The organism is Modicisalibacter sp. MOD 31.J (assembly GCF_020147985.1).
GTDB classification, from domain to species: domain Bacteria; phylum Pseudomonadota; class Gammaproteobacteria; order Pseudomonadales; family Halomonadaceae; genus Modicisalibacter; species Modicisalibacter coralii.
Genome location: NZ_JAGXFF010000004.1, coordinates 55,896 through 112,788 on the forward strand (window position 1 = coordinate 55,896; position 56,893 = coordinate 112,788).

46 protein-coding genes (1 of these 46 running past the window's edge) are annotated in these 56,893 nt (G+C 68.0%); 21 read left to right on the top strand and 25 right to left on the bottom strand.

All coding sequences use genetic code 11. The annotated features are described in order from the left end of the window. Positions 1 to 4: the 5' portion of a putative selenate ABC transporter substrate-binding protein gene (locus KGR00_RS14210; protein ID WP_129141159.1), read on the bottom strand. The gene continues 857 nt to the left of window position 1, outside the view; the window shows 4 of its 861 coding nt (coding positions 1–4); the start codon lies at positions 2 to 4; its stop codon lies off the left edge, out of view. A gap of 127 nt (positions 5 to 131) precedes the next feature. Further along, complete coding sequence (locus KGR00_RS14215; protein ID WP_129141158.1) at positions 132 to 992, bottom strand: MurR/RpiR family transcriptional regulator; 861 nt, start codon at positions 990 to 992, stop codon at positions 132 to 134. A gap of 203 nt (positions 993 to 1,195) precedes the next feature. Here KGR00_RS14215 and zwf point away from each other — a divergent pair, with 203 nt between their 5' ends. Genes zwf through KGR00_RS14230 form a run of 3 tightly spaced genes read left to right on the top strand, consistent with a single transcriptional unit; the run spans position 1,196 to position 4,056 of the window. Next, positions 1,196 to 2,671, top strand: coding sequence for a glucose-6-phosphate dehydrogenase (gene zwf / locus KGR00_RS14220; protein WP_224419388.1), 1,476 nt, complete (start codon positions 1,196 to 1,198; stop codon positions 2,669 to 2,671). Between the two features lie 26 nt (positions 2,672 to 2,697). Next, the gene (gene pgl / locus KGR00_RS14225; RefSeq protein ID WP_224419389.1) at positions 2,698 to 3,372 is read left to right on the top strand and encodes a 6-phosphogluconolactonase; all 675 of its coding nucleotides are present in this window, start codon (positions 2,698 to 2,700) and stop codon (positions 3,370 to 3,372) included. Between the two features lie 21 nt (positions 3,373 to 3,393). Further along, positions 3,394 to 4,056: a bifunctional 4-hydroxy-2-oxoglutarate aldolase/2-dehydro-3-deoxy-phosphogluconate aldolase gene (locus tag KGR00_RS14230; RefSeq protein ID WP_224419390.1), complete on the top strand. Its 663-nt coding sequence runs from the start codon at positions 3,394 to 3,396 to the stop codon at positions 4,054 to 4,056. Positions 4,057 to 4,223: 167 nt separating this feature from the next. Here KGR00_RS14230 and KGR00_RS14235 read toward each other — a convergent pair whose 3' ends face one another. Together KGR00_RS14235 and KGR00_RS14240 are read right to left on the bottom strand one after the other, a co-directional pair. Continuing rightward, a complete protein-coding gene (locus tag KGR00_RS14235; protein ID WP_224419391.1) occupies positions 4,224 to 6,011 on the bottom strand; it encodes an EAL domain-containing protein in 1,788 nt (595 codons plus the stop codon). Beyond that, on the bottom strand, positions 6,004 to 8,238 hold the full coding sequence (locus KGR00_RS14240) for a GAF domain-containing protein (protein ID WP_224419392.1): 2,235 nt from the start codon (positions 8,236 to 8,238) through the stop codon (positions 6,004 to 6,006). Before KGR00_RS14240 ends, KGR00_RS14235 begins: the two co-directional genes overlap by 8 nt. A 195-nt stretch (positions 8,239 to 8,433) precedes the next feature. Between KGR00_RS14240 and KGR00_RS14245 the strand changes: the two genes are divergently transcribed. After that, positions 8,434 to 9,069, top strand: coding sequence for a DUF938 domain-containing protein (locus KGR00_RS14245; RefSeq protein ID WP_224419393.1), 636 nt, complete (start codon positions 8,434 to 8,436; stop codon positions 9,067 to 9,069). Between the two features lie 78 nt (positions 9,070 to 9,147). Beyond that, a complete protein-coding gene (locus tag KGR00_RS14250; RefSeq protein ID WP_129141151.1) occupies positions 9,148 to 9,378 on the top strand; it encodes a hypothetical protein in 231 nt (76 codons plus the stop codon). Between the two features lie 60 nt (positions 9,379 to 9,438). Here KGR00_RS14250 and KGR00_RS14255 read toward each other — a convergent pair whose 3' ends face one another. Beyond that, positions 9,439 to 10,848: a PhoH family protein gene (locus tag KGR00_RS14255; RefSeq protein ID WP_224419394.1), complete on the bottom strand. Its 1,410-nt coding sequence runs from the start codon at positions 10,846 to 10,848 to the stop codon at positions 9,439 to 9,441. Positions 10,849 to 11,162: 314 nt separating this feature from the next. Next, the gene (locus KGR00_RS14260; RefSeq protein ID WP_224419395.1) at positions 11,163 to 11,342 is read right to left on the bottom strand and encodes a metallothionein; all 180 of its coding nucleotides are present in this window, start codon (positions 11,340 to 11,342) and stop codon (positions 11,163 to 11,165) included. Between the two features lie 165 nt (positions 11,343 to 11,507). Between KGR00_RS14260 and KGR00_RS14265 the strand changes: the two genes are divergently transcribed. From KGR00_RS14265 to KGR00_RS14275, 3 genes are read left to right on the top strand one after another with little or no spacing between them, the layout of a single operon-like run. Further along, positions 11,508 to 13,934 (top strand): PAS domain S-box protein, encoded by a 2,427-nt coding sequence (locus KGR00_RS14265; protein WP_224419396.1) that lies wholly within the window; start codon positions 11,508 to 11,510, stop codon positions 13,932 to 13,934. After that, on the top strand, positions 13,931 to 14,326 hold the full coding sequence (locus tag KGR00_RS14270; RefSeq protein ID WP_129141148.1) for a response regulator: 396 nt from the start codon (positions 13,931 to 13,933) through the stop codon (positions 14,324 to 14,326). The genes KGR00_RS14265 and KGR00_RS14270 overlap by 4 nt, the downstream gene beginning before the upstream one ends. After that, positions 14,310 to 15,977: a diguanylate cyclase gene (locus KGR00_RS14275; protein ID WP_224419397.1), complete on the top strand. Its 1,668-nt coding sequence runs from the start codon at positions 14,310 to 14,312 to the stop codon at positions 15,975 to 15,977. The genes KGR00_RS14270 and KGR00_RS14275 overlap by 17 nt, the downstream gene beginning before the upstream one ends. A 30-nt stretch (positions 15,978 to 16,007) precedes the next feature. On the opposite strand, the gene nirD is transcribed toward KGR00_RS14275, so the two are convergent. Further along, the gene (nirD, locus tag KGR00_RS14280; protein ID WP_224419398.1) at positions 16,008 to 16,382 is read right to left on the bottom strand and encodes a nitrite reductase small subunit NirD; all 375 of its coding nucleotides are present in this window, start codon (positions 16,380 to 16,382) and stop codon (positions 16,008 to 16,010) included. A 156-nt stretch (positions 16,383 to 16,538) separates the two neighbouring features. Between nirD and KGR00_RS14285 the strand changes: the two genes are divergently transcribed. Then, complete coding sequence (locus KGR00_RS14285) at positions 16,539 to 17,576, top strand: IS110 family transposase (RefSeq protein WP_224424105.1); 1,038 nt, start codon at positions 16,539 to 16,541, stop codon at positions 17,574 to 17,576. Between the two features lie 384 nt (positions 17,577 to 17,960). Here KGR00_RS14285 and nirB read toward each other — a convergent pair whose 3' ends face one another. Further along, the gene (gene nirB, locus KGR00_RS14290) at positions 17,961 to 20,477 is read right to left on the bottom strand and encodes a nitrite reductase large subunit NirB (RefSeq protein WP_224419399.1); all 2,517 of its coding nucleotides are present in this window, start codon (positions 20,475 to 20,477) and stop codon (positions 17,961 to 17,963) included. A gap of 2 nt (positions 20,478 to 20,479) precedes the next feature. Beyond that, positions 20,480 to 21,745 carry an FAD-dependent oxidoreductase gene (locus KGR00_RS14295; protein ID WP_224419400.1) on the bottom strand — a complete coding sequence of 422 codons (1,266 nt, stop codon included), beginning with the start codon at positions 21,743 to 21,745 and terminating at the stop codon, positions 20,480 to 20,482. A 612-nt stretch (positions 21,746 to 22,357) separates the two neighbouring features. Between KGR00_RS14295 and KGR00_RS14300 the strand changes: the two genes are divergently transcribed. Together KGR00_RS14300 and cobA are read left to right on the top strand one after the other, a co-directional pair. Further along, entirely contained in the window at positions 22,358 to 25,114 is a 2,757-nt protein-coding gene (locus KGR00_RS14300; protein ID WP_224419401.1) for a nitrate reductase, read from the top strand. Then, positions 25,074 to 25,979, top strand: coding sequence for a uroporphyrinogen-III C-methyltransferase (cobA, locus tag KGR00_RS14305; RefSeq protein ID WP_224419402.1), 906 nt, complete (start codon positions 25,074 to 25,076; stop codon positions 25,977 to 25,979). Before KGR00_RS14300 ends, cobA begins: the two co-directional genes overlap by 41 nt. 41 nt (positions 25,980 to 26,020) lie before the next feature. Here the strand turns inward: cobA and KGR00_RS14310 are convergent, their stop codons facing one another. The 5 genes from KGR00_RS14310 to KGR00_RS14330 form a co-directional block, all read right to left on the bottom strand. Continuing rightward, complete coding sequence (locus KGR00_RS14310) at positions 26,021 to 26,596, bottom strand: O-methyltransferase (RefSeq protein WP_224419403.1); 576 nt, start codon at positions 26,594 to 26,596, stop codon at positions 26,021 to 26,023. A 52-nt stretch (positions 26,597 to 26,648) separates the two neighbouring features. Beyond that, positions 26,649 to 27,104, bottom strand: a complete 456-nt coding sequence (locus tag KGR00_RS14315; protein ID WP_224419404.1) for a GNAT family N-acetyltransferase — start codon at positions 27,102 to 27,104, stop codon at positions 26,649 to 26,651. Between the two features lie 54 nt (positions 27,105 to 27,158). Next, entirely contained in the window at positions 27,159 to 27,650 is a 492-nt protein-coding gene (locus KGR00_RS14320; protein ID WP_224419884.1) for a GNAT family N-acetyltransferase, read from the bottom strand. 94 nt (positions 27,651 to 27,744) lie between these two features. Then, positions 27,745 to 28,131 (bottom strand): tautomerase family protein, encoded by a 387-nt coding sequence (locus tag KGR00_RS14325; RefSeq protein ID WP_224419405.1) that lies wholly within the window; start codon positions 28,129 to 28,131, stop codon positions 27,745 to 27,747. Positions 28,132 to 28,259: 128 nt separating this feature from the next. Then, complete coding sequence (locus KGR00_RS14330; protein ID WP_224419406.1) at positions 28,260 to 29,222, bottom strand: LysR substrate-binding domain-containing protein; 963 nt, start codon at positions 29,220 to 29,222, stop codon at positions 28,260 to 28,262. Positions 29,223 to 29,319: 97 nt separating this feature from the next. Between KGR00_RS14330 and KGR00_RS14335 the strand changes: the two genes are divergently transcribed. Further along, positions 29,320 to 30,255: a DMT family transporter gene (locus KGR00_RS14335; RefSeq protein ID WP_224419407.1), complete on the top strand. Its 936-nt coding sequence runs from the start codon at positions 29,320 to 29,322 to the stop codon at positions 30,253 to 30,255. A gap of 195 nt (positions 30,256 to 30,450) precedes the next feature. Here KGR00_RS14335 and KGR00_RS14340 read toward each other — a convergent pair whose 3' ends face one another. The 5 genes from KGR00_RS14340 to KGR00_RS14360 all read right to left on the bottom strand — a co-directional run bounded on the left by KGR00_RS14340 (position 30,451) and on the right by KGR00_RS14360 (position 36,957). Next, on the bottom strand, positions 30,451 to 30,987 hold the full coding sequence (locus KGR00_RS14340; RefSeq protein WP_224419408.1) for a hypothetical protein: 537 nt from the start codon (positions 30,985 to 30,987) through the stop codon (positions 30,451 to 30,453). Between the two features lie 292 nt (positions 30,988 to 31,279). Beyond that, entirely contained in the window at positions 31,280 to 32,539 is a 1,260-nt protein-coding gene (locus KGR00_RS14345; protein ID WP_224419409.1) for an AbrB family transcriptional regulator, read from the bottom strand. Positions 32,540 to 32,599: 60 nt separating this feature from the next. After that, positions 32,600 to 34,567: a tripartite tricarboxylate transporter permease gene (locus KGR00_RS14350; RefSeq protein WP_224419410.1), complete on the bottom strand. Its 1,968-nt coding sequence runs from the start codon at positions 34,565 to 34,567 to the stop codon at positions 32,600 to 32,602. Positions 34,568 to 34,636: 69 nt separating this feature from the next. Continuing rightward, positions 34,637 to 35,767 (bottom strand): tricarboxylate transporter, encoded by a 1,131-nt coding sequence (locus KGR00_RS14355; protein WP_224419411.1) that lies wholly within the window; start codon positions 35,765 to 35,767, stop codon positions 34,637 to 34,639. Positions 35,768 to 35,823: 56 nt separating this feature from the next. After that, positions 35,824 to 36,957 carry a 4-oxalomesaconate tautomerase gene (locus KGR00_RS14360; RefSeq protein WP_224419412.1) on the bottom strand — a complete coding sequence of 378 codons (1,134 nt, stop codon included), beginning with the start codon at positions 36,955 to 36,957 and terminating at the stop codon, positions 35,824 to 35,826. Between the two features lie 150 nt (positions 36,958 to 37,107). Here KGR00_RS14360 and KGR00_RS14365 point away from each other — a divergent pair, with 150 nt between their 5' ends. Continuing rightward, complete coding sequence (locus tag KGR00_RS14365) at positions 37,108 to 38,025, top strand: LysR family transcriptional regulator (RefSeq protein ID WP_224419413.1); 918 nt, start codon at positions 37,108 to 37,110, stop codon at positions 38,023 to 38,025. 104 nt (positions 38,026 to 38,129) lie between these two features. Next, positions 38,130 to 38,471 (top strand): zinc ribbon domain-containing protein YjdM, encoded by a 342-nt coding sequence (locus KGR00_RS14370; RefSeq protein ID WP_129141137.1) that lies wholly within the window; start codon positions 38,130 to 38,132, stop codon positions 38,469 to 38,471. Between the two features lie 14 nt (positions 38,472 to 38,485). Here the strand turns inward: KGR00_RS14370 and KGR00_RS14375 are convergent, their stop codons facing one another. Together KGR00_RS14375 and KGR00_RS14380 are read right to left on the bottom strand one after the other, a co-directional pair. Beyond that, on the bottom strand, positions 38,486 to 39,019 hold the full coding sequence (locus KGR00_RS14375) for a DinB family protein (protein ID WP_224419414.1): 534 nt from the start codon (positions 39,017 to 39,019) through the stop codon (positions 38,486 to 38,488). An 81-nt stretch (positions 39,020 to 39,100) separates the two neighbouring features. Then, on the bottom strand, positions 39,101 to 41,062 hold the full coding sequence (locus KGR00_RS14380) for a RecQ family ATP-dependent DNA helicase (protein WP_224419415.1): 1,962 nt from the start codon (positions 41,060 to 41,062) through the stop codon (positions 39,101 to 39,103). Between the two features lie 200 nt (positions 41,063 to 41,262). Here KGR00_RS14380 and KGR00_RS14385 point away from each other — a divergent pair, with 200 nt between their 5' ends. From KGR00_RS14385 to KGR00_RS22510, 4 genes are read left to right on the top strand one after another with little or no spacing between them, the layout of a single operon-like run. Further along, entirely contained in the window at positions 41,263 to 42,747 is a 1,485-nt protein-coding gene (locus KGR00_RS14385) for a hypothetical protein (protein WP_224419416.1), read from the top strand. Beyond that, complete coding sequence (locus tag KGR00_RS14390) at positions 42,744 to 43,667, top strand: hypothetical protein (protein WP_224419417.1); 924 nt, start codon at positions 42,744 to 42,746, stop codon at positions 43,665 to 43,667. The genes KGR00_RS14385 and KGR00_RS14390 overlap by 4 nt, the downstream gene beginning before the upstream one ends. After that, positions 43,664 to 48,559, top strand: a complete 4,896-nt coding sequence (locus tag KGR00_RS14395; protein ID WP_224419418.1) for a hypothetical protein — start codon at positions 43,664 to 43,666, stop codon at positions 48,557 to 48,559. Before KGR00_RS14390 ends, KGR00_RS14395 begins: the two co-directional genes overlap by 4 nt. Further along, positions 48,556 to 49,650: a DUF2220 family protein gene (locus KGR00_RS22510; protein WP_224419419.1), complete on the top strand. Its 1,095-nt coding sequence runs from the start codon at positions 48,556 to 48,558 to the stop codon at positions 49,648 to 49,650. Before KGR00_RS14395 ends, KGR00_RS22510 begins: the two co-directional genes overlap by 4 nt. A 5-nt stretch (positions 49,651 to 49,655) precedes the next feature. On the opposite strand, the gene KGR00_RS14405 is transcribed toward KGR00_RS22510, so the two are convergent. Both KGR00_RS14405 and cfa read right to left on the bottom strand, forming a co-directional pair. Continuing rightward, positions 49,656 to 51,668, bottom strand: coding sequence for a diguanylate cyclase (locus KGR00_RS14405; RefSeq protein ID WP_224419420.1), 2,013 nt, complete (start codon positions 51,666 to 51,668; stop codon positions 49,656 to 49,658). Positions 51,669 to 51,853: 185 nt separating this feature from the next. Beyond that, a complete protein-coding gene (gene cfa / locus KGR00_RS14410; RefSeq protein ID WP_224419421.1) occupies positions 51,854 to 53,005 on the bottom strand; it encodes a cyclopropane fatty acyl phospholipid synthase in 1,152 nt (383 codons plus the stop codon). A gap of 207 nt (positions 53,006 to 53,212) precedes the next feature. Between cfa and KGR00_RS14415 the strand changes: the two genes are divergently transcribed. Next, entirely contained in the window at positions 53,213 to 53,515 is a 303-nt protein-coding gene (locus KGR00_RS14415) for an MTH1187 family thiamine-binding protein (RefSeq protein ID WP_129140487.1), read from the top strand. A 3-nt stretch (positions 53,516 to 53,518) separates the two neighbouring features. Here KGR00_RS14415 and KGR00_RS14420 read toward each other — a convergent pair whose 3' ends face one another. Further along, entirely contained in the window at positions 53,519 to 53,851 is a 333-nt protein-coding gene (locus KGR00_RS14420) for a hypothetical protein (RefSeq protein ID WP_224419422.1), read from the bottom strand. 152 nt (positions 53,852 to 54,003) lie between these two features. Here KGR00_RS14420 and fdhA point away from each other — a divergent pair, with 152 nt between their 5' ends. Further along, complete coding sequence (gene fdhA / locus KGR00_RS14425; protein WP_129140489.1) at positions 54,004 to 55,197, top strand: formaldehyde dehydrogenase, glutathione-independent; 1,194 nt, start codon at positions 54,004 to 54,006, stop codon at positions 55,195 to 55,197. 25 nt (positions 55,198 to 55,222) lie between these two features. Here the strand turns inward: fdhA and KGR00_RS14430 are convergent, their stop codons facing one another. Continuing rightward, complete coding sequence (locus KGR00_RS14430; RefSeq protein WP_224419423.1) at positions 55,223 to 56,128, bottom strand: LysR family transcriptional regulator ArgP; 906 nt, start codon at positions 56,126 to 56,128, stop codon at positions 55,223 to 55,225. Positions 56,129 to 56,220: 92 nt separating this feature from the next. On the opposite strand from KGR00_RS14430, the gene KGR00_RS14435 reads away from it, so the two are divergent. Next, positions 56,221 to 56,814: a LysE family transporter gene (locus KGR00_RS14435; RefSeq protein ID WP_224419424.1), complete on the top strand. Its 594-nt coding sequence runs from the start codon at positions 56,221 to 56,223 to the stop codon at positions 56,812 to 56,814. Positions 56,815 to 56,893: the final 79 nt, after the last annotated feature.

Sequence of the window (56,893 nt, forward strand, 5' to 3'; positions counted from 1 at the left end):
GCATGGTGGAGCTCCTCTGGTGTTCGGAGGGCGCTATTGTTGTGCCTGGGCGCGACGGGGGCAAGCCCGTCCGGGCGCGAGGCGTTGCCCGGGCCGGACGCCGACGGCTACGCTTCGCGATGTGGGGCGGCCTACTCCTCGGTGGCGGGAAAGCGGGTGGCCTGGAGGCTGTCCTTGATCTTCTTGAGATGGGTCTGGAAGTCCTCGCCGCGGCGCAGGGTCACGCCGGTGGCCAGCACGTCGATCAGCGCCAGATGGATCATTCGCGAGGTCATCGGCATGTAGACGTCGGTGTCCTCGGGGGTGATGACCTCGAGGGTCTCGGTACACTCCCTGGCGAGCGGCGAATGGGGCGCGGTGATGCCCAGCACCACGGCGCCGTTCTCGCGGGCCAGTCGTGCGATCTCGACCAGCTCGCGGGTGCGCCCGGTATAGGAGATGATCACGATGGCATCGCCGGTGTGGCTGGCGGCGGCGACCATGCGCTGCATCAGCACGTCCTCGTAGGCCATCACCGGCAGGTTGAAGCGGAAGAACTTGTGCTGGGCATCCTGGGCGACCGGCCCCGAGGCGCCGAGGCCGAAGAAGCTGATCTGCTTGGCCTGGATCAGGTAGTCGACGGCGCGCTCCACGCGCTTGGCGTCGAGCGCCCGGCGGGCGTCGTCGAGGGCGGCGATGGTCGCGCCGAAGATCTTGTCGCCGTAGCGCGCGGCATCGTCCTCGCGTTCCACGCTGCGGCTGACATAGGGGGTGCCGCCGGCCAGGCTCTGGGCCAGCTTGATCTTGAAATCCGGATAACCCTTGGCGTCGAAGTTGCGGCAGAAGCGGTTGACGGTGGGTTCGCTGACCGAGGCCGCCTGGGCCAGGGTGGCGATGCTCAGCCCGGTCGCGGTGGCCGGGTCCTGGAGGATGACGTCAGCCACCTTGCGCTCCGAGCGATTGAGTTCGTCGAGGCGGGCGCGAATGCGTTCGAGAAGATCATGGCTGGCCATGCGGGAAAGAGGCTCCGTGATGTCATTATGTAGTGATTTAACTACATTGATAGCCACATCCTAGCGTGACGCACCGAATGGCGCCAAGTCGCGACCCCAAGGGGCGTGCATCTTTGGTGGTAAAATTACCGATATAAGTTGCTGGCTGATACCTTGATGGCATATTTTATGCGTAAGATTACCAGATTGAAGGGGTTCGAGGCATGATCCATGACACCACGCCCGATATCGATCTGGCGCTGTTCGGCGCCCTGGGCGACCTGGCTCTGCGGAAGTTGTATCCGGCCCTGTATCACCTCGACCGGGACGGCCTGCTGGGCGAGTCGACGCGTATCCTCGGGCTGGCACGCCAGGACATCGATGGCGAGACCTTCCGCCAGCGCGTTCAGCAGGCGCTGAAGAAGCGCGTCAAGGCGGAGACCCTCGACAAGGCGTGCCTGGAGCGCTTCATCGCGCGCCTCGAATACCTCAAGCTCGATTTCGCCACCGTCGAGGGGTACGACGCCATCGCCCAGTGGCGCGAGGGCGCCGAGCGACCGATGACCATCTACCTGGCGGTGCCGGCGAGCATCTACGGCGACATCTGTCGCAACCTGAATGCCAGCGGCAGCCTCGACGACGAGTCCCGGGTGGTGGTGGAAAAACCCATCGGTTACGACCTGGCGTCCTCGCAGGCGATCAACGACGCGATCGGCGAGGTGTTCCCCGAGTCGCGCATCTATCGCATCGACCACTACCTGGGCAAGGAGACCGTCCAGAACCTGATCGCCCTGCGTTTCGCCAACCCGCTGTTCGGCAACCAGTGGAACCAGAACCAGATCTCGCACGTCGAGATCACCGTCGCCGAGCAGGTCGGCATCGAGGGGCGCTGGGGCTACTTCGACAAGGCCGGCCAGTTGCGCGACATGGTCCAGAATCACCTGCTGCAACTGCTCTGCCTGATCGCCATGGACCCGCCGTCGAATCTCGACGCCGACGCCATCCGCGACGAGAAGGTCAAGGTGCTCAAGGCCCTCAAGCCCTTCACCCAGGAAAACCTCGGTCGCGACGTGGTGCGCGGCCAGTACATCGCCGGCTCGATCGACGGCACCAGTGTGCCGGGCTACCTGGAGGAAGAGGGCGCCAATACCGATAGTCGCACCGAGACCTTCGTCGCCATGAAGACCGAGGTCTCGAACTGGCGCTGGGCCGGCGTGCCGTTCTATCTGCGCACCGGCAAGCGGATGCCCGAGAAGCTCTCGCAGATCGTCATCCACTTTCGCCAGCAGCCGCACTACATCTTCGATCCCGACCAGCGTGACCTGGCCGCCAACAAGCTGATCATCCGTCTGCAACCCGAGGAGGGCATCGCCCTGCAGGTGCTGACCAAGGACGGCGGGCTCGACAAGGGCATGCGCCTGCGCCCCGGGCCGCTGCACCTCGACTTCAACAGCGCCTTCCCCAAGTCGCGGATTCCCGATGCCTACGAGCGTCTTCTGCTCGAGGTCATGAAGGGCCAGCAATACCTGTTCGTGCGTCGTGACGAGGTCGAGTACGCCTGGCGCTGGTGCGATCAGTTGATCGAGGGCTGGGCGGCCCGCGACGTCCCGCCGCGGCGTTACCCGGCGGGCTCCTGGGGGCCGGTGGCGTCGATCGCCATGATTACCAAGGACGGTCGCAGCTGGTACGAGGATTATTGAGCGAGTGAGTGAATGAGGCAGAACGCATGAGTGACGCAACATCGCCCCGTGAGAACCTGGCCGCGCAGCTCGCCGAGGCGGTGGCCGGGGCGCTCGTCGCCGACCTGGAGCATCGTGACAGGGCCCTGCTGGTGGTCTCGGGCGGTTCGACGCCGGTGCCCTTCTTCGAGCGTCTGGCGGCCATGGCATTGCCCTGGTCACGCATCGACGTGACCCTGGCCGACGAGCGTTGGGTGAGCGAGGACGACCCCGACAGCAACGCCCGGCTGGTTCGCGAGCATCTCGTCCAGGGGCCGGCCGCGGCCGCGACCTTTCACCCCCTGACCACCGACGACGCCACGCCCGAGCAGGGCGCCGCCGCGGTGGCGAGCCGCATCGCCGCACTGCCCTGGCCGGCCAGTGCGGTGATCCTGGGCATGGGCGGCGATGGCCATACCGCGTCGCTGTTTCCCGACAGCGGCGAACTGGGGCTGGCGCTGACCACCGACGAGGTTGCCGTGGCGGTGCGCGCCCCCAGCGTGGCACAGCCGCGAATCACCCTCAGCGCGGGCTGTCTGCACCGTGCCGAACGCCACTTTCTGCATATCGCCGGCGACAACAAGCGCGCGGTCCTGGCCCGAGCCATGGCCGGCGACGACGCCCGCGAGCTGCCCATCCGCGCCTTCCTGGCCTGTCCGCTGGCCGTCTACTGGGCGCCCTGAACCGAATTGCTGGAGCCAATCATGTCCACTGAAAAGCAGCTGCCCTCCACCCGGACCACCGAGATCGACAGTATCTGCCAGAAGGCCGAGGTGATTCCGGTGCTGACCATCGAGCGCCTCGAGGATGCCGTGCCGCTGGGCCGTGCCCTGGTCGAGGGCGGGCTGCCGGTCCTCGAGATCACCCTGCGCACCGACTGTGCACTGGACGCCATCGCCCGCATGCGCGAGGCCTTGCCCGGGGCGAGCATCGGCGCGGGCACCGTGCTGACCCCGGCCCAGTACCGCCAGGCCGAACAGCTGGGTGTGGACTTCGTGGTCACGCCGGGCGCCACCGATGCCCTCTATCGGCACGGCGTGTCGAGCCCGGTACCCATGTTGCCGGGGGTGGCGACCGTCTCCGAGCTGATGGCCGGCTGGCAGTACGGGTATCGGCGCTTCAAGTTCTTCCCCGCCGAAGCGAGCGGCGGTGCGGCGGCGATCAAGGCCTTCGGCGGGCCGATCCCCGAGGCGCGTTTCTGTCCCACCGGCGGTATTACCCCGGACAACGCCGAGGACTACCTCAAGCTGGCCAACGTGATGTGCGTCGGTGGCTCCTGGGTGACCCCCGGCAAGCTGATCGAAGCGGAAGACTGGGAGGGTATCAAGGCCCTGGCCCGCGAGGCCGCCGAGCGCTTCCATCATTGAACACGACCGACGACACGGTTCTCTCTCGACAGCCGAGGCTGTTGTTCGGCCCGCCTACCCGGCGGGCCTTTTTTTCAGTACATCGCAGGTGGAAGGGAGCGCGTTTCGACCGCAGGGGGTGAGGTTGCTGCATTGCGAATGAACCGGGACGCGCCCGTGGCCCGGACTCAGGCTCCCGAGACCAGGTCGGGGCCGCGAAAGGCCCGACACCGGTCATCGTAGCCGGCCTTCCAGTCGAGAAAGCGTGCCGCCGGCAGTGGCGGCGAGAACCAGTAACCCTGAGCGCTCTCGCAGCCCAGCGAGGCCAGCAACTCGGCCTGCTGAGGCTGTTCGATGCCTTCGGCGACCACGTCGCAGCCGAAGCTGTGAGCGAGGGTGATCACGGTGATGGCCAGGTTGCGGTCGTGGCTGCTGGTGAGCATGTCGTTGATGAAGGTGCGGTCGATCTTCAGCGTGGTCACCGGCAGGGTCTTGAGGTAGGCCAACGACGAGTAGCCGGTACCGAAGTCGTCGATGGCGATCTTCAGGCCCTGGTCGGCCAGCAGGCGCAGCGTCTCCCGCGCCAGCGACACGTCTTCCATCAGCCCCGACTCGGTGACCTCGACCTGGATGGCGTGGGCGGGCAATCCGGCGTCGTCCAGCCGGGCGAGCAGGCGTTGGCTGAAGTCGCCGGTCATCAGTTGGCGGGTGGCGACGTTGATGGCGATGCTGAAATCCGCCTCGACCCGATTCCGGTCGCGCCAGTCGCGCACCTGGCGGATCGCTTCGCCGGCCACCCAGTCGCCGATCGCCAGGATATCGCCACTGGCCTCGGCGAGCGGAATGAAATCGCCGGGCGAGACGTGGCCCAGTTCGGCGTTGTGCCAGCGCAGCAACGCCTCGGCGCCGCTCACGCGGCCGGTGGCCAGTTCGATCTTGGGCTGGAAGACCAGTTGGAACTCGTCCCGGTCGATGGCTTCGCGCAGTAGTTGCTGCATGCGAGCGCGTTGCTGGTGGGCGCATTCGAGTTCGGCGGAATACACGCCCACCGGTCGCTCACCGAGCGTCGGCAACGCCAGGGTAGCCTGACGAATCAACTGGTCGGCGGCCTCGGCGTCGACGCCGGCGCGGCTGATGCCGATGCGCGCGCTCAGGGACATGAGCAGGTCGCCGATGCGGTGGTCGCGGGCGAGCAGGTCGCGGAATCGTTGGGCGTGTTCGATAAGTGTCGCGTCATCGAGGGCGTCGTGACTCACCACCAGCAATTCGGCACCCCCCCAGCATCCCAGGCGGTCGCCGGTGTGGATGGCGTCTTCCAGCAGCCGGCAGGCATGGGTCAGCAGGGCGTCGGCAGCCGGGTAGCCGTGCAGCCGCGCGATGTCGTCGAGGCCATCGAGGGCGATGAACAGCAGGTAGGGCGAGGCGCCGTCGACGAGGCGACGCTCCAGCCATTGGATCATCGCGGTGCGATTGGGCAGGCCGGTGATCGGCTCGCTGAGCGCCAGGCGCTCGAGCTCGGCGGTACGCTGGGCAATCAGTTCTTCGAGCTGCGACGTCTGGTCGAGGCGCTGGCGGTAGAGTCGCCCGGCCTGCAGGGCATTGGATACGCGCTGCAGGGTTTCCTGATGATCGAAGGGCTTGGTCAGGAAGTCGCGAGCTCCCAGTTCGAGGGCCTGGCTACGGGTATCACGGTCGGTCTGGGCGGTGAGCACGATCACCGGCGGCCCCTCGTCTTTCCAGGCTCGCTGCAGGTCGGCGAGCAGCGTCAGGCCGTCGATGTGCGGCATGCGCACATCGAGCAGCAGCAGGTCCGGCTGTGTCTCGCGGCAATAGGCGAGGACCCGGCGCGGGTCGGCGAGGCTGGTGACGTGGGTGAAGCCGGCATCGTCGAGCAGGTCCTCGAGCAGGGCGATGTTGGCGGGGTTGTCGTCGACGACCAGGATGTGGCTGGTGCATAACGTGTCCTTGTCAGGCATTGCTGGCGTCCTCCATGAAGCAGGCAGTGATGGCGGCACGCAACGCGTCGATCTCCACGGGCTTGGTGAGATAGACCCGGAATCCGGCGGCCATGCCGTGATGGATGTCGGTGGCCATGGCGTTGGCGGACAGGGCGATGACCGGGATATCGCGGGTCGTTTGACGCGAGGCCAGCGCTTTGCACGCCGCATGACCGTTCATGCCCGGCAGGTGGATATCCATCAGGATCAGGTCGGGGCGCAGCGAGGCGGCCAGGTCGATACCCAGTTCGGCCGTGGGTGCGCAGTACAGCGACAGTCCTTCGAACTCGTCGAAGAGATCTTCCATCAGCCGCTGGTTGGCGGGGTTGTCCTCGATGTAGAGGACCCGTCGCGGCGGCGTGGCAGTCAGCGGCGCCGGCGTGCAGGCTTCGTCTGTGGCGGCCGGGGCGTCATCGATGGCGCGCTCCAGTTCGAACCAGAAACGGCTGCCCCGGCCCGGCTCGCTGTTCACGCCGATCCGCCCGTGCATCCGTTCGACCAGCTGGCGCGTCAGCGCCAGGCCGATCCCGGTGCCCTCGATGGCGCTGCTTTCGGCCCCCAGTCGGTTGAAGGGTTCGAACAGTTCGTCGAGGCGCTCCGCGTCGACGCCGCTGCCGGTGTCCTCGACGCTCAACCGAACGGTATCGGCGTGTACCTCGATGGCGAGGGCGACCCGGCCCTGCGGGCGGTTGTACTTGATGGCGTTGGACAGCAGGTTGAGCAGTACCTGCTTGAGCCGGGTGGCATCGGCACGCACCAACGTCGGCCCTTGCAGAGCGGGGGCCTGCAGCGCGATGTCGGCGTCCCGGGCCAGCGGCTCGAGGGTTTCCATGGCTTCGCGACAGACGGCCGCGAGGCAAACCGGCTCGAGCGACAGCGTCATGTGGCCAGCCTCGATCCGGGCCAGATCGAGGATGTCGTTGATCAGGGTCAGCAGGTGTTCGCCGCTGCTGCGGATCTGGGCGATCTGACGCTGCTGGCGCGCAGAGAGCGGGTCGCGGCGGCCGCTGGCCAGCAACTGGGCGAATCCCAGGATGGCGTTGAGCGGCGTGCGCAACTCATGGCTCATCGCCGACAGGAACTCGCTCTTGGCGCGGCTGGCGCTCTCCGCCAGGTCGCGGGCCTGGGCGATATCGCGCTCGATGCGGTCGCGCTCGGAGAACTGCCGGTAGAGGTTGATCAGCAGCGCGCAGGTGGCGTTGAACGGCTCCAGCCACTCCACGGTCTCCGGCGAATAGCCCTCGGCGCTGTTGGCGGTGGCGTACATGCCGATCACCCGGCCGTCATGGACGATCGGCACGCCCAGATAGTTGTACAGCGGCGGGTGCCCGGGCGGGAAGCCGCCGCAACGGGGATGGTTGGCCAGATCGTCGGTGATCACGGTGTCGCCGTGGGCGAAGGCCCGGCCCAGCAGGCTGTCGGGGTTGCCGAGCAGCATGTCGCCGGATTGCAGGCGCTCCATCAAGCGGCGCGATTCGTCGCTCCACGACAGGTCGGTGATGGCATGGATCTTGAGCGCCGGCGTATTGTCGTCGTACAGCACCTCGCCGATCAGCGCATAGTCGCTCTGGGTCAGTTCGCGCAGTGCCTCCAGCAGGAAGTGCCAGAGGCGTTCGCCCGACATCAGCGCCCGATAGTCGGTGATGCCCTGATGCAGCACCTTGAGCAGCGCCCGCTGGCGCTGCAGCCGATACTCGTTGTCTCGTCGCGCGAGGTGAGCCAGGTGCAGGCGGATCAATTCCTCGGCCTGGGCGGCAAGCAGCGTCAGACACTCACGCTGGCCGGCGTCGAGTTCGCGCGGCCGACGATCGATCAGGCACAGGGTGCCGATCGGCTGCCCCTCGGCCGTGCGTAACGGCTGGCCGGCGTAGAAGCGAATGTGCGGATCGTCGAGAACCAGGGGGTTGTCGGCGAAGCGGCTGTCGGCGTGGGCATCCTCGACGATCAGTTGCTGGTCCGCGGCGACCGCGTGCGCGCAGAAGGAGACGTCGCGGGAGGTCTCCCGGCAATCCAGGCCGTGGGCCGACTTGAACCACTGGCGCGCCGTGTCGACCAGCGTCACCAGCACCACGGGGACGTCGAAGACCCGGGCGGCCAGTTCGGTCAACTGGTCGAACGCCGTTTCCGGCAGCGTGTCCAGCAATTCCAGGCGGTGCAGCGCCTCGAGGCGCTGCGCTTCGTTGTCGGGAATGGGGGGCAGTTGCATGGTAACGGGTCTGTCCTGGCGCTTGATGGGCCGCAAGGCCGGTCGCATGATGGTCACGCCCCGGGACGGCCCACCACCTATCCGGACTATCGGCAAGCATGGGGCGGAACTTGAGGGTGATGGGGCGAGCGTCCCGGGTCGATGTGGGCGTCTTCCGGCGCGGAACGCCCCGATATCCAGTCAAGGAGTGTCAGTATGCAGAGCATGGACCCCGTGAGTGACGGGCCCGAGCGGCGCCTGTCCAGCCCCGCGGTGGCGCGCAATCGGCAACCCCTTCTCGAGGTGCTCGAAGCGGCGCTCGACGGCGCCACGCGGGTACTCGAGGTGGCCAGCGGCACCGGCGAGCATGCCGCGTACTTCGCCGCGGCGCTGCCGGGGCTGACCTGGCAGCCCTCGGATCCCAGCCCGTCAGCGCTGGCCTCGATCGCCGCCTGGCGCGGGGCGGCCGGTCTCGACAATCTCGCCGAACCGCTGAAGCTGGACGTGGAAGCGCGCCCCTGGGCGGTCACCGACTTCGATGCGCTGGTCGCCATCAATCTGTTGCACATCGCGCCGTGGAGCGTGACCGAGGCACTGCTGGGCGAGGCGGGAAGGCGCTTGCCCGAGGGCGGGTTGCTGCTGCTCTATGGCCCCTTCCTGCGCGATGGCGTGCCCACCGCGCCCAGCAACCTGGCCTTCGACGACGATCTGCGCCGCCGGGACCCGCGCTGGGGGATTCGTTCGCTGGCCGCGGTCAACACCCTGGCCGGGGCCAACGGCCTGAGCCTCGAGCGCGTCGTCGACATGCCGGCCAACAACGTCAGCGTGCTGCTGCGTCGACAAGGTGCTTGATAAATCCCGTCGCGGCCCAAAGACTGTAGGCAGGCCCCGACGACGGCCTGTCGCACACCATCAAGGGAGTGAGTGCCCATGTCCGATCATGATCTGTCGCAAGACTTTCGCCTGCCCGTGGGCTGCCCCAAGTGCGGCAGCCACCTGATGCGTGTCTCCGAAGTCCACAACCCGGACGACAAGGTGTTCTGTGCCTCCTGCAATGCCTATGTCTGCCTCTATCACGAAGCGCAGGAGATCATGAAGAAAGGCCCGGGCAGCGAGAGCGAAGCGTTGCTGGAAAAGGCCGTGAATACCTCACGCCAGTGAGTCGGCGAGGCGAGGCGGAGAAACGGCACCCGAGGGTGCCGTTTTTGGTGGTCGAGAGGGTTAGAGCAATTCTTCGGCGGCCAGCGCCAGGCGCGAGCGTTCGACGCTTCTCAGGGTGACGTGCCCGGCGTGCGGCCAGTCGCGGAAGCGCTCGACCACCGCCGCCATGCCGCAGGTGTTGGCGGTCAGGTAGGGGGTGTCGATCTGCCCTACATTGCCCAGCAGCACGATCTTGGAGTTGCGCCCCGCCCGCGAGATCAGGCCTTTCAATTGCTTGGGCGTGAAGTTCTGCGCCTCGTCGATGATCAGGAAGGTGTCGCTCAACGTGCGTCCGCGCATGAAGGTCGGCGAGCGGATCTGCACCCGCGAGCCGATCAACTGCCGGGTGGCGCCCTCGCTCCAGCTGGTGGTGCCGTCGTGCTCGTCGCGCAGCAGGTTGTCCATGTTGTCGTGGAAGGCCCCCATCCACGGCGACATCTTCTCCTCCTCGGTGCCGGGCAGAAAGCCGATGTCCTCGCCCATGGGGATCGGCGCGCGGGTGAAGACGATGCGCTCGAAGAGCTTGCTGTCCAGGGTCTGCTGGAAGGCCGCCGCCAGCGTCATGTAGGTCTTGCCGGTACCCGCGGTGCCGGCAATGGTCACCAGGTCGATCTCGGGATCCATGAGCAGGTTGAGGGTGAAGTTCTGACGGCTGTCGTGGGCATGCACGCCCCACACGCCGGCGTGGTGGCGGTAATTGGTCAGCAGTTGCAGGCGCGCGCTCTGCGGCGACAGTTCGCGCACGATGGCCTCGAAGTCGGCGCCGTTCTCGCTGTCGGAGACCAGCATCCCCAGATGCCAGTCGGCGGGGATCGTGCCGCGCAGGTCGTAGAAGGTGTGATGATCGATCCGCTCGACGGTGACGTCGACGTTGAGCGACTCCCACAGTCCCGCGCCATCCTTGCCGGCCCGGGCATAGACCTTGGCGCCCTCGATCATCGCGTCGCTGTCGCTGAACACCCGGTCGTTGAGATAGTCCTCGACCGGCACGTTGAGCGCGGCGGCCTTGACGCGCAGGTTGATGTCCTTGGTGACCAGGATCACCGAGGCATCGGGTCGCTCGTCGCGCAGCCGGCAGGTCTCGGCGAGCAGGCGGTTGTCGGGACTGTCCTCCAGGTGGTCGATCGGCTGGACATCGTTGTAACAGAGAAAGCGCAGGCGGCCGGTCTGGCCGGTACCGGGCAGCGGGATACCGCGCTGGATCTCGTCGAAGGAAACCCGGGCGGTGAGCTCGGAGAGGGTGCGGCTGATCTGGCGGGCGGTGCGGGCAATTTCCCGGATGCCGTTCTTGTGCTTGTCGAGTTCCTCGAGCACCGTCATCGGGATCACCACATCGTGCTCCTCGAACTGATAGAGCGCGGCGGGATCGTGGATCAGGACATTGGTGTCGAGCACGTAAAGGCGGGTCGCTTTCTTGTCGATTCGTACCATCGGCGGAAGCACTCCTCAAATTGGCGGCGGTATCGACGCTGACAGCGGGGGATTGCTCCCCGGTTACAGCCGTCGGCGCGACAGTGGCGGCATGACTCCCCGGGTGGTGTGGTGTCGTCGACTCTCCTGGTTGGTGGTGGATGGCGCGGCCCCGTCAGGGCTTATCGTCAAGATGAACCCTCGACTGACGAAACGCCAGTCGACGATTCCACGTTTTTGCGCCGCACTTCGGCAAGTGGGAATAGGCGGGGGCAAGGCCGGCAGAGAACAGGACGCCCGCAGCCGGCCGTCGGCGGGACGGGCGGCACGGGGGCTCAGGTCTTGATGCCGCCCCAGCCATGCCGGTGGCAGTCGCAGTCCGGATTCTGGCAGGGCTCGCGGTCGGGATGAGCCGTGGCGCAGGCCGAGCAGCAGTAGTAGTGACCGTTCACGGGGATGGCCGTTTTGGGAACGGGACACTGGCAATGCGGGCATTCGCAGATACGCTCTTCCATGGTCGTCTCCGGGCCGTTGCGTTGCAGGATCGGTGTCATACGGGGGAGTGTAGACGAATCCCGATCGTGATCGAGCGGCTGTCGTACTCGGTCGCCGGCTGTCATATCCTTGAGCGGCGTGAATCCGTTCGGAATGCGCCAGTGATCTGCCAGGGGAGCCCGTGCATGCACCAGGAGAATGGCGATATCGATCGCGACGAAGCCGAGCGTCTGGCGGCGCTGGCCAGCTACGACATTCTCGATACGCCTCCCGAAGCGGAGTTCGACGCCATCACACGCCTGGCCTCGCAACTCTGCGGCACGCCGATCGCCCTGATTTCGCTGGTCGACGAGACGCGTCAGTGGTTCAAGAGCCAGCAGGGCCTGAGCGTCTGTCAGACGCCGCGCAGCCTGGCCTTCTGCGCCCACGCCATTCGCCAGCGCGAGCCGCTGGTCGTCCACGATGCCCGTTGTGACTCTCGTTTCGCCGACAATCCGCTGGTCGTCGATAGCCCCTATATCCGCTTCTATGCCGGCATACCCCTGGAGATGGAGAGTGGCCATCGGCTGGGCACCCTGTGCGTGATCGATCGTCAGCCCCGCGAACTCGAGGCGGCGCAACTGCGTTCCCTGGAGGATCTGGCGCGGCTCACCGTTAGCCTGATCGAGCAGCGCCGCCAGAAGCGCGAGGCGCGGACCCGGCACGCCCTGCTCGATAGCCTCCTCGAGGCGCTGCCCGAGGGGGTCGTCGCCTGCGACGACCGGGGCGAGTTGAGCTTCTTCAATTCCCGGGCCCGGGCCTGGCACGGCGCGGAGCCCGAACGCCTGCCACCCGAACAATGGTCGCGACGCTTCGATCTGTTCGAGGCCGATGGCCGGACGCCGTTGCCGCTCGAGCGTATCCCCTTGCGACGGGCCTGGGCCGGGGAGACGGTGCGCGATCAGGAGCTCTGCATTCGGGTTCCCGATCAGCCACCGCGGTTCGTCGCCTGCAACGGGCGGGCGTTCTTCGACGATCGCGGCGAGCGACTCGGTGCGGTGGTGGGGATGCACGACATCACCCAGCGCAAGCGGGCCGAGCGCGAGATCGCCGAGACCCGCGCCCATCTGCAGGCGGTGATCGATGCCTCCACCGAGGTGGCGATCATCTCTACCGATCGCCGGGGGCTCATCACGCTGTTCAATCCCGGTGCCGAACGCCTGCTGGGCTATACCGCCGACGAGGTCGTCGGGCAACTGACGCCCCTGGCGTTTCACAGGCCCGACGAACTGGAGCAACGGGCCGCGGAACTCTCCCGGGAACTGGACCGCCCGGTCTACGGCTTCGACCTGTTCGTCCTGACCCCGCGCCCGGGCCACCCCGAGAACCGCGACTGGACCTATGTTCGCCGCGACGGCGGCCAGCGCCGGGTGCGGCTGGTGGTCAGCGTGATGCAGGACGATGCGGGGGAGCCGATCGGTTATCTGGGCATGGCGCTCGATCTGAGTCGCTTGTACGCCGTCGAGGAAGCCCTGCGGCTCAGCGAGGCGCAGTTCCGAACCGCTTTCGATACCGCGCCCCAGGGGATGGCGCTGGTCTCCCTGGAGGGCGCGTTCATCGAGGTCAATCGCACGCTCTGCGAGATGTGGGAGTACGCGCGCGAGGTCTTGCTGAAGACCGATTTTCAGACCTTGACCCATCCCGACGACCTGGCCGCCGACCTCACTCAGGTCGGCCAGCTGATCAGCGGCGAAATCCCCTATTACCAGATGCTCAAGCGTTATTTCACCCGCACCGGGCGCATGCTGTGCTGCCAGCTGTCGGTGTCGCTGGTGCGGGATGGCCAGGGGCGGCCGCAGTATTTCGTCTCGCAGATCCAGGACATCACCGAGCAGCGACAGCTCGAGCGTCTGAAGAGCGAATTCGTGGCGGTGGCCAGCCACGAGCTGCGTACGCCGCTGACCTCGATCAAGGGCGCCCTGGACCTGGTCAATGGCGGGGTCATCGGTGCGGTGCCAGCGGCGGTCGAGGAGATGCTGAGGGTCGCCCAGCGCAATGCCGAGCGACTCGGGCAACTGGTCGACGATCTGCTCGACTGGGAAAAGCTCGCCGCCGACAAGCTGGCCTTCGACCTGCAACGCCACGCGCTGCGACCGTTGCTGGAGGATGCCCTGGACAGCAATCTCGGCTACGCCGAACGCTTCGGTGTCGTGCTGGTCTTGCAGGGTGACGAGTCGGTCGCGGTCGAGGTCGACGCGTTGCGCTTCGCCCAGGTCATGGCCAACCTGCTTTCCAACGCCATCAAGTTCTCGCCCCGCGGCGAGACGGTGACGGTGCGCTATCGGCGGCACGATGCGGGCGTGTGCATCGAGGTCGAGGATCACGGCGACGGCATCCCCGAGGCGTTCCGCGAGCGAGTCTTTCAGCACTTCGCCCAGGCGGAGGCGGGGACCACCCGGCGGCGTGGCGGCACCGGGCTGGGGCTCGCCATCACCAAGCAACTGGTCGAACACATGCACGGATGCATAGACTTCGCCTCGACGCTGGGGCAGGGTAGCGTATTTCGGGTATGGTTGCCGGCGGTGCTTCGCTCGGGCGAACGTCTCGAGAACGGTGGGGAGGCTCGAAGATGACAACCCTGCAGCGGATTCTCCACGTCGAGGACGATGAGTCGATCATCACCATCACCCGCGTGGCGCTGGAAACGGTCGGGGGACTGACGGTACTCAGTTGCACGCGAGGGCGCGAGGCGATCGAGCAGGCGGCCGAGTTCGCGCCCGATCTGCTGCTGCTCGACGTGATGATGCCGGACATGGACGGCCCCACGACCCTGGCCGGCCTCGCCGAGGTGATCGATGTGGCGCGCTACCCCGTGGTGTTCATGACCGCCAGGGCCAATAGCGACGATCACCGCGCCTATTACGATCTCGGCGCCGCCGCCGTGGTGGTCAAGCCTTTCGACCCCATGACCCTTGCCGATCAACTCAAGACGATCTGGAATCGTTTCAATGGATCAGAACGTTAGTGCCGAAGCGCAAAAGAAACTGGCACGCATGCGGCGCGAATACGCCTACTGGCTGGGTAACGAGCTCAACGACCTGGCCGATCAGGTGCACCATCAGAGCAACCCGGTGGTCGACGGCGCTGCCTGGCGGCCGGTCTGCGAGCGCCTGCACCGCCTCGCCGGCTCGGCGGGCACCTTCGGTTTCGAGGCGGTCGGCGAGGCCTGCCGGCTGCTCGAACGCCGTCTCGAACGCCTGCTCGAGTCGCCCTCGTCGGCCGATGCCAGCGCCTTCCTGCGTGAACTGCAGGACCTGAGACGCGAGGCGGAGTCACTGCAGCCGACACGGCCGCTCAGGGCGCTCGAGACCATCCGGCTCGGCCGTTCGGGCGTGGTGACCGACCATGAACGCCCGTTGATCTATGTGCTCGAGGACGATGAAAAGGCCGGTCAGCATCTCTGTCAGATGCTCGAGAGCTTCCATTATCGGGCGCAACTGTTCACCGACGGCGACGATCTCGAACGCGCCTGCGACCGACAGCGTCCCGATACCCTGATCCTCGAACTGCACCTCGAGAACCAGGGAGGCGCCAGCGGTCTGGCGATCGCCGAGACGATCCAGAGCCGTCTGGAGGCGCCGCTGCCGCTGTTCGTCACCAGCGAATCGCAGGATTTCGACATCCAGTTGCGGGCCGTGCGTGCCGGGGTGGTGGGGTTCATTTCGCAACCCCTCGAACCGATCCGCCTGGCCGACATGCTCGAGACCCAGCTGCGCCAGCATCGCATGCCGCCGCCCCGGGTGCTGATGGTCGACGACGACGAGACGATGCTCGCCTATCACCGCCTGGTTCTCGAGGAAGTCGGGTTCATGGTGATGACCCTCGGCGACCCCGCACAGACCCTCGACGCCCTGGACAGCTTCGCCCCCGACGTCCTGGTGCTGGACGTGCGCATGCCCCGGTGCAGCGGCCCCGAACTGGCGCAGATCGTACGCTTCCACCGCCGCTGGTTGCAGGTACCGATCGTCTATCTCTCGGCCTCCGACGACGCCGACGCGCAGCTCGAGGCGATGACCAAGGCCGGCGACGACTTCATGGCCAAGCCCATCGCTCCCGAGGCGCTGGTCGCCGCGGTGACCTCGCGGGCGCGGCGCTCGCGGACCCTGGCCGTGGCGTTGACGCGGGATGGTCTGACCGGGCTGCTCAAGCACGCCGACGTCAAGGAGCGGCTGATGTCGGCGATGGCCCAGTCGCGGCGTCGCCAGGCCTCGCTGTGTGCGGTGATGCTCGACATCGACCACTTCAAGCGGGTCAACGACAGCCATGGCCATCTGGTCGGCGATGAGGTGATTCGTGCGCTCGCCAATCTGTTGCGCCGGCGCCTGCGCGAGAGTGATCTGATCGGCCGCTATGGCGGCGAGGAATTCCTGCTGGTACTCAACGACTGCGCCGAGTCCCAGGCCGCCGAGATTCTCGACGAGCTGCGCGAGGCCTTCAGCGCGCTGACGTTCAGCGCCGACGGCGAGCGTTTTGCCTGCACCTTCAGTGCCGGGGTGACCGAAATGCGCGACGATCACGATGTCGGCAGCTTGATCAACGAGGCCGACCAGAACCTGTATCGGGCCAAGAGTGCCGGTCGCAACCGGGTGATGAGCGCCGGCCAGACACGCCACTGACGCGTGCCGACATGACCGGGGCCGGGGGCGTTACCCGCGTAGTCCGATCTCCACCCGCTCGCCGGCGATGCGCACCGGCCAGTGGCGCAGCCGGGTGTCTGGGGCTTCCACACAGACTCCATCGCACAGCCTGAAATGCTGCTTGTAGAGCGGCGAGGCGACCACCGGCTCGCCCTTGACGTCGCCGACGATGCCGCGGGCAATCACGTTGGCCCCGCCCAGCGGATCGTGGTTGTCCACGGCGAACAGTTCGGTCTCGTGGCCCGGGACGTAGAACAGGGCCACCTGGGCGGGGCCCTCGGCGGTTTCCAGCCAGGCCGCCACCCCGGAAAACGCCACCAGATCCGCCTGGTGGCACAGCGGTTGCCAGGTCACGTCGTGCTTGATTGCCGTTGCGGTGCTCATGGTCTCTACCTCATCTAATCGCCGTATCTGTTGGGTTCCGAATAGGGGGGGCGTGGGAAATGGAATGGACCCGTCCCCCCTTGTGCCAAGATGAGCTTGTAACGCCATCTATCGGTGCATGGGGCACCCACGGCATCCCGAGAGGAGGGTCCATTCATGAACAAGATTAGCATTGTGGGTATCGATCTCGCCAAGCACGTCTTCCAACTGCACGCCATCGATGCACACGGCCGCAAGGTCTTCGGCAAGTCGGTGAGCCGCCAGCAACTGCGCCTGACACTGAGCCAGATGCCGCCGTGCCGGGTCGCGATGGAAGCCTGTGGTTCGGCCCATTATTGGGCGCGTGAGATCCGCGCGATGGGGCATGACGCGCTCCTGTTGCCGCCCCAGGCCGTGAAGCCCTTCGTCCAGGGCCACAAGAACGACGCCCGCGATGCGGCGGGGATCGCCGAGGCGGCGGCGCGTCCCGCCACGCCCCACGTGGCCATCAAGACCGAGGCGCAACAGGCGCTTCAGGCCATACATCGGGTACGCACACGTCTGGTTCGCGAGCGCACGGCGATCGGCAATGAGTTGCGCGGTCTGATGGGCGAGTTCGGACTCGTGGTGGCCCAGGGCCACGCGGTGCTTCGCCAGGGCGTCGCCCGAGAGTTGATCGAGCGACACCGCGAGCGACTGGGTAGCGCCCTGTGCCTGCTGCTGGAAGACCTGATCGCCCAATGGCGTGACGTGGACGAGCGGCTCAAGGGTTATGACAAGCAGCTGATGGCACTGGCCAAGGCCTCGTCGGATGCCGAACGGCTGATGAGCGTGCCCGGCATCGGTCCGGTCAATGCCACGCTGTTGCTGAGCCATCTGGGCGATCCCCGGCGCTTCCCCAACGGCCGCCAGTTCAGTGCCTCGATCGGTCTGGTACCGCGGCAGTTCTCCAGTGGTGGCAAGGCGCGGTTGAAGGGCATCACCAAACGGGGCAACGGCGAGGTGCGACGCCAGTTGGTGCATGGGGCCCGGGCGGCCTTACGCCAGTTCCAGCGCCAGGCGGCTCCCGACCGGCTGGCCCGTTGGGTCTGTGAGCTGGCGGCACGCGTGGGCCAACGCAAGGCGATCGTGGCGCTGGCCAACAAGCTGGCCCGTATCTGTTGGTCCGTGCTGGCTCATAGCCGGCCTTATCAGCCTCAGGGCCAGGTGATCTGAGGGCCGGACGGGAAGAAAGGCAAGAAGCGCAAGCGGATACAGAAAAGCGTTTTCCGAGGTTGCGCGGGCAAGTTGCCTCGATGACATGGTCGGCAAGACCGGCTCTCTGGCACACTGATAATTCGCTAGGCCCGTTGGAGGCCGTGTGGGAGATAAGAGGCCAGAGAGCGCGCATTCCATCAGGGCCCGGCGCCGCAGGCGCCACAAGAGGCCGGATATAAGCGTGCAGTCTCACCTCATGTCTCGTCGCTGCTGGCTTGCACAACGGGACGGGTCCATATAAGCGAATTCATTCGCGATGCGGCTGGTTCGTTGCCACCTTCATCGGGAACGAGTTCCCTCCCACGCATGCTGCCTATCTCCCCGGGGCATGGAAGTGACGCGTCAGGCCGGGCGCAACTGGCCACGTTCTTCGGTCACGATAATGTCCGGATCCGGCCGCTGGTCGTTGACGAAGCTGCGGAAGCGCTTGAGCTTCTCCGGGTCGTCGAGGGCGTTGGCCCATTCGCATTCGTAGCTGTCGATGACGTGGCGCATCTGGCTTTCGAGCTCCTCGGCCAGACCCAGGCAGTCGTCGATCACCACGGCCTTGAGATAGTCGAGCCCGCCCTCGAGGTTCTCGCGCCACACCGAGGTGCGCTGCAGGCGGTCGGCGGTACGCACGTAGAACATCAGGAAGCGGTCGATGTACCTGATCAGCGTCTCGTCGTCGAGGTCGGTGGCGAACAGCTCGGCGTGGCGCGGGCGCATGCCGCCGTTGCCGCAGACGTAGAGGTTCCAGCCGTGCTCGGTGGCGATCACGCCGACGTCCTTGCTCTGCGCCTCGGCACATTCGCGGGTGCAGCCGGAGACGGCGAACTTGAGCTTGTGCGGCGAGCGCAGGCCCTTGTAGCGATTCTCCAGGTGGATCGCCATGCCCACGCTGTCCTGCACGCCGTAGCGGCACCAGGTGCTGCCGACGCAGGACTTCACGGTGCGCGTGGCCTTGCCGTAGGCGTGGCCGGTCTCGAAGCCGGCGGCGATCAGTTCGCTCCAGATGTCCGGCAACTGCTCGAGACGGGCGCCGAACAGATCGACGCGCTGGCCGCCGGTGATCTTGGTGTAGAGGCCGTACTTCTCGCCGACCTCGCCGAGCACGCGCAGCTTGGTCGGGGTGATCTCGCCGCCGGGAATGCGCGGCACCACCGAGTAGGTGCCGTTCTTCTGCATGTTGGCCATGAAGGTGTCGTTGGTGTCCTGCAGCGGCACGTGGGCGGCGTCGGTGATCGGCTCGTTGAAGCAGGAGGCGAGAATCGACGCCACCGCGGGCTTGCAGATGTCGCAGCCGAGGCCGTGGCCTTGTGAAGCACCATGCTTTTCGATCAGCTCGCTGAAGGTCCTGATGCCCTCGACGCGGACGATCGAATAGAGCGCCTGGCGGGTGTGGGCGAAGTGCTCGCAGATCGACTGATCGACTTCGACACCGCGCGCCTCGAGCTCGCTGTCGACCACGCTCTTGAGCAGCGCCGCGCAGCCGCCGCAGCCGGTGCTGGCCTTGGTTTCGGCCTTGACCGCGCCGAGGTCGGTGGCGCCTGAATCGATCGCCGCGCAGATCGCGCCCTTGGTGACGTTGTGGCACGAGCAGATCGAGGCGGTCTCGGGCAGGGCGTCGGCACCCAGCGTCGGCGCACCCTCGACGCTCGGCAGGATCAGCGAGGCCGGGTCGGCGGGCAGCTCGATGCCGTTCTGCACGTACTGCAGCAGGGTGTCGTAGGCGGCGTTGTCGCCGACCAGCACCGCGCCGATGGCGCGCTTGCCGTCGGCGGAGACCACCAGGCGGCGGTAGACGCCCGTGGTCTCGTCGTTGTAGCGATAGCTCCTGGCGCCTTCGGTAGCGCCGTGGGCGTCGCCGATCGAACCGACGTCGACGCCCAGCAGCTTGAGCTTGGTGGACATGTCGGCCCCGGTGAAGGTGGGCTGCTCGTCGCCTGCCTCGCTGCACAGCGCATCGGCGACGTTGCGTGCCATGGTGTAGCCGGGGGCGACCAGGCCGAAGATGCGATTCGACCACAGCGCGCATTCGCCGATGGCGAAGATTTCCGGATCGGAGGTGCGGCACTGGTCGTCGATGACGATGCCGCCGCGCTCGCCGATCTCCAGCTTGCACTGGCGGGCCAGGGCGTCCTGGGGGCGGATACCGGCGGAGAACACGATCAGGTCGGTCTCCAGCGACTCGCCATCCTTGAAGTGCATGCGGTAGCGGTAGTCCTCGCCGGGGACGATCTCGGTGGTGGCGCGGTCGAGGTGCACGCCCACGCCGAGTTCCTCGATCTTGTCACGCAGCGCCGTGCCGCCCTGGTCGTCGAGCTGCACCGGCATCAGGCGCGGCGCGAATTCGACCACATGCGCCTCGAGCCCCAGCGACTTCAGGGCGTTGGCGGCTTCCAGGCCGAGCAGGCCGCCGCCCACGACCACGCCGCGGCGGGCATCGGCGGCGGCCGTCCGGATGGTGTCCAGATCGTCCAGGGTGCGATAGACCAGCCGGTTGGGCTGGCCCGCCTCGGCGCCGGCGATCGGCGGCACGAACGGATAGGAGCCGGTGGCCAGCACCAGGCTGTCGTAGGGGTAGCGGCCCCGGTCGGTGACCACTTCGCCGTTGTCGCGATCGATGCCCGTCACCGCCTCACTGAGGTGCAGGGTGACGGGGTTGGCGTCGTAGAAACCGACCTCGCCCATGGCCAGCGACCGGGCGTCGCGCCCGGCGAAGTACTCCGAGAGGTGCACGCGGTCGTAGGCCGGGTGACGCTCCTCGCCGAAGATCCGGATGTCGAAGCGGTCGGTGGCATGGCGTTCGATCAGCTGTTCGACCAGATGGTGGCCGACCATGCCGTTGCCGATGATGATCAGACGTTGCTTGTTCATGGTTATGCGGCCTCCTCGAGAAGGGCGTTGGCGTCGCCGGCACCGAACAGCAGCGCCTGGCGACAGGCGCCGAGATCGCTGCCGGCCAGCGAGCGTTCGAAATACCAGGGGCCGAAGGCGGTGTCGCCGTAGAGCACGGCGCCTTCGAGCCGGTCGTTGCGCAGCAGCAGGCGGCGGTAGTCACCCTGCTGTGGATCGTGATAGGTGAGGACCTCGTGGTCGGCGTCGGGCTCGATGGGGCCGAAGGCGTAGAGCGAGACGCCGCTGACCTTGAGCTGGGTGGCGCTCGGCGCCTCCACGTAGCCCTCGACCGGCTCGCCGCAGAGGCGCGCGGCGAGGACCTCGACCTGACGCCAGATCGGTTCGACCAGGCCGTAGGTGCGGCCCTCGAATTCGCAGCATTCGCCCAGCGCGTGAATCCGCGGATCGCTGCTGGTCAGCCAGGCGTCGACGACGATACCGCGCCGGGTTGTCAGGCCGTTCCGGGCGCCGAGTTCGGTATTGGGGGTGATCCCGGCGGCGATCACCACGCAGTCGGCGGGCAGCCGTCGGCCGTCCTCGAGCTGCACGGCAGTCACGTGGCCCTGCGGGTCGCCGTCGCAGGCCGCCAGGCGTGCCCCGGTGACCACCTCGAGGCCCCGGCTCTCGAGCTCGCCGCGCAGCAGGGCGGCGGCGGTGACATCGATCTGGCGGTTCATCAGGTGCGTGCCGCGTTGCAGCACGCTGACCTGCATGCCGCGCTTGCGCAGCCCTTCGGCGGCTTCCAGGCCGAGCAGGCCGCCGCCCACCACCACCGCGCGATCGCTGCCGGCCCGGGCGGACTCGGCGAGACGGGTCAGCGCCGCGGCGTCGTCCAGATCGCGAAAGCCGTGGACGCCGCGCAGGCGAATGCCCGGTACGTCGGGCATCGCGGGCCGTGAGCCGGTCGCCAGCACCAGCCGGTCGTAGGCGAGAGTGCGCCCGGTGTCGGTGAGCGCGAGGCGGCGTTCGCGGTCGAGCGTCTCGATGCGCTCGCCGAGGATCAGCTCGACGCCCTGCTCGGTATACCAGCCGTGATCGCGCAGGGTCAGCGTCTCGCGGTCGGTCTCGCCGGCCAGCAGCGGCGAGAGCAGGATGCGGTTGTAGGCCGGCGTGTGTTCGTCGCCGATCACGGTGATCCGTTGCGGGCGCGGCTCGCGCGCGAGCAGTGCCTCGAGCAGCCGGTGCCCGGCCATGCCGTTGCCGACGATCAGCAAGCGCTCGTCCGTGGGGCTGTCGTGTGGGGTCATGCATCTTCCTCCCGGCGCCGACGCGCCAACGCAAAAAGGCGCCTGACGCAATGCGGACGGTGTCGTCCTCACTGCGCCAGGCGCCTTTGCCTGTATTCGTGACGTGTCGATTGTCCAATGGATGACGAGCCAGTGGCCCGGGATCGACGCTGATCCGTATCCATCGCTGCGTCATGTGAAGCGAAGGACGTGCCAGGTGGCGATTTTCCGCTTTGCCGTCAGGCGATTGGCGGTTTTTCTGGCGACCACGTCACGACCCGGGTGGCGCGGATTCGGTCGCTGGCTGTGCAATGAGGTCCGCGCTTGCACCAGCAAGGGGCGCGAAGCGGGCCGGGGGCCGGGCCTTTCGCGGCCACGCGCCGGGCCCGATGCCGCCGAGGTTTTTCAGGTGGCTGTTTTGAAAGCGATAAACCCGTTCGGGCGCGATTGTTGCTGAAACGTCTTCAGAAATGGGTCAAGGACCCACGTCCGGGCGTTCACGGTCGGCCAACGGCGGCAGATCGGCACACGAGAACGCGACGACGGACAAGACGATGACACCGGGCAAAGGGGCCCGATCCGCCAGATGGCGGGTCGGGCCCCTTTGTCGTTAGGCGCTTCGAGGGAGGCAGCATGCACAAGACATCCACGACGTGTCCCTATTGCGGCGTCGGCTGCGGGGTGATCGCCAGCCGCGATGGCGAGCGCGTCACCGGCGTCGAGGGTGACCGCGATCATCCGGCCAACCATGGGCGGCTGTGCGTCAAGGGCTCGGCGCTCGCCGAGACGCTGGGCCGGCGCGGCCGGCTGACCCGGCCCCGCGTCGACGGCGTCGAGGTCGGCTGGGAAACCGCCCTCGATGCCGTCGCCTCGCGGCTGCAGGCGACCCGCGCCGCGCATGGCCACCATTCGCTGGCGGCCTATCTGTCCGGCCAGTTGCTGACCGAGGACTACTACGTCGCCAACAAGCTGTTCAAGGGCTTTCTCGGCACGCCCCACCTGGATACCAATTCGCGGCTGTGCATGGCCTCGGCGGTGGCCGGCTACAAGCGCGCCTTCGGCGCCGACGCCGTGCCCGGCAACTACGCGGACCTGGAGGAGGCCGAGCTGGTGGTGCTGGTGGGCTCCAACCTGGCCTGGAACCATCCGGTGCTCTACCAGCGCCTGCGCGGCGCCAAGCAGCGCAACCCCCTGCTGCGGGTGGTGGTGATCGACCCGCGGGTCACCGACACCTGCGAGATCGCCGATCTCTACCTGGGCCTGCGCCCGGGCAGCGACGCCCGGCTGTTCACCGGCCTGCTGGCGTGGATGGCGGCGAAGGGGCGTTGCGACTCGCTCTACCTCGAGCGCCACACCCAGGGCTTCGAGGCCGCGCTGGCCGCGGCGGCCGAGGACGATTGCACCATCGAGGCGATCGCCGCCGACTGCGACGTCGACCCCGAGCGCCTGGAGACCTTCTGCTACTGGTTCGCCAGCCAGCTGCACGTGGTGACCCTCTATTCGCAGGGCGTCAACCAGTCGAGCAGCGGCACCGACACGGGCAACGCCATCATCAACTGCCACCTGGCCGGCGGCAAGCTGGGCCTGCCGGGCGCCGGGCCGTTCTCGATCACCGGCCAGCCCAACGCCATGGGCGGCCGCGAGGTGGGCGGGCTGGCCAATCAGCTTGCCGCGCACATGGACTACGACTCGCCCGGTGCACGCGATCGGGTCGCGCGCTTCTGGGCCACCGCCTCGCTGGACCCGGCCCTGCCCGAGGGGCCCGGTCACAAGGCGGTGGAGCTGTTCGATGCCATCGAGCGCGGCGAGATACGCGCGCTGTGGATCATGGCCACCAACCCCGGCGTCAGCCTGCCCGACGCCAACCGGATACGGCGCATCCTCGAGGCCTGCCCGCTGGTGATCGTGTCGGAGTGCATGGCCGATGCCGACCTCCTGCAATACGCCGACATCGTGCTGCCGGCGTCGGGCTGGTCCGAGAAGGACGGCACCGTGACCAACTCCGAGCGGCGCATCTCGCGCCAGCGTGGCCTGCTGGCCCCGCCGGGCGAGGCGCGTCACGACTGGTGGATCATCACCCAGGTGGCCCGGCGCCTGGGCTTCGCCGAGGCCTTCGGGTATTGCCACCCGAGCGAGATCTTCGACGAGCACGCCCGGCTCTCCGGCTTCGAGAACGCGGGCGAAGGTGCGCGGTGCTTCGACATCTCCGGGCTCGCCGGGCTCGACCGCGCCGGCTACGACGCCCTGGCGCCCATCCAGTGGCCGGTCAACGAGCGTGCCCCCGAGGGTACGGCACGCTTGTTCACGGCGGGTCGCTTCGCTACCCCGGACGGCCGCGCCAGGCTGGTCGCCGTGCGGCCCCGGGGCCCACGCCAGGCACTCAGCGAGACGCGGCCACTGCGGCTCAATACCGGCCGCGTGCGCGATCAATGGCACACCATGACCCGCACCGGCCGCGCACCGCGGCTGATGAACCATCGTGCCGAGCCGTTCATCGAGGTGCACCCCGACGATGCCCGGGAACACGGCCTGCACGATCAGCAGCTCGCTCGGCTCCAGGGGGCGAACGGCGAGTACCGCGGTCGGGTGCGTGTCGCCCACGCCCAGCGCCGCGGCGAGGTGTTCGTGCCCATGCACTGGAACGACAGTTTCAGCGGCCGGGCGCGCATGGGCGGGCTGTTCGCCGGGCATCGCGATCCGCTGTCCGGCCAGCCCGAATCCAAGCATGGTGCGGTGAGTCTCGCCCCGCTGGCCGTCGCCTGGGAGGCGACGCTGATCGTCGCCGACCCGCGTGACCGCGGCGTCGAGGGTGACGCCGAGCGCGGCCCGGCCTGGCGCGACGAGAGCGCCTACTGGGCGCGCATTCCCCTGGGCCACTGCCAGCGCTGGCAACTGGCCGGGGGCGACGTTGACGAGGCGGCCCGCGACTGGCTGGCCTGGGCCCGGGCCCGGTTGCCGGGCGAGCCGGCGCTGTGGGCGGAGGACGCCGCCGGCGGGCGGTTACGCGCCGCCGGTTTCGATGGCGATCGGTTGTGTTGGTGGCTGATGGTCGGCCCGCCCGCCGAACTGCCGGCCCTCGACTGGCTCGACGCACGCTTCGCCGAGGCCGCCAACGGCGAGGCGCTGCCCAGCGAGCGGCGCCGTCGTCTGCTGGCCGGCTGCGATGCCGGCGAGAGCGATGCCGGGCCCATCGTGTGCAGCTGTCATAGGGTCGGCCAGAAGACGATCGTCACGGCGATCCGTGCCGGCGACGCCAGCGTCGAGGCGCTGGGCGCGCGGCTGGCCTGCGGCACCCAATGCGGTTCCTGCATTCCCGAATTGAAATCCCTGATCGAAGAGGAGATGGCCCATGCTACCGACCGTGAAACCCTGGCAAGCGAAGCGCTGTGAACGTCCCGGGCTGCTGGCGCGTCTGACCGAGGGCGCCTCGCGAACCCTGTCGCGGATCGTCGGCCCGGGGCGCGCCACCGGGCTGCCGGGCATCGCCCCTGGCGAGTGCCGCCCCGGTCATGTCTATCTGGTCGGCGCCGGGCCGGGCGACGCGGGGTTGCTCACCCTGCGCGCTGCGCGATTGCTCGGCCAGGCCGACGCCATCGTCTACGACCGACTGGTCGGCGACGACATCCTGGCGTTGATTCCTCCCGGCCGCGAGCGCTACTACGTCGGCAAGGCGCGTGGCCATCACAGCGTGGCGCAGGCCGAGATCGGCACCTTGCTGGTCAGGCTGGCGAGAGAGGGCAAGTCGGTGGTGCGCCTCAAGGGGGGCGACCCGGGGGTGTTCGGCCGCATGGGCGAGGAGCTCGCCGCCCTCGCCACGGCCGAGGTGCCCGCGAGGATCGTGCCCGGCATCACCGCCGCCTCCGGGGCCGCCGCGGCGATGGGCCTGGCGCTCACCGACCGCGCCCACGCCCAGCAGTTGCGTTTCATCACCGCGCAGTTGTGTCGCGAGGGCGGCACGCCCGACTGGCAGTCGCTGGCCCGCACCGACGAGACGCTGGTGTTCTACATGGGACTGGCCAAGGTCGCGGCGATCTGCGAGGGCCTGCGTGGCGCCGGCCTGCCCGACGACTGGCCGATCCTGCTGATCAGCAATGCCTCGCTGCCCGAGCAGCGGTCGCTGACCGGCACGCTCGCCGACATGCCCGACAAGCTGGCCGACGCTCCGCTGCCCTCGCCATGCCTGATCGTGGTGGGCAGCGTGGTCGGGATGGCGACGGCGGCAAGGCGCCAGGCGCGTCGCGTCGAAGCATCCTGATGGAGGTAAGGGGCGTCTGGTGGCGGTTTGTCCGGAACGGTCTAGGCATCTTTGCAGGCGACGAACTCGCCCTTGCCGACAGGCACCGTGGTCGTCGTGAAGGCCCCGCTGTCATTGATGTAGTCGATGAAGGCGCGCATCTCATCGGCGTGGGAGAGCGCGTTGTCGCAGACCAGCAGCCCGCCGGGGCGAACGAGGGCGACGATGGTCTCCGCCAGCCCCCGGTAGCTCGCCCGGTCGGCATCGAGGAAGATCAGGTCGAAGGGCCCCGCGGCGCGCTCGAGGTAGCGGGAGGCATCCTCGCGGACCAGCGTGATCCGGTGCGCCAGCCCGGCGCGCTGGAAATTGTCGCGAGCCTGGTCGGCCTTGTCCGGAGAGATTTCCAGGGTGGTGACATGACCGCCGTCGGGGAGGGCGGCGGCGAGCCACAAGGTGGAATAGCCGTTCGAGGTGCCCACCTCGAGGATATGGCGCACCGCGCCGGCCTTGATCAGCACGGTCAGGAACTCGCCGGTCTCCCGGGTGATGTTGAGGTACTTGCGCGCCTTCGTCTCGGCCGTGGCATCGTGCCGGTCGCCCAGTTCTTCCAGCTCCGCGAGCAGTTCGTCGAGGTTCATGGGGGCTCCTGAAGTCAGTGAGGTGGCCGGCATTCGCGTACCGCCCGTGCATTCATAGTGCCAGCTTGAAGCCCTCGTGGGTGGCCTCGAAGCCCAGTCGCTCGTAGAACCTGATGGCGTCGGGGCGCTGCTTGTCGCTCGTCAACTGGATGACCCTGCAGCCTTTCGCTCGCGCTTCCCGGATGGCGTGGGCGAACATCTGCTCGCCAAGACCGCGGCCCCGGAACGCCTCGTGGATCCTGACGCCCTCGACGAGGCAGCGCCAGCTGCCGGTGTGGGTCAAGTACGGGATGAACGTCAGCTGGAGCATGCCGACCAGCCGGTCGTCCAGCTCCGCGACCAGCAGCTGGTTGTTCGCATCCCGGTCGATGGCCTCGAAGGCGGCAATATAGGCCTCATTCAACGGGACGGCGGTGTCTTCCCGCCGGCTGCCGAGCGCGTCGTCGGCGAGCAGGGACACCAGGCTTTCCAGATCGTCGCGGCGGGCCGCGCGGTACTGCAGTTCCATGCACCTGTCCTCTCGCGATTGTGGCGACAATCGCCGGGCCCGGCAGCCCCCGGCTCAGCGGTCGAGGCGCCGATACATCACGTGGGCATCGACCGGCCCTTGCGTGGGATGCCGGAACGCCCCGGGCAGGGTGCCGACGATGGCGAAGCCGTGTTTCTGCCACAATCGCACGGCACCGGTGTTGGTGGCGACCACCAGATTGTACTGCATCGCCGTGAACCCGAGCTCCCGGGCCGTGGCCAGGGAATGCGCACAGAGTGACGAGGCGATGCCCCGGCCGCGCTGGGCGGCGTCGACCACATAGCCGCAGTTGCAGACGTGATCGCCCTGACCGGGCTGGTTGGGCTTGATGTAGTAGGTGCCGAGGGGGCGATCCGCCTCGTCCACCGCAACGAAGGTGGCCCGGGGCGTGCTGACCCAGGCCTGATGGGCCTGATCCTCGCCGATGTCACGGGGAAAACTGTAGGTGTCGCCGGCGCGCAGCACGGGTTCCAGAAAACGCCATACGGCGGGCCAGTCGGCGGCGTCGAAGGGGCGGATGGCCATCACGGATCGGGACTCCCTGGCGGTGGACGGTCGGGGCCGAGTCCGGCCCACTCGCGCGTATCATGCCCGCTGCGTCGAGCGGGCGCGCAGTGCGTCAGACGTTGACCGAGTACTTGAGATCGCGGGCCTCGTCGCCGGTCATGCCACGAAAGCCCCAGCAATGGGCCGGCTGTTCCTTGAGGGTGATTTCCAGGTCGATGGGCGCAATGCCCACCTCCGCTTCCACGCGCCGGAACAGCTCCTTGATCAGCGCCTTCTGAGTATCCGCCGCGCGTCCCTGCATCATGTTGATCTCGATGACCGTGTACGCCGGCGACCGGCCACCGGGGTAGTAGAAGTCCTCGGCCGCCAGCGGGATGAACCGGTGTGCGCGCTTGTCGTCCGGCAGGCCGAGGATCGCCTGCATGCTGGCGTGTATCGCGTCGGAGAGTCGCGCCTTGATGGGGTCCAGGTGTTCCTTGATGCCATAGATGACGATCATGTCATGCCTCTCGGGGGTGGGTAGGGAAAGCAGAACGGATGACTATTGCCCGCCTGCGATGAACGGACGCCGCGAGTCAGTATCGACGTTCTCGATGTCTGCGGCCAGCGACGCACCGGCAACGGGCCTCAGGCAATGCCCGGCTGGTCCGACGTCGCCCAGGCGGCCTCGCTATCGAAGCGTTGGGCTTCCGCGATCAGCCAGTCGATGAAGCGCCGAACCATCGGCGGGGCGCGGCCGGTGGCGGGCAGGATCAGCTCGTAGGTGAACGGCGAATCGATCACCTGTCGCTTGCCGAAGGGCCGGATCAGCACGCCGCTGGCCAGGCGATCGCCAGCCACGACGGGGCTGGCGAGCATCACGCCGCGCCCGGCGATCACCTGATCGAGGGCCAGGCCGTAGAGCGAGAAGCGGTGGCGAATCGGCACCTCGACATCGCCCAGGCCGGCGGCGTCGAACCACTCGCGCCACCCGGGGAAGTCGATGTTCTGGCGCGACTCCCAGGCCACCTCGAACAAGGGATGGACGAGCAGGTCGGCGGGCGTCTCGAGACGCCCGCGCTCCCGCAGGACGGGGGCGCAGACCGGGAACAGCGCGTCGCCGAACAGCCGAACGCTCTTCACGCCAGTCCAGGGGCCGCGACCGTAACGCAGGGCGAGACGCGCGCCGTTGTCGTGCCAGGCCGGCATCGTGAGATTCTGGTCCGCATCCAGGGCGATCTCGATCTGCCCCTCCTGGGCCTCGAACGCCGCCAGGCGTGGCAGCAACCAGAACTGGGCAAGCGAAGGTGGTGCACTCAGCGTCAGCGTCGTGACCGGGCGGGCCCGTTCGCGGGCCGCCTGGACGCCACCGGCAATGCGCGCCAGGCCGGCATCGATGTCCTCGGCCAGCCGTCGACCGGCCTCGTTGACCCGCACGCCGTTGGCATGGCGTTCGAACAGCGCGACCCCCAGGCGATCCTCGAGTTGCTTGATCTGACGGCTGACGGCTCCCGGGGTCACGCCGAGGCGTTCCGCTGCCGTCTTGAAGCCGCCGGTACGGGCCGCCTCGGCGAAGGCGCGCAGGGCATTGAGCGGCAGTCTTTCGATCATGGATGATTTTTCCTGAGCCTAGGGTGACAGAGTAATCGGTTGGGAGCGGGTCTGTCAGTTGCTCCAATGGTCGCGATAAAACCGGAGGAGATCTGCCATGAAAGGGTCCGCTAACACGGCGTCCGCTGCCGACTCGACACTCAGTTATAGACACTCTCGGCGCTCCATCGACATGCCGGCCAGCGTGCTGATGACGCTTTTCTGCCTGGCGCTGGGTCTCCAGCAGGTGGCGATCAAGGCGGTGGCGGCGGACGTCTCGCCGCTGGCCCAGGTCGCGCTGCGTTCATTGGGGGCCTTGCTGCTGGTGGGCGGCCTGGCGCGCTGGCGAGGCCTGCGCGCGGCGGATTTTCGCGCTCACCTGGTGCCCGGGATGCTGGTGGGCCTGGGATTCACTTTCGAGTTCGTGTTCGTCGCCCGGGGGCTCGATTACACGCTGGCCTCGCACATGTCGGTGTTCCTCTACACGGCGCCGGTGTTCGCTGCGCTCGGCCTGCATCTGTGGGTGCCTGGCGAGCAACTGGCTCGGCGCCAGTGGTGGGGCGTGGGCCTGGCGTTCGCGGGAATGGCGATCGCCATGACGCCGACGGCGGGGCTCGGCGAGGCCGGTGCGATCGTGCTGGGGGATGCGTTGGGGCTGCTGGCAGGGCTGTCGTGGGCGGCGACCACCCTGGTATTGCGCGGCACGAGACTCTCCGAAGCGCCGGCCGAGCAGACGCTGTGCTATCAGTTGGCCATCGCCGCCCTGGTGCTGTTGCCGGCGGCGCTGCTACTCGGTGACATCGGCGCCATGCGCCCGACGCTGCCGGCGCTGGCCAGCCTGGGGTTCCAGACGCTGGTGATCTCGTTCGGCGCGCTGCTGCTGTGGTTCGCGCTGTTGCGGCGCTACTGGGCCTCGCAACTGGGGGTGTTCTCGTTCCTCTCGCCGGTGTTCGGCGTGCTCTTCGGCGCCCTGTTCCTGAACGAACCGCTGACCGTCAACTTCGTGATCGGAGGCGGCGCCTTGCTGGCCGGGGTCGTGCTGGTGAGTCGGTGAGCGCTGACTCGCCCTCCCCGGGGCCGCCCGGGGAGGGCAATTCGGTCATTGCTTGGCGGTGGCGTTGTAGACACGCTCGTCGAGTTCGCCCTCGCTCTTGCCGGACGGTTTGGACGACGCGTCGGTTGCCACACGTCGACGCCTTGATCCGGTTCGTGGGTAAAGGCTTGCCTACCCGGGCGCCCGTTTATCTAATCAGCGAGCAGCCAATTGCTCGAACTCCGGTGATCGAACGACTTTCCCCACCAGGTTCTGTACGGCCGGCATTAACGCTTGTGCCGTCTGGTTGCAGGCGGTTTCGCCGTAAAAACTCGTGGAGTAGTCGTAAGTCTCCATGACCGACATCGACTTGCCATTGGACGAGTTGACCGTCAGTGCCAGGCTCCAGGTGCCGCTGGCCGAGGAGAAATTGATGTCGTCAAGATGGCCTTTCAGTGTCACGGGGGCCTCGTCGGAATAGACTTCCGCCATGCGCAACTCATCGACGAAGGCCTTCTTGATGAATTCGGCAAACGGCTTGCCATCCGGCGTCTTGATAGGGCCCACGGCGCGACACATGATCTCGGACTGACCTGGTGTCGCCGCCGTAAAGTTACCGACATTGATCGGAGTATCGTTCATGGATCGCAATGCGACGACATTGTCGGTCGAGGGAGAGTAGCGATTGGCCGAATACGTGGAACAGCCCGATACGACCAAGGCCATGGCGATGACTGCTAGCGTTTTCTTCATTGTTCCTCTGCGCGATTGGTTCCCAGGATTTCCTGAATTTTCAGGCTTATAGAAGGATGCTAATTTCCCTTCGGTATTGGCTATCGGCCACCCTCACGGGATCTTTAGCGTGCCCGGGAGCGCGAAGAATGTGATGGAAACGCGGTTTATCGTTCGTGACGTTTGAATGCCTCGACCAACTCGGTGCCTTACAGGCAGGTTTCTTACTGGGTGGAGGGTGTCGACATGGTGGGCTTCTCACCGGGTGTGATCGAGATTGGTCCTTGCTCGAGTAGTAGCCGATGCCCTCGGTTCAGCCCTCGGACCGACGACGCTGCGCACGTCGGGCGATCAGCCGGGCGATATGTGGGCCGAACAGCAGCACCAGCACGAAGCGGGCGATCTGCATCGCCATGACATAGGCCACGTCGACGTGGGTCGAGGAGGCGATGATCGCCACCGAGTCGGCGCCGCCGGGGCTGGTGGCGAGATAGGCGGTGAGCGGGTCGATCCCGGCGAACACCACCAGCAAGGCGGCGAAGCCGCCGCATAGCGCCACCAGGCAGAGAATCGAGGCGATCACGCTGGGCAGCGAGCGGGCGACGTGGGCGAGGATGGTGCGGTCGAAGCGCAGCCCGATGCTCCAGCCGACGAAGGCATAGCTGACGGCGAGCAGCAGTGCGGGCTGCTCGAGGGTCACCCCGGCGAAATCCTGCAACAGGGTGGCACCGCCCAGGGTCACCAGCAGCGGGCCGGCGGGTAGCCGGGAGACGCGGCCGGCCACGGCGCCGACGCCGATCACGCCCAGCGTCGTCGCCAGGGCGACGGGATCGACCGCGGCGAACCACTGGCGAGCGGGCGCGGCGGCGGTGTCGGCGGGCATGAAGAACGAGGCCACCAGCGAGGCGACCAGGGTCACGATCACCACCCGCAGGTACTGCATGAAGGCGACCAGGCGCACGTCGGCGCCGAAGGATTCCGCCATCAGCACCATGGCGGTGGCCGCCCCCGGGGCCGAGCCCCAGATCGCCGTGGTGCCGGGAAGCACCTGCCAGCGTGCCAGCAGCCAGCCGAGCAGACTGCTGGCGGCGATCACCGCCACCACCGCGATGCTGAAGGTGGGCCAGTCGCGCCCGATCTCGTGGAGGATCGGCAGGGTGATGCTCTGGGCGATCATGCAGCCGATGCTCGCCTGGGCGAGAAAGAAGGGCCAGCGCGGCACGCGGACGCGCACGCCAGCCACGGCGACCAGGACCCCGGCCGCCATCGGCCCCAGCAGCAGCCCGGCGGGGACCTGCAGACTCACCAGCGCCAGGGCGATCAGCGCCGAGAGCAGGATCAGCGCCAGCCATTGGGCCGGAAGGCCCCGCGAGGCGAGATCGACTTTCAGAGCCTTCCCCGGGGCTGGCGGGCGGCGGGCTCGACATCGGTGGCGATACCGTGTTGCCGGTCGATGAACACGCGAGTCGAGGGTCGGGCAGCGAGGTCGAGCATCCGGTGGCCTTATCGGGGAAGGGATCGTCGTGACGCGAGTATAACCTTCGCAGGCTACGGGTTCAGCCGGGATCGACAATCGGGGGAGGGCCTGCCGCCGCGGGCCGTTGCCGGGCGGCAGGGGATGGGGAGTGAGGGGTCAGCCGAACAGCCAGGGGTCGAGAACCCCGCTGGGGTAGGTGAGCGTCAGGAAGTGCGCCATGCCGACCAGGAAGACCACCACGCCGACGGCCATTCCCGCGGCCGTCCATGGCTTGAGTCGGGCGATGCCCACCAGGAAAGCCAGACAGAACAGCGCCGCCGTGCTGATGAAGCCCAGCCCGACGATCGCCGCAATCAGCGCGCAGAAGCCCGCCAGCCAGATCAGCTCCTCCCGGCATGTCTGGTTCTGCCACTGCGGCCGGCGCAGAAGGTAGCGCACCGTTTCGGCGAGACAGCCCACCGCCATGATGGCGATGGCCAGCTTGGGGAACACGCTGCCCAGCAGCGAGAGCCCGGCGACGTCGCTCCAGGCGAACGCGGCCAGGCCCAGCAGCCCCGCCAGCAGCACGACGTCCACCGCACCGAAGAGGGGCCGTGCCCGCTCGGCCAGGATCGCCGCCTCGCTGTCGGCGGTGTCGCCATGCACCCTTGCCTGGCGGCGTTTCAGCCACAGTGCCTTGAGGGCGGGAATGAACAGGACCGCCAGGATCAGCGCGCCGATGATCATCACGCCGGGGCGGGCGAACGCGGCGCTGCTCTGGAACTGGACCGCCTGATAGAAATAGGTCTCGGCACCCGGCGCCAGGACGAAGCCGATCAGGAAGGCCGGGCGGGACCAGTTGGCCTTCTTGAACAGCACGCCGATGGCACCGACGGCGGCCAGCGCGACCAGGTCGCCGGTGGCCCGGGTCGCCTGGTAGGCGGCGAACAGGATGAGCACGGTGATCAACGGGGCGAGAATGGTGAAGCGGACCCGCGTGAGGCTGGCCACCGGGCCGGCCAGCCCCAGGCAGAGGCCGGCACCGAGGATGTTGGCCAGCGCCAGCGACCAGATGATGGTGTAGGTCAGATCGAGGTGGGTCTCGATCATGCCGATGCCCGGCTGTAGCCCGAGCAGGAGCAGGCCGCCGAGGAACACCGCCGCGCTGCCGGAACCCGGGACGCCGAACAGCAGCGTGGGCACCATGGCGCCGCAGGCGCAGGCGTTATTGGCCGACTCGGGGGCGATCACCCCGCGGATGTCGCCGCGGCCGAATTCGCTCTTGTCCTTGGCGCTCTGCACGGCGTGGCCGTAGGTCATCCAATCGACGACCGAGCCGGCCAGCCCCGGAATGGTGCCGATCAGGCTGCCGAATCCCGCGCAACGGGCCACCAGGCCGCGCTCGCGACGGACGTCGCTAAAGCCCTGGCGCCAGCCCTCGCCGAGGCGGCAGGGTTCGTTGGCGATGGCGCCGCGCTTTACCAGCAGGTCGATGATCTCGGGCAGGGCGAAGATGCCCAGGCCCACCACCACCAGCGGCAGGCCGTCATAGAGGTAGTCGAGGCCGAAGTTCAGGCGAAACTCGCCGGTCGCCGGGGCCATGCCCATGCCGCCGACCAGCAGGCCCAGTCCGCAGGCGGCCAGGCCCTTGAACAGGTCGCGTCCCGAGAGCACGGCGACCATCGACAGGCCCAGCAGCGTCAGCATGAACAGTTCCGACGAGGAGAACGCCAGCACCAGGGGCCGGGCGATGAGGATGAAGCCGGTGAGCACCGCGGCACCGATCAGGCCGCCGATCATCGACGACAGGAAGGCGCTGGAAAGCGCGCGGGCCGCCTGACCGCGCTTGGCCAGCGAGAAACCGTCGATCACCGTGGCCTGCGAGGCACTGGAGCCGGGGATGCCCAGCAGCACCGACGCGAAGGTATCGCCGGTGGGGATCACCGCCACCAGCCCCATCAGCATGCCCAGGGCCACCGAGGGGTCCATGCCGTACAGGAAGGGCAGCAGCAGCGACATGCCGGCGATACCGCCGAGGCCGGGAATGATGCCGACCACCAGACCGACGATGACCCCGAGCATCATGTAGAGAAGATGGGACAGGGTGAAGACCTGTCCCAGACTGGAAAGAAGGATGTCGAGCATGGCGTGGTTCTTCGCGTTGTCGTGTCGGAATCGAGCCGGCCCCGGCGCGGTGCGACGGGGCCGGAGAGATCAGCGCGTGGCCAGGTGGACGTCGAACTTGTCCGCCAGCCAGGTGATCAGCCACTGGCGCGTCTCGTCCTTGATCGCCATGGCATCCTGGAGGTGCTTGGAGACCGTCTCACCGACGATCGGCGTGTAGGGACCGAGCTGAGCGGCCGCCTCCTCCTTGAACGTGTCGGTCTTGATGAACTCGCGCGCCGCCTGGCGGTAGGTCTCGACGAGGGAGTCGGGGGTGTCGACCGGGACCATCACCAGCTTCTGCAGGGCGTAGCCGGAGGCGAAGAACTTGCGGTAGGCCTCGTAGGCATTGCCCGACGGGGCCTTGCCCTGGGTCTGTTGGTAGATCTCGTTGAAGGTCGGCAGATCCGGGAAGGTCGGGTCGCGCACGATCTTGCCGTCGTCGTCGAGCACGCCGAGGCTGAACAGCGGGATCGCCTTGCCGTCGTCGACCAGCGGCTGGACGTTGCTCAGGTAGGCCGAGGTGGTCTGGAAGTCGATGTTCGCCTCGCCACGTTCGAAGGCCAGACGGCCTTCACCGCGACTGCGCATTCCGAATACCGGGTTGATGTCGACGCCCAGCATCTCGAGGGCGATCAACACCGGCAGTTCGACCCCGGTGGGGGATTGCGCGGCCAGCTTGACCGGCTGCTTCAACAGGGCCTGCAGGGCGCTGTCGGCGTCCTTGCCCATCTCGGGGGAGGCGTAGACCACGCCGCCGGTCGGGGTGGCGAGGATCGGCTTCCAGTCGGCGTAGTCGTAGCGTACCCGGGGGTCGCCGAGCATCGCCGGATACTGGGTCGAGGCCGACGTGCCCAGCCACTGGCTGCCATCGGGCTTGGCGCGTACCGCGAACAGGTTGGCGCCGTTGATCGAACCGCCACCGGGCACGTTGTCGATCATGATGGACGGCTTGCCGGGCAGGTAGTCGCTGAACCAGGGCGCGAAGAAGCGTGCCCAGACATCGGTGCCCCCGCCCACCCCGAAGGGGATGGTCCACTTGATGGTATCGGGGACGTCGGGATCGGCGGCGGTCGCCGTGGCGGGCAGGACCAGGGGGCTCAGCCCGGCGCACAGCAGGCCGAGGCCGGCGATGCGCTTCAGACGGGCGCTGAGAGTCTGTCGGGATTTCAAGGGGCGCATGGCGTGACTCCTTGTTGTTGTGGGCTCTTTTGGGTGTTGCATCGGGTGGCGACGATCTAGCCGGCCTGGGCCGTCATGGCAGCGTGCGGCCGGTGATCGGGGGTAGTGCCGGGATAATACAGCGTACCGGCCATGATCTTGCGTGCGGTGCGCATCAGCGAGACCCGGGCGACGTCGTGCGGGTCATGCCCGCGGTGCTCGACGTCCAGGTCGATGTAGCCCGAGGGGTGTTCGAGGCGCACCTGCTGCAGTATCTCGTCATCGGTCAGCCGGCCCGCCGCGATGGCGATGCGGTGGGCGACGGTTCCCGGAACGCTGACCGCCGTCGCCAGGGCGATGGCACCGGTCACGGCGAGTGCTTTGTGGCAGCGATGCGGCACGAAGTAGCGGGCGCGCAGTGTCGCCTCGGGCGATTCGGGGGCCGACAGCAGTACCGGCTTGGGTAGCACGCCGTGGCTGACGTCGCCGAGCCCCATGCGTTGTCCCGCCTCGCGGCGGATGGCCTCGAGACGGGCGAGCATGGGGCCGTTGGCATCGAGCTCGGCGGGCGTTTCGTCGCCTTTCAGGCTGAAGGCCTCGGCGGCGATCAGCAGGGTCGGGGTCGCGGCATCGAGGCAGGTCACCTCGATGCCGTCGATGATCTCCCGGGCTTGGCCGGTGGGCAGCAGGGCGCCGGTCTTGGTACCCACCACATCGAGAAAGCTCAGCTGGATCCCGGCCGCGGTCCCCGGCACGCCGCTGATCCGGGTGTCGCCTTCGTAGTCCACCTGGCGCCCCGGCGTGGGGACGTGGCACTCGATGAGGCGTTGCGTGTTGAGATTGCGCACCCGCACCACGGTGATGCCGTCACGCGGTTCGACCAGCCCGGTCTCGATGGCATAGGGGCCGACCGCCGAGAGCATGTTGCCACAGTTGGGGTTGAAGTCGACGCGGCGTCCGGGGCCATCGACCTGGGCGAACAGGTAGTCGACGTCGGCGTCGGGATGATCGGAGCGTTCGACGATCGCCACCTTGCTGGTCAACGGATCACTGCCCCCGATGCCGTCGATCTGCAGGGCATGACCGGCCCCCATCAGATTGAGCAGGGTCTCCGTCCGCGCTTCCGGCGTTTCGGGCAGGTCGCTCATGCGCAGGAACGGCCCCTTGGAGGTGCCGCCGCGCATGATGATGCAGGGGATGCTGTGGATCATTGCCGTTTCACTTTCCGTGCCAGAACTCATGAAACGAGCATGTCACCGCTATTTTAATGCCTCAAATGCAAATAAAAACGGCGATTGATGTCTATATTTTATTAATGTGTTAATCTGTTCAATGACCCAATTCCAATGCAAGAATCGTTCATGTTACATCGCATCGAGTTTCTCGACCTGCAGGCCTTCGTCCAGGTCGCCGAGTTGGCCAGCTTTCACGAGGCGGCACAACGGCTCCACCTGTCACAACCCGCGCTGTCGCGGCGGATCCAGAAGCTCGAGGAAGCGCTGGAAGTGACCTTGCTCGAGCGCACCACCCGGCGTACCTGGTTGACGGCGATCGGCGCCGACTTCCTGCCGCGGGCCCGGCGGATGATCGACGACTACGAATCGTCGATCCTCGGCATCCGTGAACTGGCGACGCACCAGAAGGGCACCCTGACCATCGCCTGCCTGCCCACGGCGGCCTTCTACTTCCTGCCCAGCGTCATTCGTCGGTTCAACGAGGCCTGGCCGGGGATCCGGATCCGGATTCTCGATGTCAGCGCCAGCGAGGGGTTGGAACGGGTGGTCAACGGCGAGGCGGATTTCGGCATCAACATGATCAGTCCGCAGCTACCCGAAGTCTCCTTCACGCCGCTGCTGCGCGACCCCTTCGTGCTGGCACTGCGCTCCGATCACCCGCTGGCCGCCAAGGAGACGATCACCTGGACCGACCTGGAAGCGGTGAGGATGATCACCGTCAGTCGCGACAGCGGCAATCGCACCCTGCTGGACAACGTGCTGTCGTCGGAGGGCATTCGCCTCAACGGCTTCTACGAGGTACAGCATCTCTCCACGTCGCTGGGTCTGGTGGAGTCCGGACTGGGGGTCGCCATCCTGCCGCGTTTGACCATGCCGGGCGCCGACCACGACACGCTGTGCTCGCGCCCCCTGCCCGAGCCGCGCATCGAGCGCACCATCGGCCTGATCCAGCGCAACGATCACCCCCTTTCGAGCACCGCCGAGCTGTTCATCGAGACGCTGCTGGCGCAGTGGGGCGACGACGCCGGGTCGGGGCCCGGTTGAGCGGGCGGCGTGCCCGGTGAAAGCCTCGCGCTGGGCAGCCAGGTTGGGCAATGCGTCGCGACCGATTACACTGCGCGCTTCATCCCTGTTAACGGACATCCTTCATGAGCCAGTTGCCTGCCTGCCCCCAGTGCGGATCGGAGTTCACCTATCAGGATCAGGACCTGCTGATCTGCCCGGAGTGCGCCCACGAGTGGGTCGCCAACGGCGCGGTCGAAAATGACGACGACACGCCGGTGGTCAGCGACGCCCACGGCAACCTGCTGCAGGATGGCGACAGCGTCACCGTGGTCAAGGACCTCAAGATCAAGGGCTCGTCGTCGGTCGTGAAGGTGGGGACCAAGGTCAAGAACATCCGACTGGTGGAAGGCGATCACAACATCGACTGCAAGATCGATGGCATCGGCGCGATGAAGCTCAAGTCGGAGTTCGTCAAGAAGGTGTGACGCCCCGGTCGGCGTCAGACGTCGTCGATCAAGGCCAGCAGGTCGGTGACGCCGACATCCTCGCCGGCCTGGTTGAGCAATGTGGTGGCCTGGCCGCGATGGTGGGTCTGGTGGTTGAAGAAGTGCAGCAGGAGCTGGTCGACGGGCTTGTGGGCGGCGATGCCGCGCGTGTTGGAGTAGCGCAGCACGTGCTCGAGATCCCGGGGGGCGAGCGCCTGACACCAGGCCTGGATCAGGGTGTCGAGCCAGTGGCGATACGCGCCCAGGGCCTCGAGATCGGCATACAGGGTCTCGCCGAGCGAGCGCGGCCGGGGCAGGCGACGCACCGGCTCGAGTTCGCCGTGCTGGGCGGGATGCGTGGCGAAGCGCTGCAGCCAGATGGTGTCGGCGACGGCCAGATGATTGAGCGTTCCCAGCAGCGAGCCGAAGAAGGCGCCGCGGTCGCGTTGCAGTGCCTCGGCCGGCAGCCGCGCCGCCGCCGTATAGAGCCGCTCGTTCATCCAGGCGTTGTAGCGGGCGAGCAGGCGAACGTGGTCGAGTGTCGTCATGGCGATGCCTCCGGGGTCGAGCCGCGAATCCGGCCTCTCTAGCTAGGCTAGTATGCCGAGACGCCCCGCGGCGTCCAGCCATCACCCCTCCAGGTGCTGTTCGACCCAGCCACGTACCTCGCCGTAAGGATAGCCCTCCAGCACCGCGAAGCCCGGCAGCCGGCGCGCCTTGAGTCGGGTCAGGCGCGGCGTGGTGAGCCCGCACAGGAAGCGCGTGACGCACTCGCTGCTCGCCGGGTCGCCCTCGTCGGCGGCACGCTCGAGGAACTCGCCGGCCAGCTCGCGGAAATCCCGTTCGGCCAGCGGCGTCGGCGCCGGCGGCTCGGGCAGGCGCGCCACGCGTCCGGCGCACACCGAGCAGTGGCCGCAGTGCCGCGGCGCACGGTCGTCGCCGAAGTGGTCGGCCAGGCGGTGGCTCAGGCAGGTGTCGCTGGCGAAGAACGCCAGCATGGCGTGAATGCGGGCGATCTCGGCGGCTTCCTTGGCACGGAAGTCGGCGTGCAGTTCGGCGGCGAGCCGCGCGGGGTCGACGTCGCTTTGCAGGACTTCGTAGACCTCGGTCATCTGGCGGGTCTCGAGGCGGATCCAGCCCTGATCGTGGAAGTAGTCCAGCGCCGTGATCACCCGTGCGCGGCGGGTGTCCAGGCCGTGTTCCCGGCCATGGCGATGCAGCGCCTCGAAGTCCAGCTGACACCAGGTGCGGGCGCGCTCGGCGGCGGCGACGATGGCCGCCACGAAATCGCGGCGCTCGCCGGAAAAACGTGCCACCAGTTCGTCGGGCTCGATCCGGTACTGGAAGCGGTACTCGGCGAAATAGGCGTAGCGCGGGGCGATCACACCGCGCATCTCGAGCTGCACCAGCAGCGTCTTGAGCGGCAGCGCTCGGATGTCGCTGCGCTGCGCGAGCCGATTGAGGACCAGTTCCCAGTGATTGCCCTCGCGCTCGCTGACAATCGCCTCGATCACCGTGCGGATGCCGCCCGGTTCCGGGGTGTCGCCGTAGACGAAGTTCTCCAGTACCCGCAGGTTGTCGCCGCCGGCCAGCACCAGGCAATCGGAAGGTTCGCCGTCGCGGCCGGCGCGGCCGATCTCCTGACTGTAGTTCTCCAGCGACTTGGGCGGATCGAAGTGCACCACGTTGCGGATGTCGTGCTTGTCGATGCCCATGCCGAAGGCGATGGTGGCGACGATCACCGCGACCCGGTCGTGCATGAAGTCGCGCTGGATGCGATCGCGCGTTTCGGCGTCGAGCCCGGCGTGGTAGGCGACGGCATCCAGCCCGGCCTGGCGCAGGTAGCCGGCGACCCGCTCGGCGGTGTGCTGCAGGGTGACGTAGACGATGCTCGACGGCGGCGTGTCGCCGGCCAGCCGCGGACGCAGCCAGTCGCGCAGAAAGCGCGGCTTGGCCTCGGCCGCCAGCGGTTCGACCAGCAGGTTGAGGTTGGGCCGGTAGAAGCCGGTGGTGGTGACGTCGTCGGCGGCGATGGCGAAGCGCCGTGCCATGTCGTCGATCACCCGCGGTGTGGCGGTGGCGGTGAGCAGCAGCGCCTGGGGGATGGCGAACTCGCGCTGGTAGTCGGGCAGCTTCAGGTAGTCGGGGCGGAAGTTGTGCCCCCATTCGCTGATGCAGTGGGCCTCGTCGACCACCAGCAGCGAGATCGGCACGTTCTTGATGAAGGTGCGAAAGCGCTCGTTCTTGAGGCGTTCCACCGAGATCATCAGGATGCGGATCTCGCCGCGCTTCACGCCCTCCATCACCGCCGCCGTCTGCTCGCGACCCTGGCTGGAGTCGATGCTCGCCGCGGCGATGCCGTGGCGCTCGAGAAACGCCAGCTGGTCCTGCATCAGCGCCAGCAGTGGCGAGACCACCAGCGTCAGGTGCGGCAGGTGCAATGCCGGCAACTGATAGCACAGCGACTTGCCGGAGCCGGTGGGGAAGATCGCCGCCGCCGAGCGTCCGGCCGTCACCGCCTCGATCACCGGGCGCTGGCCGGGACGAAACTCGCCGTAGCCGAAGACGTTGTGCAGGGTCTGTTCGATCATGACCACTCCTGGCGGTGACGGTGGGGCTGTGCGGGGCCGGGCGCGCTGGCGTCACTCGCCAGCGTCGATGACAGTTCGCCGACCGCGGTCATTGTCGCATATCGTCGCCCACCAGGGCCGCCCGGCGTGGGACGCCATGACCCGGCGCGGGGGAGTTGGCATAATGCGCCCTTTGCCCAAGGCCCACCGGGGAGAGGGAAATGACCGCCTGGAGCAAGCTGCTCGTCGCCACCACGCGGCTGGTCGACCTGCACGACAGTGCCCGCGAGCCGGGCACGCCGTCCGTCCAGGTCAGCCAGGAACAGCGCCGCGGCCTGCGCGACGGCTACTGGCTGGATCTCGGCTGCCTGCTGCTCGATTACCTGCTCGATGTCGACTTCGCCACCAACAGCGCCTTCGTGCCCCAGACCCGCTGTCTGGCGTATCTGCGCGAGCATTATCCGCGGCTGTCGGCCGACGACGTGGCGTTCGTCGTCAATCTGCTGGCCACCCCCAGCGAGATTCACTTCCGGGACGCGGCGTCGACACCGGCCGCGTGCGCTGGGAACGATGACCCCGAGACACGGCTGCCGCGCAGCACCAAGCGCACCGCGCTGATCGAGAAGCAGGGCCAGACCGGCCAGGTGCGCCTCACGCCCAGTGGCCGCCAGGCGGTGACCCTGGCCAGCCAGGTCGAGGACCTGCTGTATTCCGAGTACGACGCCGCCAAGGTGCTCGCCGCACTGGCGCGGGGCGACTTCGCGCGGATCCCCGACATCACCAACCAGATCCTGATGGCGATCCGCGCGCTGACCCAGGAACTGCGCCGGGTGCGCGAGAATCCCACCCGCGAGGGCAAGCTGAGTGCCTTCATCGACAACGAGCGCCACTACCACAACGCCCTGTCGACCATTCAGCACACCCTGCTCGGCGCGCGTTCGCAGCTCGCCACGCCGGATCTCGGCGAGCGCTTCGATACCTGGCGCGAGGTCCGCGAGCGCGAGCATGGCGAAAGCTGGGAGCTGGGCATGCTCACCGGCGCCATCGGCCGGGTGCTCAATGCCATCGAGAACCTCTCGCGGCGGCTCTCCGAACTGCTCGCCGACATCGCCGAGGGGCGCATCCAGTCGATGGGCGTGATCGACTTCGCCGACCTGTCGCGGCGTCTGCTCGCCGAGCCGCCCTCCGACGCGCTGCGCGACGCGATGGTCGCCCGCATGATGCCGCCGGGCCTGGCGGTGGCGATGCCGCGCGTGGCCCCGCTGCTGCCGCTGCTCGAGACGCGCCGCGCCGAGAAGAGCGCCGCCGCGCTGGTATTCGACGAGCAACACGACGCCCCGGCCGAGGATCCGCTGCTGATGCGCTTTCTCGAGGCGCGCGGGCCGGCGCTGCGCGAACGCCTCGCGACCGCGCCGCTGTCGCTGCCCGAGGCACTCGAGGAAGACTGGCACCGCTTCGAGGACGCCGACTGCCTGGCGCAGTTGCTCAATACCTTCGTCGACACCCAACTGCTCGATCCGGGCCTGACGGTGGGCATCGATGCGCGTCCCTTCCGGGTGACGCTGGCCGACGGCCGCGAGATCAGCGGGTCGGTGACGCCCTCGCTGGGGTTTTTCGAGACACCTTCCGGGTCGCGGCCCGAGCCGGGCGAGGCCTTCGATCGTTTCGCGGTGGCCGAGGCCGCCGCCGAGGATGATGATTCATGAACATGACCGAGATGGGCGAGGTGGTCGCCTACCTGCTGCGCTACCGCACCGCCGAGCGTCAGCCGAGCGGCGGGCGCAAGCGCCGCGCGGCCCGCGAGGGCCAGCTCGCCGAGCGTGATGTCTGCGCGTTGATCGATGACGCCCTGGACACCGAGCGCGAGGCGCTGCGCGACTTCCTCGCCGGCCAGGGGCTGCGGCTCAAGACCTTCGAGCCCGGCGACTATCCGGGGATCGCACCGGGCTCGCGACTCTACGCGCTGCTGCCGGACCCGGAACTCGAGCAGCCGCCGCTGTACACCCGCGACCCGGTGTTCGATGCCCTGCGGCTGCGTCAGGAAAGCCGCGCCGAGCTGGCCCAGTGGTACCTGCAGCTCTGGTTGCTGACCCACACGCTGCTCTACACCCGGCTCAACCGGGCCCTGTCCGACGTCAGCCGCTACCAGGAAGCGACCTTCGCCAGCGCCGAACTGGTCGGGTTGCTGCGCGAGCAGATCGAGACGTTGCGCGGGCTCGGCGATGCCGCGCCGGAATCCAGCCGCGCACTGCTCGACGAGCGTGGCGAGGACCTGACCCGCCGGGCCAGGGCGTTCATCGACCTTCAGGTGCGTGCCGGCCAGCTCGAGGCGGCGCGGGCGAGCGATGACGGTGACGTCTGGCAGCAGACGCTGCTCGGCGCGCTGGAGGCCGAACAGGTCGGCGTGCATCACCTCTCGCATCTGGTCGAGCTGGTTTCCGGCCAGCCGCGCGACGAGACTGCATCGGCCATCCCCGAGGCTGTCGATGAGATACGTCCCGACGATCCGAGAGTCGACGACGCGTCGGGCGAGGGGGCCCCGGACGCCAGTGCCGAGGCGCAAGGTGGCGAGCTGTTCGCAGACGACGATGAATCCGCCCAGACGCCGGAGGGGACGCGGACATGAGCGTGATCAACCGCATCGAGGTCGCCAACCTGCTCAACAAGCATGGCGACATCGCCTCGCCGTGGGATGCCAAGATGCGTCACCTGTGCCTCGACCTGCGCGGCCAGTCGAGCGCCATCAGCATGGAGAACGGCTTCGGCAAGACCACCCTTGCCGAGGCGTTGATCGGCCTGCTGTCGCGGGATCGCACGCTGCTCGCGCGGACCCGACGCAAGTGCTCGCCGTCGAGCGTGGCCGGGCAGTCGCGCAGCTGGACCCATCTGCGCGTGGAGTTCCGTGCCGGCGATGCCGCGCGGCAGGACGACATGCTCGCCGCCGCCGGCGAGGAGGTCGCCGGCGAGACCTTCGTCTTCGGTGTCTACGGCTACAGCGACGGCAGCGGCCTGTCGTTCTATCACTACCCCGGCGGTCTCGAGGACATCCCGGTCCACCACCTGACCCGTGACGGCAAGCTGGCGCTCTACGCCAACGCCGACGTCCAGGCCTTCATGCGCCGTCACGGCGTGACCCGCAGCGCCAACCGCGAGGAGTGGCTGGAAGCGGTGGGCGAGCATGTCTCGCGGCGCGAGCTGGCGCAGATGGCGGCCTTCCAGAAGGAGGGCGGCGCCGACAAGAGCCAGATCTTCAACGCCATCAAGCCGCGTGCCGGCGAGAAGGCGGATCAGGCCTTCTTCTTCGAGGTGCTGGCGCCGCAGATCCTCTCCGGGGCGACCCGTGGCGAGACCGACGAGGGCGAGGAACTGATCGAGGACGTGATCCTCAACTCCGGGACCAAGGTCACCGAGCTGCGCCATCGACTCACCGAGGCCGAGAGCGACCAGAAGCGCGCCGCGGACAAGGTCGCACGGCTCGCCGATCTCAACGCCCAGGGCGAGGCGCTGCTCGACGCCCGCGCCCGGCTCGACGAACTCGACACCGCGCTGGCCGCCGGCGAGCGTCTGCTCGGCGGCCAGGCGCTGCTGGCACTGCCCGGTCTGCCTTGTCGTCCCGCCGCCGACGATGAGGCGGACCCGGCGCTGATCGCCGGACTCGCCTGGGGCGAGGGCGACAGCGCCCGGCCGCGGGTTTCCACCTGGCTGCTCGCCCGGCTCAGTGGCCAGCACGAACGGCGGGTCCGCGAGGCGCTGGCCGAACGCGGCGCACGGGTCGACGGCCATCGCCGGCTGATCCACCTGCCCGAAGCCAGTTGGCCGCTGGCACGCGATGTCCACCATCTGGCGTTCGAGGCGGCCCGCGAGTGGCTCGCCGACAGCCAGGCCTTCGCCGACGATTCCGCCCGCTATCGGGCGCTGGCCGCGCTCGACGCCGCGGCCGAGGCCTTCGAGACGCTCGACGGCAACCGTTTCCGCGAGGAGGTGATCGCCGATCGCGAGTACCTCAAGGAACTCAAGGCCGACATCCAGCGCCTCGACGACGACTGGCAACGCCTCGACGGCGAGCGCGAGCGCCTCGAGTCGCGCCAGCGCGAATTCACCGACAACCAGAGCTTCTACACCCAGGCGCTCGCCGAGGGGTTGTTCAGCGAGAACGAACTGGAGTCGCCGGAGGTCACGCAGGCGGCCGCCGAGGCCGACGCCGGGCGGGCCCGCCAGGCGTTGTCGAGCCACCTCGCGCGGGTCGGCGAACTCAGGCAGCCGGCACGCTGGCACGCCGAGTTCCGCGACGCGCATCCCGATACCACGCCGGGCGAGCTGCTGGCCCTGAAACGTGAACAGCACGAGGCCCTCGGCGAGGAGCGCGAGGCGCTCGACGCCGAACTCGCGTCGACGCGGACGCAGCGCGACGCCGCTCGCGAGGAGCGCGATCGTCTGGCCGGCGAACGGGCGCGCCTCGAGGGCGAGCGCGGCCTGCTGGCCCAGGGGCAGGAGGCCTGGCAGGCGTTCATCGACGGCTGGCCCGACGCCTCGATCGAGGGGTTCTGGACGCGCCGCAAGACGGCGCTGGCCGACGCGCGTCAGACCGAGCACGAGGCGCGCCGGCAGCGCGACGAGTCACGCGCGCGGCATGCCCGACTGGCGCCGCTGGCCGAGGCCGCGGCGCGCTATGCCGAGCTGCACGGCGACGAGGACCCGGTGCACCTGCGCGATCGGCTGCATCGCCAGGCCCGCGAGCTCGACGATCGCTGGCATCGCCTGGACAACGAGGAAACGCGCCTGCGCGGGCTGCACCGGGCCCGACTGGCCTTCGCCGAGCTCGACGAGCGCGATCCGAAGCGCTGGCTCGAGGACGCCCGGGCGCGCTATCCGCGGCTGCTCAGCGAGGCCGAGACCCTGGACGCGCAGATCGATGCCCGCCAGCGCTACCTGGAGAGCCTCTCCGGCGATCCGCTGGCGCGGCAGGTCGCCGAGGCCGAGGCCCATGCGCTGCTCGACGAACGGGCGATCGCCTTCGTTCCGCTCCACGAGGCGCTGAACCGCGAGTCCGTGGACCCGGAACGGCGTCGCGACTGGCTGGCCCAGGCCGCCGGCCAGCTCTTTGCCCCGGTCGTCGAGGGCGAGACCGACGCCGAGCGCGCCGCCGAGTGCCTCATCGAACGCGGTCTGAACGTGCCGGTGGTCGAGGCCGGGCGGCTCGCGGAGTGTCTGACCGATGGGCGGCCCCCGCTGGGTGCGATTCAGGGCGTCGAGACGCTGGCGGTCAAGGCGGCGTTCGATCCCCAGTATCTGAGCGCGCTGCGCGACGAGACCCAGCGGCGGCTGGATGCCGAGCGTCAGCGTCGCGAGGCCCTCGACGCGGAGATCGAACGGCTCGATCCGCACGGCGAGCGCTTCGCCCTGGCGCTGGATGCCCGGCAGGCCGACGACGAGGACGTCGAGGCGGTACTGGAGACGCTCGCCGACCAGCGCCGCGATCTCATGTCGCAGCGTCAGGCGCTCGCGCCGCGGCTCGAGGAGTCGGCACTGGCGACCATCGACGATTTCCAGCGCTACCTGCTCGAGGGCGGCGAGCGAGCGCTGGCGGAGGCCGCCGAGGAACTGGCCCGGGCGGAAACCTGCCTCGCCGAACTCGGCCCGCGCATCCAGGCGGAAGAACGCGAACTGGAGACTCACGGGGCGACCTGGCTGGCCGCCGAGAAGTTCGCCGATGCCGGTGGGGTGGAGCGCCTGGAAACACTCACGGCACGGCTCGCCGAGCTGGGCGAGGCCCATGAACTCGCCGGCGAGCGGCTCGCCGAGGCCGACGAGCGAGCCGAGACGCTGGACCGGCGCCGCGCGGAACTCGACGCCCGCCTGCAGTCCCTGTTCGCCGACGGCGAACGCGAGCGCCTGCGCAGCCTCGAGGCGTTCGAGGCCGAGGGCGGCGTGGCCTTCATGGCCACGGCCGAGGCGGTCGAGGCCGAACTCGAGACGGCGCTGGCCACGGCGAACCGGCGGGCGGGCTTCGACTTCGCGCGGATCCGGGCCTATCTCGAGGTCCGCGATGACAGCGGCGGCAGCCAGCAGCTCGAGCACGAGATCGCCCGGCTCAAGCGCGAGCGCGATGCGACGCGGGACGAGCGCCGGGCCCGAAGCCGTGAGCAGGAAACCGTCGAGGCGCGCCTGGCCGACAATCAGCAGGCGCTGGCGGCCTGCGACCAGCTGGCGGTGGCCTGGATGGAACGGGTACGTGAATTGCCCGGCGGCTGGACGACGCGCCTTGCCGCGCTCGATGACCTGACCGCGGCGAGTCGCTGGCCCCACGATCACCCGCAGCACGAGGTGCTCGACGCGGAACTCGACGACTGGCGGCGCCTGGCGGGCAGCATGGACGGCGATGCGGATCAGGCCGTCGATCTCGCCGCGCTGACCGCCTGCCAGCAGAGCCTGCTGGGGGCCCTGGGCGAGCTCAACCTGGGCGAGCGGGCGCGCAACCGCGAGCGTCAGGCCCGCGAGGTGGCCCAGGGCGAACGCCATCTGGCCGAGGCCGTCGCCGCCGCCGGCGAGAGCCGCGCCTTCAACGATACCGAGCGCGCCCGCCTGGCCTCCCTGGAGGGCGTCAGCGCGGCGGCGCTGGACGATCTGCGCGCGCTCTACGCCCAGCTCGACGATCAGCTCGCCGAACATCGCCAGCGGGTCGAGCGGCTGCACGCCACGCGCGAGCAGATCGAGGGCACGCTGGTCGAGCGGCTGGGCTCGATCATCACCGATGCCGCCGGCAACCTCGACGTGCTGCGGCGCGTGGCGCGACGCAGCAGCGAGGGCGGCGCCTACTTCGAGGTCCGGGCGGCGTTGATCGGCGACGCGGCGGTGCGCGAGCTGATCCAGCAACTGCTCGCCGACATCGACGAACACCAGGCGGCGGCCCGCCGCCGCCTGGATCGCGACGGCACGACGCCGGCGGGCGAGCAGCGGCGCCGCGACGAGGAGCTCGCCCGGCAGATTCGCCGGCGCATCTACCGCGGGTTGTTCCGCGACGTGTCGATCCGCCTCAAGCACGATGCGATTCGCCCCCACGGGCGGCTGTTCTCGCTCAACGAGGACATGTCGGAGGGCCAGCGCGAGGCGGTGTCGCTGATGTGGCTGGTCAAGCTCTCGGAGTTCGCCATCGAGCGCGAACTGCGCGAGCTGCCGGGTCACCACAAGCGTCGTGCCCGGGCCGGGCGCGAGAGCGTGATCCTGCTCGACGGGCTGTTCTCCAAGCTCTCGCACCGGCGGCTGATCCAGGATTCGCTGGAGTCGCTGCGCAACACCCGCGGGCGTTTCCAGATGATCGGCCTGATCCACAATCCCAACTATGAAAATGACGCGGCGATCTTCCCCACCTACCTGGTGGGCAGCGTGATCGGCGGCGCCCAGGGGCAGGGCGGCCACGTGGTGGTACGCGACGGCCGCGCGATCGCCCCCGAGGCGGTGGGGCGCGGTCACGGCGAGGCCAGCCTGTTCGGCATTCACGTCACGGAGCCGTCGTCGTGAGTCACCTCAGCGAGCGCGCCGAGGCGGTCAAGACCCGACTCGAGGGCGAGTGGTCCCGACATCGTCAGCGCGGCAGGCTCAAGCGCTGGAACAGTTCGACGCTGGCGCGGAATCTCAAGCACAAGGGCCCCTGCGAGACCGAGTTCGAAGCCTGGCAGGTGCTGGCGGAGCTGGCGGCGGCGGGGATCGTCGAAGCGCCGGCGGCGTCCCTCAGGCATCAGGTTTCCTTGACGCTGGGACTCTCGGAGGCCGTTCGTCATCGCCTGGAGTCCGAGGCGGTGCCGGTCGATGCGTCGCTGGGTCTCGACGCCGGTCAGGCCGCGGCGTGGCGCCATGCCCTGGCGGAGGGGCTCGAGGAGTGGTCGCTCGCCGACCAGCGCCGGCTCGCGGAGGGGTTGAGAGCGCTGGCGGCGGCGCTTCCCAACGCCTATGCCTCCAGCGCCTTCACGGCCAGTGCACGCTACCTGCTGGGCAGCAGCAAGCTGCTGGATGCCCTGCCGGCGCCGCTGGTGCGTGCCTTCGGTATTGATCGCGGGGCCTTCAGCGAGTCGTGCAGCTGGGTACTGGCGTCGGTGCCGACACATCCCGAGGGGCTAATGCTGATCGAGAACCCGCAGAGTTTCGAACAGGCCTGCCGGGTGGGGGTGGGCGACCGGCAGGCGCTGATCTGCAGTTTCGGTTACGGGCTCTCGCTCGCCCGGGCGCTGGCCGAGCCGGAGCGGGTACGCCTGGTCGGCGAGGGGGCCTCGCGTTGCTCCCTCGCCGAACTCATGGCGTTGCCGACGGCGACCTTCTGGGGCGATCTCGATCCCGAAGGGCTGCGCCAGTTCCGTCGGTTGCGCGCGAGCCTGCCGGGGCTGCGCCTCTCCGCCCTCTATGCACCGATGGCGGCGGCCGAGGGGCATCCGCTGCACGTGCTGACCGGCAAGGGCGGCCAGCGCCCGGGAGGCGACTGGGCAAGGGGCGTCGACCAGGAGGCGATCGACGACGCGACGCTGCTCGAGCTGGCCGGGGGCGCGCTCGATGAGGCCCGGGAGCGGAGCTGGCTGGCGGCACTCGACGCGCCGCCGGGATCGAGCGCGTTCGGCTGACAGGCTCAATCGCCGTCGCTGGAGACCCGGTTGCGTCCGCCTCGCTTGGCGTCGTAGAGCCCGCGGTCGGCGCGCTCGAGCAGGGTATCGAGGCTTTCGCCGTCGCGATACTCGGCGACGCCCAGGCTGGCGGTGACCGCGCCCCGGGGGACACAGAAATCGTGTTCGGCGACGGCCCGGCGCAGGCGTTCGGCGAGCCGCAGGCCCTGGTCGAGCGGCGTCAGCGGCAGCAGGATCGCCAGTTCCTCGCCACCGAAGCGGGCGATGATGTCTTCCTGGCGCAGGGTGTCGCGACATAGCTGGGCCAGCCGCTCGAGGACCTGGTCGCCGGCGACGTGCCCCCAGGTGTCGTTGATGCGCTTGAAGTGATCGAGATCGAGCAGGATCAGCGACAGCGTCGACCCGTGACGCCGGGCACGCGAGGTCTCTTCCTCGAGGCCCTTCATCAGGCGGCGACGGTTGGCCAGCCCGGTCAACTCGTCGGTGTCCGAGAGCGTGCGCAGGCGCTGTTCGCGGGCGATCTGCTCGCTGACGTCGAGCAGCACCCCGTGCCACAGCGTGCCATCGCCATTGCAACGTTCCGGCTGGGCGCGAATCAGCAGCCAGCGGATCGATTCGTCGAAACCGTGCAGCCGCAATTGCAGCGACACGGGCGCGAGCGACTCGGCGGAACGTTCGAGCGTCGCCATCAGTCGCGGGCGGTCCTCGCTGACCACCCGCCCGAGCACCGGGTGGGCGTCACGGCGCAGACCCTCGGTATCGAGGGTGTCGAGAATCCGGTCGTTGCCCGCCAGGTAGGGGAAGCGCATGCCGCCCTCGGCACCGCGGTGCAGTTGAAAGATCAGCCCGGGAATGCGGGTGGTCATCAGCTCCAGCTGGGCCAGCAGCTCGGCTTCGCGACTCACGTCGAGCAGGGTCCCGACCAGCTCGGGCTGGCTGTTCGAGACGCGTGGCCGCGACAGTCGCGCCTGGTTCTGTAGCGTCAGGTAGTGGCCGTCGGCATGTTGCAGCCGGTAACGCAGGGTTCGACGCCCTTGATGATGGTGCGTGAAGTTGCCGAGCCAGGCCGTGAGCGGATCGCGGTCGTCGGGATGCACGCGTTCCAGCAGGGTGTCGGGCGAGCTGGCCTTGTCGTCGAGCCCCAGCAGCCGGCGAACGTTGCGGCTGATGTAGTTGAACGACCAGGGGGTGTGCGGGTCGCAGGCGTAGAGAACGGCCGGACTGGTATCGAGCAGGTGACGCAGGCGTCGATGGGCGTTGGCGGCGGTCTGGCGGGCGCTGTCGAGTTCGGTGAGATCGTGGACGAAGCCGATCACGAACTCGTGGGCGACGCTGGGCTCTCCGAGGGTGATCAGGGTGGTCTGGATGTTGTAGCGCTGCTGTGGGTAATTGAGGGTTTCCTCGTAGGTGACTGGACGCTGATACGTCAGGCAGGCGGCATAGCGCTTCTCGAGGCGCCCCCCGCGATAGTCGCCGAAGGCTTCCTGCGGGGAGCGTCCGAGTAGCGACTCGCTACCGAAGCGCTCGGCCAGGAAGGGGTTGGCGTAGCAGTAGCGAAAGCGCTTGGTGGTTGGCTCGCGTCGGGCGATGAAGGCGCAATGAGGCAGCTTGTCGAGTAATTGCCGGCAGAGCCCGTCCAGCGGCGGGGGGAGTGCTGTCATGGCCGCCGGCCGCTGAAGACGGCGGATCAAGCCGTACCAGCCCCCGTCCCGGTAGCTGATCTGCTCGTCGAGCCAGTGGGTATCGCGGTCGACGACGACGCTGTAGCGCGCCTCGCTGTTGCCGTGCCGGCGGGCGTGTTCCATCAGCGTTGCCCGGCGCGGCGGGTCGCGTTCCTCGCTGCAGCCCGGCCAGTCGGCCTCCGCTGGCAGGGCGAGAAAGTCCGCCTCGCTGAGGCCCAGCAGGGGCCGGGGGTTGCCGGCCATCAGCCGTCGCTCCTGCCCCGATGTCGGTACATGCCAGACCAGAAGGTCGAGACTCTCGGCGGCATGGGCGAGCGAAGCATCGAGGCGGGACATCGGCGGATCACTCCCTGCTTTCGAGTCGTTGCGTGGGTGACGGAGAGGCCTGGCGGCGCCTCCGGATACAAAACGCAACACTATACTCGCAAAGAGAAACACCCGTCATTCTACGGAAGATGTAAGCGATTGCTGCAGAATCGACGAGGAGATTTCCTACAAGCGCATCCCCGCCAGGGCAGACCTCAGCGTGGACTGTCGTAGCGTCCCGGGCGCCCCTTGGAGTAGACCACCTGCCAGAGCTGTATGTCGCGGGCCCGGAAGGCGCCGGCACAGACCCCCAGATAATAGCGGAACATGCGGCGGGTCTTTTCGTTGTAGTTGGCGGCGATCTCGTGCCAGTGGGCGTCGAAGTTCTCCCGCCAGGCCATCAGCGTGCGGTCGTAATCGGCCCCGAAGTTCTGCCAGTCCTCCATCAGCAGGCGCCCTTCGGTGGCCTGGGCGATGTGCTTGATCGAGGGCAGGATGCCGTTGGGGAAGATGTATTTGTTGATCCAGGGGTCGGCACTGATCTCGGAGCTGTTCGAGCCTATGGTATGCAGCACGAACAGGCCGTCGTCGGCGAGCAGGCGCTCGACGGTCTCGAAATAGGTGCGGTAGTTGCGGTGGCCGACGTGTTCGAACATGCCGATCGAGACGATGCGGTCGAAGCGGCCCTCGAGATCACGGTAATCCTCGAGGATGATCTCCACCGGCAGCCCTTCGCAACGCTTGCGGGCGAGTTCGGCCTGCTCCTTCGAGATGGTGATCCCGGTGACTTCGGCACCGTAGTGCCGGGCGGCGTGCTCGGCGAAGCTGCCCCAGCCGCAGCCGATGTCGAGCACCTTCATGCCCGGTTCGATGCGCAGCTTGCGGGCGGCCAGGTCGAGCTTGGCGACCTGCGCCTCGTGCAGGGTCTCGGCGTCCTTCCAGTAACCGCACGAATAGCACATGGTGGGGTCGAGCATGCGCTCGAAGAGGTCGTTGCCCAGGTCGTAGTGCGCCTCGCCGACGATGTAGGCCCGGGCCTTGCTCTGCAGGTTGAAGAAGCCGGACTGGAGTCGGTACATCAGCCGTTCGGAGGGGGTGTGGGCGCGTTCGCCGAGGCCGTGTCGCAGCATGCGATGGGCCATCTCGTCGATGCGCTCGCATTCCCACCAGCCTTCCATGTAGGACTCGCCGAGGCCCAGCGTGCCCTGGTGCAGCACGCGGGAAAAGAAATCGGGGTGCAGGACCTGGATGTCCCAGGGCGAGGAGCCGTTCAGGGTGATGCCCGAGCCTTTCAGAAGATCCTCGACGATGCGTCGGGAGCGGGTGTCGGGAAGGGCGACGGGGCCGATGCGAGTGTCACTGGTCATGCCGAACTCCGGTATCAGGATGCGGGATGAGAGCCGCGATACGGTTTCGGGCAAGGCGGTCCTTGCCACTGTTCAGTGTTTGCAATTAGTTTGCTAATCAAGACTGCGGACTGCAAGCGTCGCAGTCTATGGTGTCGATAGCTTTTCGAAAAAGCATAGCTCAAGGCGAGCGACCCGTTCTGGATCGAGTCGACGAGGAGAGGCGACATGCAGGTGATCGTGGATTTTTGCATCGTGCCGATGGGCGTGGGGGTGTCGGTGTCGCGTTACGTGGCGGCGTGTCAGCGGATCATCGAGGAGGCCGGCCTGGTGCATCGCATGCACGCCTACGGCACCAACATCGAAGGACCCTGGGATGCCGTCTTCGCGGTGGTCAAGCGCTGCCACGAAGAGGTGCATGCGATGGGCGCGCCGCGCATCAACACCACGCTCAAGGTGGGCACGCGGACCGACCGTGAGCAGACCATGGACGACAAGGTGTCGAGCGTCGAGGCGATCCTCAACGGCTAGGCACTATTCGCAGCGATACCGCCAGACCAGCCCGGGTTGTTCGCCTTCGTGGGTGGTGGCGGCGTATTCGGCGACTTCGCTGGCATCGGCGGGCAGGTCGGCATCGACGCGGAAATCGGGTGTCCCGGCGCGTCGGCGACTGTCGAGGACGACCGGCGTGGCGTCCCCGCAGCGTTGCGCGGCACGGTGCTCGGCGGCCTTGCGGGCGGCGCCGAGCGTGTCGGCGTGGACCTCGAGATGATGCGCCGGGGCCGGGGGCGGCGCGCTCCGGCAGCCGCCGAGGGTGGCGGCCGCCAGCAGCAGAGCCAGCGTGACGGGGGCGAGCTTGATATCCATGCGGCGGGTCTCGTCGGGATGGCGGGGATGTCTCGAATGGGCATGTCGATGCCTCTTTGAGCATAGTTGGCCGCCCCGGGCCGCGACTAGGCTGGAGGACGACGTCACCGCCGTGGGCAGTGACGCGCCCACAACGACAAAGGATGCCAGCCATGAGTCAAGCCAACCGCGGGGTCGTGTACCAGGGCCCCGGCCACGTCGAGGTGCAATCCATTGCCTTTCCCGAGCTCGCCCTGGGCAAGCGCCAGTGCCACCACGGGGTGATCCTCAAGGTACTCACCACCAACATCTGCGGCAGCGACCAGCACATGGTGCGCGGCCGGACCACGGCACCGGCGGGGCTGGTGCTGGGTCACGAGATCACCGGCGAGGTCATCGAATGCGGCCGTGACGTCGAATTCCTCAATGTCGGTGACGTGGTGTCGGTCCCCTTCAACATCGCCTGCGGGCGTTGCCGCAACTGCAAGGAGGGCAAGACCCACATCTGCCTGAACGTCAACCCGGCGCGGCCCGGCGCCGCCTACGGCTATGTCGACATGGGCGGCTGGGTCGGCGGGCAGAGCGAGTACGTCATGGTGCCCTACGCCGACTTCAACCTGCTGCGCTTCCCCGACCGGGATCGCGCCATGGAGAAGATCCGCGATCTGACGATGCTCTCGGACATCTTCCCCACCGGCTTCCATGGCTGCGTGACCGCCGGCGTGCAGCCGGGCAGCACGGTGTACATCGCCGGCGCCGGCCCGGTGGGGCTGGCCGCGGCGGCGTCCGCGCGTCTGCTGGGAGCGGCCTGCGTGATCGTCGGCGACCTGAACCCGCAGCGACTCGATCAGGCGCGCAGCTTCGGCTGCGAGACCCTCGACCTGCGTCAGGACACGCCGATGCCGGACATGCTCGAGGCGATTCTCGGTGAGCGCGAGGTCGACTGCGCCGTGGATGCGGTGGGGTTCGAGGCGCGCTGCCACGGCCACAATCACGCGCACGAGCAGCCGGCGACGGTGCTCAACGCGATGATGGACGTGACCCGGGCCGGGGGGCAGGTCGGTATCCCGGGGCTCTACGTCACCGAGGATCCCGGCGCGGAGAGCGACGATGCCAAGCACGGCAACCTGTCGATGCGTTTCGGCCTGGGCTGGGCCAAGGCTCACTCCTTCCACACCGGCCAATGCCCGGTGATGCGCTACCACCGGCAACTGATGCAGGCGATTCTCTTCGAGCGCGTCAATATCGCCGATGCGGTGAACGTGCAGGTGATCTCGCTGGACGAGGCGCCGCAGGGCTACGCCGACTTCGATGGCGGGGTGGCGAAGAAGTTCGTCATCGACCCGCACGGCAGCGTGGCGGCCTGAGCGCGGTGGTCGAGCCGGCGTCGCTTCAGGACGTCGCCGGCTCGGCCGCGAACGGGGTCAGCCATTCGCCGCAGTGGCGCAACAGGTGGTCGGTCAGGGCCTCGAGCATCTGGCCGCCATGACGCCAGTGATGCCAGTAGAGTGGCACGTCGATGAAGCTGGTCGGATCGAGGTCGACCAGCGTTCCCTCCGCCAGTTCCCGGGCCACCTGACGCTCGGGGATCAGCCCGTAGCCCATGCCCGCCTGAGCGAGCCGGATGAAGCCTTCCGACGAGGGGCAGAGGTGATGCGGAAACGGTTCCTGAAAGCCGCGCATCTCCAGATAGCGGTGCTGGAGTCGGTCGTCGGGGCCGAAGACGATCGCCGGCGCCTCGCGCAGGGCGGCGTGGTCGAGCCCCCGTGGAAAGTGTCGCGTGACATAGTCGGGACTGGCCAGGGCCCGGTAGCGCATGTTGCCCAGGGGGTGCTGACGCGCGCCCTGGACCGGGCGTGGCGTGGCGCAGATACAGCCGGCCACTTCGCCGTCGCGCATGCGCTTGAGCGCCACGTCCTGGTCCTCGACGACCAGGTCGAGCAGGATGCCCTGATCGCGGCAGAAGGCGCCGGTCACCGGCGACCACCAGGTCGCCAGGCTGTCGGCGTTGATCGCCAGACGCAGGCGCTGTTCGCGCTCGCCCAGCGCGGGGACCTGATCGAGCAGGTCGTGCTCGAGTAACCGTACCTGCTGGACGTGGTTGAGCAGCCGCCGGCCCAGGGCGGTGGGCGCCAGCTTGGGGGCACGCACCAGGACCGGCTGGCCGAGGCGCGCCTCGAGCAGTTTGATGCGTTGCGAGACCGCCGACTGGGTCAGGCCCAGATGCTTGGCGCCCCGCTCGAAGCCGGATTGATCGATCACGGCCGCGAGGGCCTGCAGGAGTTTGTAGTCAAGCATCAGCCAGGTTAATCATCCATTCCCTCAATTAATTTCACTTATTCTAGCGCCAAAATTAACCTGCCGTCTCCTCGTTCACCGGGAGACACCTCATGTTGTCATCCGCCATTCAGGGGCTGGGCACCGGTGCCGCCCTGATCGTCGCCATCGGCGCGCAGAATGCCTTCGTCCTGGGGCAGGGGCTGCGCCGACGTTCGCCGTGGCTGGTAGCGGCGATCTGCAGCGGCTGCGACGTGTTGCTGATCGCCCTGGGCGGGCTGGGGCTGGGGCCGTTGATCGCCGGGCAGGCGACCCTGATGCAGCTGGCGCGCTGGGGCGGGGCGGCTTTCCTGCTCTGGCAGGCCGGGCACGCCTGGCGCCGGGCCCTGGTGCCGAGCGCGCTGACGGCCGAAGCGACACCGGCGACCCGCCAGCGGGTGGTGGCGGCGACGCTGGCGGTGACCCTGCTCAACCCGCAGGTCTATCTCGATACCGTGGTGATGCTGGGCGCGATCGGTGCCGTACAGGCCAGCCCGATGGGCTTCTATCTCGGCGCCATGGTGGCCTCGCTGCTGTGGTTCTTCGCCCTGGTGGCGGCGGCCGGCTGGCTGGCGCCGCGTCTCGCCCATCCCGGTGTGTGGCGCGTGATCGATGGGCTCATCGGCACGGTACTGATCGTCGTCGCGGGGCACCTGCTCGGCGGATAGGTGGCAGGTTTTCTTGACGCCCTGTCAGGGTTTTCGGCCGCTGCAGGGGCCTGTCATACCGAGGGTGGTGGCGTGTCAA

Bases quoted from the DNA above. Each gene is read 5' to 3' on its own strand.
- KGR00_RS14320 (WP_224419884.1), bottom strand. From the start codon at position 27,650: ATGGCCATCCGCCCCTTCGACGCCGCCGACTGGCCCGCCGTATGGCGT.
- KGR00_RS14430 (WP_224419423.1), bottom strand. From the start codon at position 56,128: ATGCTTGACTACAAACTCCTGCAGGCCCTCGCGGCCGTGATCGATCAA.
- KGR00_RS14265 (WP_224419396.1), top strand. From the start codon at position 11,508: ATGCACCAGGAGAATGGCGATATCGATCGCGACGAAGCCGAGCGTCTG.
- KGR00_RS14370 (WP_129141137.1), top strand. From the start codon at position 38,130: ATGAGCCAGTTGCCTGCCTGCCCCCAGTGCGGATCGGAGTTCACCTAT.
- cobA (WP_224419402.1), top strand. From the start codon at position 25,074: ATGCTACCGACCGTGAAACCCTGGCAAGCGAAGCGCTGTGAACGTCCC.
- pgl (WP_224419389.1), top strand. From the start codon at position 2,698: ATGAGTGACGCAACATCGCCCCGTGAGAACCTGGCCGCGCAGCTCGCC.
- cfa (WP_224419421.1), bottom strand. From the start codon at position 53,005: ATGACCAGTGACACTCGCATCGGCCCCGTCGCCCTTCCCGACACCCGC.
- KGR00_RS14360 (WP_224419412.1), bottom strand. From the start codon at position 36,957: ATGATCCACAGCATCCCCTGCATCATCATGCGCGGCGGCACCTCCAAG.
- KGR00_RS14390 (WP_224419417.1), top strand. From the start codon at position 42,744: ATGAACATGACCGAGATGGGCGAGGTGGTCGCCTACCTGCTGCGCTAC.
- zwf (WP_224419388.1), top strand. From the start codon at position 1,196: ATGATCCATGACACCACGCCCGATATCGATCTGGCGCTGTTCGGCGCC.
- KGR00_RS14245 (WP_224419393.1), top strand. From the start codon at position 8,434: ATGCAGAGCATGGACCCCGTGAGTGACGGGCCCGAGCGGCGCCTGTCC.
- nirB (WP_224419399.1), bottom strand. From the start codon at position 20,477: ATGAACAAGCAACGTCTGATCATCATCGGCAACGGCATGGTCGGCCAC.
- KGR00_RS14415 (WP_129140487.1), top strand. From the start codon at position 53,213: ATGCAGGTGATCGTGGATTTTTGCATCGTGCCGATGGGCGTGGGGGTG.
- KGR00_RS14310 (WP_224419403.1), bottom strand. From the start codon at position 26,596: ATGAACCTCGACGAACTGCTCGCGGAGCTGGAAGAACTGGGCGACCGG.
- KGR00_RS14395 (WP_224419418.1), top strand. From the start codon at position 43,664: ATGAGCGTGATCAACCGCATCGAGGTCGCCAACCTGCTCAACAAGCAT.
- KGR00_RS14230 (WP_224419390.1), top strand. From the start codon at position 3,394: ATGTCCACTGAAAAGCAGCTGCCCTCCACCCGGACCACCGAGATCGAC.
- KGR00_RS14215 (WP_129141158.1), bottom strand. From the start codon at position 992: ATGGCCAGCCATGATCTTCTCGAACGCATTCGCGCCCGCCTCGACGAA.
- KGR00_RS14285 (WP_224424105.1), top strand. From the start codon at position 16,539: ATGAACAAGATTAGCATTGTGGGTATCGATCTCGCCAAGCACGTCTTC.
- KGR00_RS14375 (WP_224419414.1), bottom strand. From the start codon at position 39,019: ATGACGACACTCGACCACGTTCGCCTGCTCGCCCGCTACAACGCCTGG.
- KGR00_RS14355 (WP_224419411.1), bottom strand. From the start codon at position 35,767: ATGCGCCCCTTGAAATCCCGACAGACTCTCAGCGCCCGTCTGAAGCGC.
- KGR00_RS14325 (WP_224419405.1), bottom strand. From the start codon at position 28,131: ATGATCGTCATCTATGGCATCAAGGAACACCTGGACCCCATCAAGGCG.
- KGR00_RS14335 (WP_224419407.1), top strand. From the start codon at position 29,320: ATGAAAGGGTCCGCTAACACGGCGTCCGCTGCCGACTCGACACTCAGT.
- KGR00_RS14255 (WP_224419394.1), bottom strand. From the start codon at position 10,848: ATGGTACGAATCGACAAGAAAGCGACCCGCCTTTACGTGCTCGACACC.
- KGR00_RS14270 (WP_129141148.1), top strand. From the start codon at position 13,931: ATGACAACCCTGCAGCGGATTCTCCACGTCGAGGACGATGAGTCGATC.
- KGR00_RS14420 (WP_224419422.1), bottom strand. From the start codon at position 53,851: ATGGATATCAAGCTCGCCCCCGTCACGCTGGCTCTGCTGCTGGCGGCC.
- KGR00_RS14340 (WP_224419408.1), bottom strand. From the start codon at position 30,987: ATGAAGAAAACGCTAGCAGTCATCGCCATGGCCTTGGTCGTATCGGGC.
- KGR00_RS14350 (WP_224419410.1), bottom strand. From the start codon at position 34,567: ATGCTCGACATCCTTCTTTCCAGTCTGGGACAGGTCTTCACCCTGTCC.
- KGR00_RS14365 (WP_224419413.1), top strand. From the start codon at position 37,108: ATGTTACATCGCATCGAGTTTCTCGACCTGCAGGCCTTCGTCCAGGTC.
- KGR00_RS14260 (WP_224419395.1), bottom strand. From the start codon at position 11,342: ATGGAAGAGCGTATCTGCGAATGCCCGCATTGCCAGTGTCCCGTTCCC.
- KGR00_RS14435 (WP_224419424.1), top strand. From the start codon at position 56,221: ATGTTGTCATCCGCCATTCAGGGGCTGGGCACCGGTGCCGCCCTGATC.
- KGR00_RS14300 (WP_224419401.1), top strand. From the start codon at position 22,358: ATGCACAAGACATCCACGACGTGTCCCTATTGCGGCGTCGGCTGCGGG.
- fdhA (WP_129140489.1), top strand. From the start codon at position 54,004: ATGAGTCAAGCCAACCGCGGGGTCGTGTACCAGGGCCCCGGCCACGTC.
- KGR00_RS14385 (WP_224419416.1), top strand. From the start codon at position 41,263: ATGACCGCCTGGAGCAAGCTGCTCGTCGCCACCACGCGGCTGGTCGAC.
- KGR00_RS14235 (WP_224419391.1), bottom strand. From the start codon at position 6,011: ATGCCTGACAAGGACACGTTATGCACCAGCCACATCCTGGTCGTCGAC.
- KGR00_RS14330 (WP_224419406.1), bottom strand. From the start codon at position 29,222: ATGATCGAAAGACTGCCGCTCAATGCCCTGCGCGCCTTCGCCGAGGCG.
- KGR00_RS14250 (WP_129141151.1), top strand. From the start codon at position 9,148: ATGTCCGATCATGATCTGTCGCAAGACTTTCGCCTGCCCGTGGGCTGC.
- KGR00_RS14240 (WP_224419392.1), bottom strand. From the start codon at position 8,238: ATGCAACTGCCCCCCATTCCCGACAACGAAGCGCAGCGCCTCGAGGCG.
- KGR00_RS14380 (WP_224419415.1), bottom strand. From the start codon at position 41,062: ATGATCGAACAGACCCTGCACAACGTCTTCGGCTACGGCGAGTTTCGT.
- KGR00_RS14405 (WP_224419420.1), bottom strand. From the start codon at position 51,668: ATGTCCCGCCTCGATGCTTCGCTCGCCCATGCCGCCGAGAGTCTCGAC.
- KGR00_RS14295 (WP_224419400.1), bottom strand. From the start codon at position 21,745: ATGACCCCACACGACAGCCCCACGGACGAGCGCTTGCTGATCGTCGGC.
- KGR00_RS14275 (WP_224419397.1), top strand. From the start codon at position 14,310: ATGGATCAGAACGTTAGTGCCGAAGCGCAAAAGAAACTGGCACGCATG.
- KGR00_RS14315 (WP_224419404.1), bottom strand. From the start codon at position 27,104: ATGGAACTGCAGTACCGCGCGGCCCGCCGCGACGATCTGGAAAGCCTG.
- nirD (WP_224419398.1), bottom strand. From the start codon at position 16,382: ATGAGCACCGCAACGGCAATCAAGCACGACGTGACCTGGCAACCGCTG.